This is a genomic window from Streptomyces aurantiaciflavus (assembly GCF_049808595.1).
Classification (GTDB): domain Bacteria; phylum Actinomycetota; class Actinomycetes; order Streptomycetales; family Streptomycetaceae; genus Streptomyces.
Genome location: NZ_JBNCAQ010000002.1, coordinates 115344 through 173014, shown reverse-complemented (window position 1 = coordinate 173014; position 57671 = coordinate 115344). Strand labels below are relative to the sequence as shown.

Here is a 57671-nt window from a genome sequence, read left to right as displayed (position 1 = left end):
GAGCCCTGTTCGCCGATCTCCAGGGTGCCGGTGCGGCCGGCGTCCAGGAAGGCGCCGGCCTCGGCGGTCACCGTGCGGTCCAGTTCGGGGTGGGCGCCGAAGCCGCCGTCGTGGGAGCCGTCGGGGCGGACGAGCAGGGCGCGGCCGACGAGGTTCGCCGGGCCCGAGACGATACGGGCCAGCGCCGCTGCCCCGCCGGTCGCGGCGGCGCCGAGCGCGGCGGCGAGCACCGGTCGGGCCGGATCGGCGGCCCGCACCGGCGTGACGAGGATGTCGATGACACCGCCGCAGGTCAGACCGACGGCGAAGGCGTCGTCGTCGCTGTAGCCGAAGCGCTCCAGGACCGACTGCCCGTCGGCCAGGGCCTGTTGGCACAGCTCGTAGACGGCGCCCTCCACGCAGCCGCCGGAGACCGAGCCGATCGCCGTGCCGTCGGCGTCCACCGCGAGGGCGGCGCCCGGTCGGCGGGGCGCGCTGCCGCCGACGGCCACCACGGTGGCCACGGCGAAGTCCCGGCCCTGCGCGACCCACCGGTTCAGCTCCTCGGCGATGTCCAGCATGTCTCGGTCTCCTTGACTGCGGTCGTGTGGAGGGCGCTCGCCGAAGGGCTGACGCACGCCCAGCCGGCTCTCGATGGGGTGGAGGGTGAAGTAGACCAGGAAGATCACGGTCAGTCCCCACATGAAGGCGCCGATCTCCCTCGCCCTGCCCTGCGCGGCCTCGACGGCCACATGGCTGATGACGCCGTTGCCCGGCTTCGGGGTGCCGCCGCCCCCACCCTCCCCCACTCTCGGCTTCGCTCGAGCGGGAGGGGCCCCCATCGCCCCGACGGCACGACTGCCCGCAGCGGCGGCCGGTGTTACACGGTCCCTGTCAGGTGTTCCGGGCGGACCGGCGTCCTGTTCAGCTCCAGGCCCGTCGCGTCGCGGATCGCCGCGAGGACGGCCGGGGTCGACGACAGGGTCGGCGCCTCGCCGATGCCGCGCAGGCCGTACGGGGCGTGGTCGTCGGCGAGTTCGAGGACGTCGACGGGGATGGTCGGCGTGTCGAGGATGGTGGGGATCAGGTAGTCCGTGAAGGAGGGGTTCTTCACCTTCGCGGTCTTCGGGTCGACGACGATCTCCTCCATGACCGCCACGCCCAGCCCCTGGGTCGTGCCGCCCTGGATCTGGCCGAGCACGGACAGCGGGTTGAGCGCCTTGCCGACGTCCTGGGCGCAGGCCAGCTCGATGACCTTGACCAGGCCGAGCTCGGTGTCGACCTCCACGACGGCGCGGTGCGCGGCGAAGGAGTACTGGACGTGCCCGTTGCCCTGGCCGGTGCGCAGATCGAAGGGCTCGGTCGGCCGGTGCCGCCACTCCTCCTCGACCTCGACCGTCTCCGCCCCGAGGACGTCGACCAGGTCGGCGAGCACCTCACCGCCGTCGGTGACCACCTTGCCGCCTTCCAGCAGCAGCTCGGCGGTGGCCCAGGCCGGGTGGTAGGAGCCGAACTTGCGGCGCCCGATGTCCAGCACCTTCTCGCGCACCAGCTCGCAGGCGTTCTTCACGGCGCCTCCGGTGACGTACGTCTGCCGCGAGGCGGACGTGGAACCGGCGCTGCCCACCTGGGTGTCCGCCGGACGGATCGTCACCTGCGCGACGCCCAGCTCGGTTCGGGCGATCTGCGCGTGGACGGTGACACCGCCCTGGCCGACCTCCGCCATCGCGGTGTGCACGGTGGCCACCGGCTCACCGCCGACGACCTCCATGCGCACACGCGCCGTCGAGTAGTCGTCGAAGCCCTCGGAGAAGCCGACGTTCTTGATGCCGACCGCGTAGCCGACCCCGCGTACGACGCCTTCGCCGTGCGTGGTGTTGGACAGGCCGCCCGGCAGCTGCCGTACGTCCGCGCCCTCGCTGCTCTCCCACTGCCGCTCCGGCGGCATCGGCATCGCCCTGACGCGGCGCAGGAGTTCGGCGACGGGGGCGGGCGAGTCCACCAGCTGGCCCGTCGGCATGATCGCGCCTTGTTCCATCGCGTTGAGCTGGCGGAACTCCACCGGGTCCAGGCCGAGTTCCTTCGCCACCTTGTCCATCTGCGCCTCGTAGGCGAAGCACGCCTGGACCGCGCCGAAGCCGCGCATCGCGCCGCAGGGCGGGTTGTTGGTGTAGAGGGCGAGGGCCTCGATGTCGACGTCGTCGACGACGTACGGGCCGACGCCCAGTGAGGCGGCGTTGCCGACGACCGCCGGGGAGGAGGAGGCGTACGCGCCGCCGTCCAGGACGATGCGCGCCTTGACGTGGGTGAGCTTTCCGTCCCGGGTGGCCCCGTGCTCGTAGTGGAGCTTCGCCGGGTGGCGGTGGACGTGCCCGAAGAAGGACTCGAAGCGGTTGTAGACGATCTTGACGGGCTTTCCGGTGCGGAGCGCGAGCAGGCACGCGTGGATCTGCATCGAGAGGTCCTCGCGGCCGCCGAACGCGCCGCCGACACCGGACAGGGTCATGCGGACCTTGTCCTCGGGCAGGCCCAGGACGGGGGCGATCTGGCGCAGGTCGGCGTGGAGCCACTGGGTGGCGACGTAGAGGTGGACGCCGCCGTCCTCCTCGGGCACGGCGAGGCCGGATTCGGGGCCGAGGAACGCCTGGTCCTGCATGCCGAAGGTGTACTCGCCCTCGACGACGACGTCGGCGCGCTCGCGGGCCGCCGTCACGTCGCCGCGGACGATCGGCTGACGGTGGACGATGTTCGGATGCGGGACGTGCCCCGCGTGGTGATCGTCGCGGTGCTCGTGGACGAGGACCGCGTCCGGTGCGAGCGCGGAGGCCTCGTCGGTGACGACCGGCAGCTCGCGGTACTCGACCCTGATCTTCGCGGCGGCGCGGCGGGCGGTCTCCGGGTGGTCGGCGGCGACGATCGCCACCGGCTCGCCGTGGTGGCGGACCTTGCCGTGGGCGAGGACGGGGGTGTCCTGGATCTCGAGGCCGTAGTTCCTCACCTCGGTGGGCAGGTCGTCGTACGTCATGACGGCGTACACGCCGGGTGTGGCGAGGGCCTCGCTCGTGTCGACGGAGACGATCTCGGCGTGGGCGACGGTGGAGCGCAGGATCTGGCCCCAGAGCATGTCCTCGTGCCACATGTCGGACGAGTACGCGAACTCGCCGGTGACCTTGAGGATGCCGTCGGGACGGAGCGTGGACTCGCCGATGCCGCCCTTGGTCCGGGTCCCCTGGGTGATTTTCGTGGGAGTGCCGTCGGGTGAGGGCATCGTCAGACCGCCTCCTGCTGCCGGGCGGCCGCCAGGCGGACCGCGTCCATGATCTTCTCGTAGCCGGTGCAGCGGCACAGGTTGCCCGAGAGTGCCTCACGGATGTCCGCGTCGGACGGGTTCGGGTTGCGCTCCAGCATCTCGTCGGCGGCGACGAGCAGGCCGGGCGTGCAGAAGCCGCACTGGACGGCGCCGGCGTCGACGAAGGCCTGCTGGACGGGAGAGAGCGCTTCGCGCGGGGCTGAGCCGGTGCCCTCACCGCTCCGGGAGTCGGTGCCGTCGGCCCGCCACTGCCGGGCGTCCTGGAGGGTCGTACCGCAGGCACCGGTGCCGCAGCCGCCCGCGGCGCGCTGCCTGGCGTACTCCGCCAGCCCCTCGACGGTGACGACGTCACGGCCCTCGACCTGGCCGGCGGCGACCAGACACGCGCACACCGGCACGCCGTCCAGGCGGACGGTGCAGGAGCCGCACTCGCCCTGCTCGCAGGCGTTCTTGGAGCCGGGCAGTCCGAGGCGCTCGCGCAGGACGTACAGCAGGCTCTCGCCCTCCCACACGTCGTCGGCCTCCTGCGGACGTCCGTTGACGGTGAAGTTGACGCGCATCACGCAGCTCCCTCGGTGTGGCGGCGGGCGCCGCGGTAGGACTCCCAGGTCCACGTCAGCGTGCGGCGGGCCATGACGCCGACCGCGTGGCGGCGGTAGCTCGCCGTGCCCCGGACGTCGTCGATCGGGTTGCAGGCTGCGGCGCACAGGCTCGCGAACCGCTTGGCGACCGACGGGGTGATGATCTTTCCGTTGTCCCAGAAGCCGCCGTCGTCGAGCGCCGCGTTCAGGAACTCCTCGGCGGCCTCGGCCCGGACGGGGGTCGGCGCTGCCGAGCCGATGCCGGTGCGGACGGTACGGGTCCCGGGGTGCAGCGCGAGGCCGAAGGCGCACACGGCGATGACCATGGCGTTGCGGGTGCCGACCTTGGAGTACTGCTGGGGGCCGTCCGCCTTCCTGATGTGGACGGCACGGATCAGCTCGTCCGCGGCGAGCGCGTTGCGCTTCACGCCGGTGTAGAAGGAGTCGATGGGGATGAGCCGGGTGCCGCGTACGGACGCGGCCTCCACCTCGGCGCCGGCCGCGAGGAGGGCGGGGTGGGCGTCGCCGGCCGGGGAGGCGGTGCCGAGGTTGCCGCCGACGCCGCCGCGGTTGCGGATCTGCGGGGACGCCACGGTGTGCGAGGCGAGAGCCAGTCCGGGCAGTTCGGCGCGCAGGTTCTCCATGATCTTCGTGTAGGGCACCGAGGCGCCGAGCCGCACACTCTCCTCGCCGACCTCCCACTCCTGGAGGTCACCGACGCGGTTCAGGTCGAGGAGGTACTCGGGCCGCCGATGGTCGAAGTTGATCTCGACCATCACATCGGTGCCACCCGCGATCGGCACAGCGGTGGGGTGCTCGGCCTTCGCGGCGAGCGCCTCCTCCCAGCTGGCGGGGCGAAGGAAGTCCATGACCGGCTCTCTTCTTCGTCTTGTGGGTCGTTCGGATCGAGCCAGATCGGGTGCGGCCGGCGCGGCTCGTTCCTGTGCTGTTTCACGTGGACGGGCCTCAGTACACAGCGGCGTACTCCGACGGGGTCAGTCACGGAAACCATGAAGGAGTTGGCTGGTCGCGAAAGGCATCTTGTAGATTCGTATGAACGGAGGCCATCAGTAACCTCGCCGTTTTCCCGTGGAAACGTGGGAAACAGCCCGGCCATCGAAGAATGCGGCTCATGAGGGCCCTCGCACGGGCCGGGAGCCCGTCGGCGAGGCCTCCTCACCCCACGGGCCCTGACGCTTCATCGTAGATTTCGAGACAAGGAACGGCGGCGACGAGAATGCGGCTGCGCGCACTGCTGGACACCGATGCGCTGGGCCTCAGGCTGCTCGGCGGCGAGGGCGAGCTGGACCGCACCGTACGGGGTGTGATGACCACCGACCTGCGCGACCCGAGCCGCTACCTCTCGGGGGGTGAACTGGTGCTGACGGGCCTGGCCTGGCGCCGGGACGCCGCCGACTCCGAGCCGTTCGTACGGATCCTGGTGCAGGCCGGGGTGGCCGCGCTCGCCGCGGGCGAGGCCGAGCTGGGGGATGTGCCGGACGACCTGGTCGTGGCCTGTGCCCGGCACCGGCTGCCGCTGTTCGCGGTGCACGAGTCGGTGGCGTTCGCGACGATCACCGAGCACGTCGTACGGCAGGTGTCCGGCGAGCGGGCCGGTGACCTCGCGGCCGTCGTGGACCGGCACCGGCGGATGATGACCTCGGGCCCGGCGGGCGGCGGCCCGGACGTCGTCCTGGACCTGCTCGGCACCGACCTGGACCTGCGCGCCTGGGTCCTCTCCCCCACCGGGCGGCTCATCGCGGGCCCGAAGGTGGCGGGGCAGGGGCCGGCGTCCGACGTGTGCGCGAAGCTGGCGGCGGAGCATCTGGCGGCCGCCCGCACCGGCCGCCGCGGCCCGCACCGCGTGATCCTCGGCCAGACGACGTACTCGCTCTTCCCCGTCCGCGCCGGCGGCCGCTCCCCGCAGGCCGCGCGGGACGTCCGCGAGACGGTGCTGTCGGAGTGGCTGCTGGCCGTCGAGGCGGACGCCGGGGACTGGGCGGAGGAGCGGCTCGACCTGCTCCAGGGTGTCACCCAGCTCATCGCGGTCGAGCGGGACCGGCGGGACGCGGCGCGCACGGTGCGCAGGCGGCTCGCGCAGGAGGTGCTGGACCTGGTGCAGACGGGCGCGGCGCCCGCCGAGATCGCGGCGCGGCTGCGGGTGGCGGCGCCGGTGCTGCTGCCGGGCCTGGGGGCCGCCCCGCACTGGCAGGTGGTCGTGGCGCGCGTGGAGTGGGACGGCGCGGAAGTCGACGGCGGCCCGGTCGCCCAGGCGCTCCTGGAGGAGATCCTCGTCGAACCGCACGCCACCGGCCCCGAGCCCTCCGACCGCATCGCCGTCGCCCACACCGGTGACGAGGCCATCGCCCTCGTCCCGCTCCCGGCGGTCTCCGCCGAGCACGACGGCTCGGAGTCCGGCGTCCTCGCCGACGCCCTGCTCACCTCCGTACGGGAGCCGCTGTCGGCGGGCCTGGACGGCGACGGGCGGGTCACGCTGGGCGTCAGCGCGGCGGTGCACTCGGCGGAGGGCCTGCGCGGCGCCCTGGAGGAGGCCCGGCACGCGCGACGGGTGGCGGCGGCCCGCCCCGGCCGGGTGTGCGCGGCCGGCCACCACGAGCTGGCCTCCCACGTCCTGCTGCTGCCGTTCGTCCCGGACGACGTCCGACGGGCCTTCACCGCCCGCCTGCTGGACCCCCTGCGCGACTACGACCGCCGCCACCGCGCCGAGCTGATCCCGACCCTGGAGGCGTTCCTGGACTGCGACGGCTCCTGGACCCGGTGCGCGTCCCGGCTGCACCTGCACGTCAACACGCTGCGCTACCGGGTCGGCCGGATCGAGCAGTTGACGAGTCGTGACCTGTCGCGACTGGAGGACAAGCTGGACTTCTTCCTGGCGCTGCGCATGAGCTGACGGATCGGACCCTCGTGATCCGAAACCTCGACGGCCCAGGAGTCCCACGACTTTGTGAAATCCTTCACCCGCCCCCTTGGCCCGGCCCCGTGATCCGTGCTGAGATGCGCCCACCACTCAAAGCTCGATGGCGTGCTGGGCCCGTCCTTCGGATCGGGTCGGTGAGGAGGGACGGCCTTGCGGCGCCGGTGAGCGGGGCCGGGCGCGTGCTGCGCGTGGCGGGCCCCGCGACCCCGAGCTGACCCGTAGGACAGGACCTGGGGAGGGCAAGGTGGCGCATCCCGCCATGTCTGGTAACGGAACGACCGCTGGTGACGATCCCCTCCAGACCGCGGTGTGGCGACTGCGCTCGCGGGCCTGCTGGGCCGACGCCGCGGCCCTGCTGCCGCCCGACACGGCGGCCGGAGCGATGCAGCGGGCCGCGCTGCTCGTGGAGCGGTGCCTGTACGCCGAGCAGGGCTGGCAGGAGGCGGAGGACGCGCTGCGTACGGCGGAGGCGCTGGCCCACACCGACGAGGAGCGGGGGGCCGCCGCTTGTGAACGGGGGCACTTGGCCTACACGGCGACGGTGCACGGGGTGCGCGACCGGGTCGACGAGGCGCGGGCCGCGCTCGGCCGGGCGGCGGCACTGATCCACCCGGAGTCGCCGGGGCGGGCGCTGCTGGACTTCCGCCGCGGTCTGATCGCGGAGAACCTCACCCGCTCCCCGCAGGCCGCCCGCGCCGCCTACCGGCGCGCCCACACCGCCGCCGCGGCCCACTCCGACGCCCTGCTGCTCTCGTTCACCTGGCGTCACCTCGCGGGCCTCGCGCTGCGGGACGGAGAGATCGCGGAGGCCCGTCACGGCTTCGCCGAATCCCTGCGGATCCGGGAGGAGTTGGGCTACCTGGTGGGGACGGCCCCGGCCCTGGTGTCGCTGGCGGAGGCGGAGGTCGAGCCGGAGGCCTCGCGACTGCGGGAGGAGGCCCGGCGGCTGTTCCGGCTGCTCGGCGGCGTACCGACGTGGCTGGCAGGGCAGTTGGCACCACCGGCGGCCACGGCGTAGACCGGCCCGGGGGCGCCCTCCACGGCCGCGGCGCGCCCCCTCGGCGTCCGATGCGCCCCTCGCCGACCGGCCCCCACTGGCCGGCCAGTGCGCCCCTCGCCGGCCAGTGCGCCCCTCGGCGTCGCGTGCGCGGGCGCCGCGGCCGGGAACCGCTCCGACTCCGCTTCGGCGGGTCGGCGGGCGTGCTCCGCTCGGGTGGTCACCACGTCCTCGTCCAGCGGCCGGCCACTCGTGCCGTGCGCCGCGTCAGGGACCGGCCAACCCCCGGACGGCATCGGCATGTTGTCGTACTCGGGTCTCGGCTCCACGTCGACCGCGAAGCCCCAGGCCAGCGGGCGGCAAGCCAGGGTAGGAGGCCCGCTCAGCCCGTCCCCGTGAAATGCTCCCGCACCAGCGTCTGCGCCACGTCCAGGTCGCCCGCGCCCAGGGCCTCGAGCAGCGCCATGTGTTCCGTGGCGTCGGCGACCAGGTCCGCCCGCCCCCGCGTCAGCGGGCCGCCCACCAGCGGCCACTGGGCCCGGCGGTGCAGGTCCTCCGCGATGCCCACCAGCTGCTCGTTGCCGCTCAGGGCCAGTACCGCGCGGTGGAAGGCGCGGTCGGTCTCGGCGTAGGTGGCGCGGCAGCCGGAGCCCGCCGCCCGCACCGTCGCCTCCGCGAGCGGGCGCAGCTCCGCCCAGCGCTCGGCCGGCACCGTACAGGCGAGCCGCAGCATCACCGGCACCTCGATCAGCGCCCGTATCTCCGCCAGCTCGGCCAGTTCGCGGGCGCCCCGGACGATCACACGGAAGCCGCGGTTGGGGACGACCTCGACGGCGCCCTCCAGGGCGAGCTGCTGCATCGCCTCGCGGACCGGCGTCGCGGACACCCCGAAGCGTTCGCCGAGGGCCGGGGCCGAGTACACCTCGCCCGGCGTGAGCTCGCCGGCGACCAGCGCGGTGCGCAGGGCGTCGAGTATCTGGCCGCGGACGGAGGCCCGCTGCACGACGGGGCGAGGGCGCGGGAGGGCCACCTCGCTGTGGGTGTGCTCGCCACGCACGGCGCCGGCCTCGGCGCCCGGTACGCGGGCGTCCCCGAGGGGGCCCCGCACGCCTCGTTCGCGCTCCGCCGCCCGTGGCTGCGCCGGCACCCCGGCCCCGCCGCGCTCCTTGGGAGTCCCCGTCCCGGCAAAGCCCTGCGCGCTCTGCTCCACGGGGTCCTCCTCGGGACGGGTCGGCACTCGGGACGTGTCGGTACTTGGGGTCATTACGGCGGGTTGTTACTCGTCCGTCAAGCACCTTAGGCGCACTGGCCGTGATGGGGGTAATCGACGGCGTCCCGCATGAGGCCCGTACAGCACGGCCCCACCTAGTAAGGTGAGCCTTACCTGCCCATCATGCGTGGATCGGTGGTCCCGGTATGCACATACGCCCGTCGGCACAGTCGGCCGTGACCGCTGCCTACGCCCGCCTCGCCGAGGTCTTCCCCGGCCTCACCGTCAGGGAGCTGGCCGACGGGGAGCCGGCGCCCCGAGGGGGCGGCTGGGTCGCGGCGACCGAGCTCGCGGCGGGTGGACCAGGGCTGGAGACCTTCCTCGCCTGGGACGACGCGCAGGTGGTGCGCGACTACGGGCAACGGGCCCGCCCGGACGTCGTCGCGAGCTTCGGACTGCACCGGTACGCCTGGCCGGCCTGTCTGCTGATCACCGTCCCGTGGTTCCTGCACCGCCGGGTGCCCCGCTTCCCCGTGACGCATGTCTCGTACGACCGCACCGGCGACGGCATGCGGATGGCCGTCCGCGCGCCCGCCTCGTTCGCCTGTCTGCCGGGCGACCCGGCCGCCGCGCTGCCCGGCGCCCGGGTGGTCGCGGACGAGGAGGCGCTGCGGGCCGAGGTGCGGGCCGCGATCGCCGAGCACCACGAGCCCGTGCTCGCCGGGTTCGGGCCGCGTGCGCGGCGGCGCGGGCGGGCCCTGTGGGGCATGGTGACCGACGAGATCGTCGAGGGGCTCTGGTACGTAGCCCAGCTGTTCGGCGAGGGCGAGCAGCGGCGGGCGCGGCGCGAGCTGGAGCTGCTGCTGCCGGGCTCGACCCGGCCGTACGTCGGCTCGGCGGCCTTCCGGGAGCTGACCGGCCCGGACGGCGAGACGCTGCCGACCCGTGACCGGGCGAGCTGCTGCATGTTCTACACCGTCCGCCCCGAGGACACCTGCGTCACCTGCCCGCGCACGTGCGACGCGGACCGCGTCACCAAGCTCGCGGCCGTCCCGGCGAGTTGAGGCCCCCCTCAGCACAAGGCGGCTCTCCGCGTCCCGTAGGATCACCGCGACGGGCACTCCCGCGCGACGACAGGTGTTTCACAACTTCCTCACTCGTCGCGGGAACTTTCCGTGGAACCACCCGTACGGGTAGTCTTATTCGAACTCAACTCCCGCCCCTCAAGCGGCAGTTCGAGCAGAACGCCGTCCTGGGCATCCCCTTGCACCTCCTTGGCGGCCTCTTGCCCCGAAACCCCCTGAGGGCCGGTGGGTTTGGGCCACCATGGCGGGCGTTACGCCCTATCCCAATGCAAGGGACCCCAGATGAGACTGACCGACATATCGCTGAACTGGCTGCTTCCGGGCGCCGTACTGCTCCTGGGCATGCTGGCGGCGGTGGCGGTGCTCGCGCGCGGCAAGCGCTCCTCCGGGGAGAACGCGAGCGCGGACGACTCGTGGGAACGCAGCGAGGAGCGCCGCAGGCGCAAGGAAGCGATATACGGCACCGCCTCCTACGTGCTGCTGTTCTGCTGCGCGGCCGTCGCCGCCGCGCTCTCCTTCCACGGCCTGGTCGGCTTCGGCCAGCAGAACCTGAACCTGTCCGGCGGCTGGGAGTACCTGGTGCCGTTCGGCCTGGACGGGGCCGCGATGTTCTGCTCGGTCCTCGCGGTGCGCGAGGCCAGCCACGGTGACGCGGCGCTCGGCTCCCGGATACTCGTGTGGACGTTCGCGGGCGCCGCGGCCTGGTTCAACTGGGTCCACGCTCCCCGCGGCCTCGGCCACGCGGGCGCCCCCCACTTCTTCGCCGGCATGTCGCTGTCGGCGGCCGTGCTCTTCGACCGGGCGCTGAAGCAGACCCGCCGGGCCGCGCTGCGCGAGCAGGGCCTGGTGCCGCGTCCGCTGCCGCAGATCCGCGTCGTGCGCTGGCTGCGGGCCCCCCGCGAGACCTACAAGGCGTGGTCGCTGATGCTCCTGGAGGGCGTGCGCAGCCTGGACGAGGCCGTCGAGGAGGTCCGCGAGGACAAGCGCCAGAAGGAGGAGTCGCGTCGGCGCCGCCGCGAGCAGCAGCGGGTGGAGCGGGCCCAGCTCAGGGCGATCAGCCGGGGACACCGCGGTCTGCCGGGCCGTGGCGGCCGTCAGATGGAGACGCAGGCCACGCTGGAGCGGGCCGACGAGCGGGTCTCCGCGGAGCCTGCCATAGCGAACGCGCCGGAACCGCTGCCCGTGCGTACGCGGCCCTCCCTGCAGCCCGTACGCCAGAGTTCTGACCCGATCACCGTCGACCTCACCGCGGAGGACGACACGATGGCCCTGCCGCGTCTGGACTCCCTGGAGCGCAAGCTCAAGGACCTGGAGCAGCAGTTCGGCTGAGGGATACGATGTCCACGGGAAGGGGGCGCGACCTCACCGGTCGCGCCCCCTTCCCGTGCGCCCGGCCCCTGTTCACGCCGCTTCCGCGTCCAGCTCGAACCACACCACCTTCCCGACGCCGTGCGCCCGGACGCCCCATGCGTCCGCGAGGGACTGCACCAGGACCAGGCCCCGGCCGTGGGTGCTGTCGCCGGCGCTCGGTGGGCGCGGCTGCGGGCGGCGGGAGGTGAAGTCCCGTACCTCGACCCGCAGGCCGGACGGTCCGACGGTGGCCGTCAGGACCGCGTCGTGATCGGTGTGGACGAGCGCGTTGGTGACGAGCTCGCTGGTGAGCAGTTCCGCCGTCTCCGACTGTCCGGGCCTCCCCCAGTGCCGCAGTAACTCGCGCAGCGCCCGCCGGGTCTCGGGGACGGCCCGCAGGTCCGCCCGCCCGAGTCTGCGCCGCAGCTGGGACGCCCGGGTCTGCCCGGCGTCGTCGTCGACCTTGTCCTCCACTGTCCGCGTCGTCGCCGAGGTACCCGCGATCACGGTCGAACCGCTGCCTCGTGCCTGCCTCTTCATGACCCCCGCCCGCGTGCCGATGGTCGGTTTCCCTCCTGCTCGAACACGTTCACGGGGATGCTTGCCCCGTCGACACCGGACCGAGTCATGTCGAATCGTCAACGACCGGGTGTTCGGCCACACCGACGGGGCCGCTCCGCATGTCCGCACCGGCGCGGGGAGGGGTAGGTGACACCCTGACACCGCCGTCCGAATGGCCGAGGAGAGCGCCGTGCACGACGACCGAACCCTGGTGGAGGCGCGTCTGGAGCGCGCGATGCGGCAGTTCGTGCGTCCCGCGCAGTACGGGGCGCGGGTGCCGCTGGTCCTGTCCGTGTGGCACGTGCCGGGTGAGCCGGTGCCGGTCGACCAGGCCCTGCAGGCCGCCTACGAGCCCTTCGCGACCGGCACGGAGTGGGGAAAGCCCTGGTCGACGAGTTGGTTCCGGTTGGAGGGGCGGGTTCCCGAGGAGTGGGCGGGCCGCCGGGTGGAGGCGGTGATCGACCCCGGGTTCACCGGCGACGGCCCCGGCTTCCAGGCGGAGGGGCTGCTCCACGACGGCGCGGGCGTGCCGCTGAAGGGCGTGCACCCGCGCAACCGGCACCTGACGGTCGCCGCCCCCGCCCGGGGTGGTGAGCCGGTGCATCTGCTCTTCGAGGCGGCCGCCAATCCCGCCGTCCTGCACGCCTTCGAGCCGACGCACCTGGGGGACGTGCTGACCGCGGGCGATGGGCCCCTCTACCGATTCGCCTCTGCCGATCTCGCCGTACTCGAGGAAGAGGTGTGGCGGCTGGTGCTGGACGTCGAGGTGCTGGCGGAACTGATGCACGAGCTGGATCCGGGGCGGGCCCGCCGCCACGAGATCCTGCGGGCCCTGGAGGACATGCTCGACGCCCTCGACCTGCACGACGTGCCCGGCACGGCGGCCGCCGCCCGCGCGGCGCTGACGGACGTGCTGTCCCGGCCCGCCGCGGCGAGCGCCCACCGGGTCTCCGCCGTGGGCCACGCCCACATCGACTCGGCGTGGCTGTGGCCGCTGCGCGAGACGGTCCGCAAGGCCTCCCGCACCTTCGCCAACGTCACCGCGCTGGCCGCCGACTACCCGGAGCTGGTGTTCGCCTGCTCGCAGGCCCAGCAGTACGCGTGGGTGCAGGAGCACCAGCCGCACCTGTGGGAACGCATCAAGAAGGCGGTGGCGGACGGGACGTGGGAGCCGGTCGGCTCCATGTGGGTGGAGTCGGACGCCAACATGCCCGGCGGCGAGGCCCTCGCCCGCCAGCTCGTGCACGGAAAGCGGTTCTTCGCCGAGGAACTGGGCGTGGAGACCGAGGAGATCTGGCTGCCGGACTCCTTCGGCTACACCGCCGCCTTCCCACAGCTCGCGAAGTTGGCCGGAATCCGCTGGTTCCTCACCCAGAAACTCAGCTGGAACCAGTCCAACCGCATGCCCCACCACACCTTCTGGTGGGAGGGCATCGACGGCACCCGCGTCTTCACCCACTTCCCGCCCGCCGACACCTACAACTCCCAGCTGCACGCCCGCGAACTCGCGCACGCGGAGCGGAACTTCGCCGACAAGGGCCGCGCCACCCGCTCCCTCGTCCCCTTCGGCTGGGGCGACGGCGGGGGCGGCCCCACCCGCGAGATGCTGGAGAAGGCCCGCCGTCTGCGCTCCCTGGAGGGCTCACCCCGGGTCACGGTCGAGCGCCCGTCCGCCTTCTTCCGGGCCGCCGAGGAGGAGTACGGTCCCCAGGCGCCGGTCTGGTCCGGTGAGCTGTACCTGGAGCTGCACCGCGCCACCTACACCACCCAGGCCAGGACCAAGCAGGGCAACCGGCGCTGCGAACACGCGCTGCGCGAGGCCGAGCTGTGGTGCACGACGGCGGCGCTCCGCGTCCCGTCGTACGAGTATCCCTACGACGCCCTGGACCGGCTGTGGAAGACGGTGCTGCTGCACCAGTTCCACGACATCCTGCCCGGGTCGTCGATCGCGTGGGTGCACCGGGAGGCGCGGGAGACCTACGCGCGGGTGCTGACGGAGCTGGCGGAGATCACGGCGGAGGCGGTGCGGGCGCTGGGGTCCACCGGTGAGCGGGCGGTGCTGAACGCCTCGCCGTACGAGCGGACCGAGGTCGTCGGCGACGGGGTCGTGACGGTGCCGGGGCTGGGCAGCGCGGCGGTCCCGCCGGAGCCGGCGGAGCGCGTACGGGTGGAACGGGACGGTGACGTCATCGTGCTGGAGAACGCGCGGCTTCGGGTGCGGATCGACCGCGACGGACTGCTCGCCTCCGTACGGGACCTGGCCGCGGACCGGGAGGTCCTGCACGGCCCCGGCAACCTCCTCCAGCTCCACCCCGACCATCCCAACGCCTGGGACGCCTGGGACATCGACCGGCACTACCGGCGCCGGCACACGGATGTGACGGACGCCGAGTCGGTGGAGGTGGCGGAGAGCGGGCCGCTGCGGGCGGCGGTGCGGGTGACGCGGAGGTTCGGCCGGTCCACGGTGACGCAGGAGATCCGGCTGACGGCGGTGAGCCGCCGCGTCGACATCGTCACGGAGGTCGACTGGCAGGAGTCGGAGAAGGTCCTCAAGGCCGCCTTCCCGATCGACGTGCACGCCGAACGCTCCACCGCCGAGATCCAGTTCGGGCACGTGCACCGGCCGACCCACGCCAACACGTCCTGGGACGCGGCCCGTTTCGAGATCTGCGCCCACCGCTGGTTGCGGGTCGCCGAGGAGGGCTACGGCGTGGCCGTCCTCAACGACTCGACGTACGGCCACGACGTCACCCGCACCGCGCACGCCGACGGCCTGGGCACGACCGTGCGCCTGACACTGCTGCGCGCCCCGCACAGCCCGGATCCGCAGACGGACCTCGGCATGCACCGGTTCACCTACGCGCTGCTGCCGGGTGCGCGGGTCGGGGACGCGGTCGCGGAGGGGCTGGCGCTGAACCTGCCGCTGCGGGTGGCCGAGGCGCCGGTGGCCGCGCCCGTCGTCCGGGTCGACAACCCGGCCGTCACGATCGAGTCGGTGAAGCTCGCCGAGGACCGCAGCGGGGACGTCGTGGTGCGGCTGTACGAGTCGCGCGGCGGGCGAGCGCGGTTCGAGCTGACGGCGGACTTCCCCGTGGACCGGATGGAGGTCACCGACCTGCTCGAACGGCCGCGGTCCGAGACGTCGGGCCCCACGGTCCTGCGGCCGTTCGAGATCCGGACGGTACGGCTGCGGCCGGCCCCCGGCCGACAGCCCTGACAGGGCGGCGCGGCCGTGCACCGCAGGACCGCCCGCTGAGGACGCGGCACGTCGCGCAGGTCGGAGCGGGCCATCTGGAGCATGCGTCCGACACCGCCGTCCAGCACGAACCTCTACGCGGACGGCGCGAACCCGGTCACCGTCTCGGCGCTGATCTTCGGCGGGACGGACAGGGCGTCGGGATCGGTGACGACGTCGACGAGGGCCGGCCCCCTGTGCTTGAAGGCGTCCCCGAGGGCTCCGCCGTAGCCGGACTTCGCCGTCATGGCGAACGCCGTCACGCCTCCCAGACGGCCGCGGCCGTACGGTCGTCCGCGTACCCCTTGACCCGGATCTGGGTGTCGGCGAGGAACTCGGCGAGGCCGGGCGGGGCGGTTTCGGACCACCGCTCCGTGAGATGGGCGGGCAGTTCGGGCTCGCCGCGCAGGGGGTCGGCGAGGCCCTCGGTGCACATCAGGAGCGTGTCACCCGGACGGGCGACGGAGGCCCGGAAGCGGAACGGTTCGCGGGGCGGCTCGGGGTCCGGTTCGTACGGGTTCGGCGGGGTCGGGATGCCGAGGTCCATGGTGAGGCGGTCGCCCTCGGCGAAGGAGGGCGCGGCGTCAGCCGCTCCGGTGGAACCGGTGCCTGCACCGGGGGGCAGGGAGCCGAACCCGACGACCGGCTCGCCGGCGACCTCGGCGACCCGCGGTTCGATGTCCTGCCACTCACCGTCCCGCAGGCGGAACAGTCCGCCGGGGCCGACGCCGAAGAAGACGCGCGTGCGGCACGCGGGGTCGGCGGGCAGGAGGAGGCAGCGCAGACTGGCCGCGTACTCCTCCGGTTCCAGGCCCTGTTCGGCGGCGCTGGCGCGGAGCCGGCCGAGGCTGCGGGCGGTCAGACGGTGCAGGCCCGACTTCAGGTCGCCGCGCCGGGCCGCCCTGATGTCCTCCGCGAGCCGGACGTGACTGCGGCCCACGGCCCGCCCGATCCACCGGCACACCTCGGCGGACGCCCGGTGCGCGCCCGGCGTGGCACGGGCGCCGGTCGCCATCGCGACCAGGATGAGCGCCTGCTCGCCGGCGCCGAAGCGTGCGGTGAGCAGGGAGTCGCGGCGTGGCTCGCCCCGGTAGCGCGCGGAGTCCCCGCGCACGGACACCGCCCGCAGCGTGCAGGACCCGTACCGGGCGCCGTCCAGGACGGTGTCGGCGAGCAGATCGTCGAGCTCGTCCGGGTCGGCGGGCGGCAGGGCGGTGGGCTCGGCGTCGTAGGTGGGCGGCCCGGAGCCGACGAAGGGCTTGACGACGGGGCGCGCGGTGACCGGGCCGAACGGGGCCGCCGTACCGGTGGCGGAGGCGGTGGGGGCGAGTGGGGACGGTGCGGAGGACGGGGGCGCGGTCGGCTTCGCGGGGTGGGTGTCGGGGGGTGTGGGGGAGGCGGGGACGGAGGGCGTGGGCGCTGTGTCCGTGGTCGTACGGCCGAGGGGCGCTGCGGAGGCAGGTCTCCGGGGTGGCGGCTCGTCGAAACCCGGGGGCAGTGGGCCGGGCGGGAAGGTGGTGGGGCCGGGGGGTGTGTCCGGCGGTGGTTCCGAGGGAGCGGGGGGACGGGCGTCGGGGAGGGGGGCGGGCGGTGCCTCGGCGGCTCTGTCGCGTGGTTGGGGTACTGCGGTCGGCGGGGGTGGGACGGTGGGCGACGGCGGTTCGGTGGGCCGGGGCGGCGGGGGTGTGGTGGTCGGCGGTGCGGTGGGCGACGGCGGTTCGGTGGGCCGGGGCGGCGATGGTGGGGTGGGCGGGGGCGGCGGAGGTGCGTCCTCCGTCTCCCACCAGTCCGCCTTCTCGGCACGCTCCTGGTGCGCCGATCCAACCGATCGCGCGGATCCCGCCGATCGCGCGGACCCCGCAGGACCCGGCGACTTAGCGGGCGTCGGCGGCTCGGACGGCTGCGCGGGCTCCGTCGGGTTCCCCGGCCCCGCCGGATCCGTCGGGTCCGTCGGCTCCGGGGAACGCACCGCGCCCACCGCCGAGGCGAACCGGTCGTCCAGCGAGTCGGCGGTGGCCGTCGGTCCGGTGTCCTCGGTGGAGTCGTCGTACAACTGCCCCCACCAGTCGTCCTCGTGACCGGTGGGCCTTCCCCCCTGCTGGCTCATGCTCCTGATTGTCCACCGCGCGGGCCGTATGAAAACGGGGCATCAGGAAAATGCGAGCCGGTACGTCGCGTCTTCCGGCGTGTCGAAGCGCAGGGCGAGCGACATGCCGAACTGGGGTGCGAGGAGGGAGTCGTGAGTCGATGATGTACCGGGGCGGGATTGCGCCGTGGCGGTTTCCCGCCGGTTTCCCGCCCGACGCGGCCATGACGGCCAGGGGTGGTCAGGGGAGGACAGCACCGGATGCTGGAAGCGATCGGGCGGCACGAGCTGGAGCAGGCGGAGCCGGCGGCCGCGTCGCTCGCCGAGGAGTACCGGACGGCGGCGGCCGAACCGTCGGTGCACGAACTGGTCGAGGTGGTGACGGGCGCGGCGGCGGTCGCCCGGCGTCTGCTGCAGATCCAGCTGGAGGCCGGCGAGGAGGTGTGCGCGCTGGTCACCGGCACGCCGGTGACCGTGCCCGGCGGGGAGAACGCCGTGGAGGAGCGGGCGGCGGCCCGCGGGGTGCGCTGCCGCGTGGTGCTGGAGCGGGCGGCCCTCGACCAGCCGGCCGGCATGAAGGAGCTGACCGCCGCACTCGGCCGGGGCGAGCGGGTACGGATGGTGGAGAAGGTCCCGACGAACCTCGTCGTGGCCGACCGCGCGCTCGCCCTGGTGCCGCTGACCGGCCGCTCAGCCGAGCCGGCCGCGCTGGTGGTGCACGCCGGCGGACTCCTGGAGCTGCTGTCGGGCCTCTTCGAGTCGGTCTGGCGGGAAGCTCTGCCGCTCCGCCCGGGCGCGGACGGCGTCGCGGCGGACCCGGACGGCCCCGACACCGCCGACCTGGAGATCCTCGCCCTGCTGCTGGCCGGCCTGACCGACGCGAGCGTCGCCAGACAGCTCGACCTGGGCCTGCGGACCGTACAGCGCCGGGTGAGGCGGCTGATGGAACTGACGGGCGCGAGAACCCGGCTCCAGCTGGGCTGGCACGCGTGCGAACGGGGCTGGGTGACCCGGGAGGACTAGCGTGGACGTCCTCCGCCTCGCGTCTGACCTGCGTCTTCTTCCGGATTCCGGCACGCTGGGCAGATGGGAGCGTGGGAACTCCTGCTGGTCGGTCTGGTCATCCTGCTCGGCCTGTGCGGGGTGCTGGTGCCCGGCGTGCCGGGATCGTGGCTCGTGTGGTCGGCGGTCCTGTGGTGGGCGCTGAAAGACCCTCAGCCGGTCGCCTGGGCCGTGCTGGTGGGCTCCACGGTCGCCCTCCTCGTCTCCCAGGTGGTCCGCTGGGCCCTGCCACCCCGCCGACTGCGCGCGAGCGGCGCCACCCGCCAGATGGCCCTCTACGCGGGCGCCGGAGCGTTCCTCGGTTTCTTCCTCCTCCCCGTCCTCGGCGCCGTCCCGGGCTTCATCGCCGGCATCTACCTCGCCGAACGCCTCCGTCTGGGCCGCCACGACGCAGCCCGCGCCTCCCTGCGCGAGACGATGCGCGCGGGCGGCTCCAGCATCCTGGCGGAGCTGTTCACCTGCTTGCTGATCATGGGGGCTTGGCTGGGGGCGGTGTGGTGGGGCTGAGGTACCGCCGGGACGGCGCGGTCGCCGTACGAGAATCTCGGCGCGGCTCGCCCACCGCGGCCAGGTCCTAGGACGAACAGCCGATGCGCCCGGCCGGGCCGCGTGCTTCGCTCCTTCCATGACCGCATTCAGCGAGGCAGAACGCGCGTATCTGAGGTCGCAGCGGCTGGGCCGGCTGGCCACCGTCGATGCGCAGGGGCAGCCGCAGGCGAATCCGGTGGGGTTCTTCCCGCAGGACGACGGCACGATCCTGGTCGGCGGACTTGCGATGGGCAGCACGAAGAAGTGGCGGAATCTGCAGGGGAATCCGAAGGTCGCCCTGGTCGTCGACGACATCGTCAGTCTGCGGCCCTGGCGGGTGCGGGGCGTCGACATCCGCGGAGAGGCGGAGTTGCTGACCGGGCCGCACGGTCTGGGGCCGCACTTCAGTGAGGAGGTGATCCGGATCCATCCGCGCCGGATCCACAGCTGGGGGCTGGACGAGGACGGCGGTGTCTAGTGCGGCCGCGCAGCCGGACGACCGGGCTGGTGGAACTGCTCGCGCCACCGGGGAACGCCCCTACAGCGAACCCTCCAGCGTGAGCAGCCGCACCTTGCGTTCCAGGCCGCCCGCGTAGCCGGTCAGGGAGCCGTCGGCGCCGATGACGCGGTGGCAGGGGCGGACGATCAGCAGCGGGTTGGCGCCGATCGCGCCGCCGACGGCCCGTACGGCGGCCCGGGGCGCGCCGACGCGGGCGGCGATCTCGCCGTACGTCGTGGTGGACCCGTAGGGGATGGTGTCCAGGGCGGCCCACACCCGCTCGCGGAAGGCGGTGCCCTCGGCGCGCAGCTCCAGCCGGAACTCCTTCAGGTCGGCGGCGAAATAGGCGGTGAGCTGTTCCTCGGCCGCGCGGAAGGGCCCGGGATCGTGTCGCCGGCCGGGCTGGACGGCGCGTCCGCCCTTCTGCCCGGGGACGGACACCGAGGTCAGGGCGCCGTCCGGGTCAGCGGTGAGGAGCAGGGGGCCGAGGGGGCTGTCGACGCTGGTCCAGTACATGGGATTCCTCCGCGGCACGCAGATGGTGAAGGGCGTAGGTGCGCCAGGGGCGCCAGGTGTCGGGGACGTCCGCGCCGGGTGGCGCGACGTCGGGGTCGCCGAGGGCACGGGCCCGGATCGCCGCCACCGTACGGCCGTCCAGGCCGGGCAGGGCGAGCAGCGCCGCCTGGGCGTCGTCCCGGTCGGCGCCGGGATCGAGGCGTACGGTGCCGTCGGCGAGGGCGGTGGCGAGGGTGCCCGGGGGGCCGGGGAGCTCCGCCAGGGCCGCCGGTTCGGGGAAGAGGTGGGTGAGGCCGCCGCAGGGGGCGTCCAGGGCCTTGCCATGGGCGCGGACCAGGCTCTCCCACGCCCGGCCTCTCCCCCGCAGCGGAAGAGGCCCCGACGCGCGGGGGGATCCCGATGGCCCCGTACGGCTCACCAGCGCGCGCATGGCGTACTCCTCCGGGTCGGCGGCCCCGGGCGCTCGCAGTCCGGGCCGGGCGGCGACGAGCGGGGCGAGCCGCGGGTCCGCGCCGAGCCGCTCGTCGACGGCGTACGGGTCGGCGTCGAGGTCGAACAGCCGCCGCAGCCGCTGGACGGCGGTGGTGAGGTCGCGGGGGTCGGTGAGGTGCAGTCGCGCGTCGAGCCAGCCGCCGGGGTGGACGGCGGAGGACCGGCCCGCGACGGCCGCCCGCTCGTCCACGGCCACGATGCCGGTGCCGTGGGGGAGGCGGAGCGTCCGGCGGTACGTGCGTCGGCCGGGCGGCCCGCTCACCTCCTCCACCCCTGGTACTGCCTCCCGTTCCAGCAGGTCGAAGACGGTGGCCGCGTGGTACGGCCCCCGGTGGGCGAGCCGCAGCGGGATCCCGGCGCCGGGGGCGGCGGTGCGGCCCTGCCGGGGCGCGGCGGCCCTCAGCTGGGTCGGGGTCTGCGCGTACACCGCCCGGACGGTGTCGTTGAACTGCCGCACGCTGGCGAACCCGGACGCGAAGGCGATCTCGGTGACCGGCAGGCCGGTCGTCTGCAGGAGCACCCGCGCGGTGTGCGCCCGCTGCGCCCGCGCGAGGGCCACGGGCCCCGCGCCGAGCTCGGCGGTGAGCTGCCGCTGCACCTGGCGGGCGCTGTATCCGAGGCGTACGGCGAGACCGGCGACGCCCTCCCGGTCGACGACTCCGTCGCCGATCAGCCGCATGGCCCGGCCGACGACGTCCGCGCGGACGTTCCAGTCGGCCGAGCCGGGCGTGGCGTCCGGCCGGCACCGCCGGCAGGCCCGGAAACCCGAGCCCTGCGCGGCGGCGGCCGTCGCGAAGAACCGCACGTTGTGCCGCTTCGGCGTCACGGCGGGGCAGCTGGGCCGGCAGTAGATACCGGTCGTCTCGACGGCGAAGAAGAACTCTCCGTCGAACCGGGCGTCCCGGCTGCGGACCGCCTCGTACCTGCTCTCCTCGTCCCTCACGGCTCCCAGTCTTCGCCGGTGCCGCGGGGAGTGCTAGCGGGAATCGGACATCACGCTGGAGGACCGGCGCGGGTCCCCCACCCTCCGGCCCTGCGGCCTGGGGTTGGGCACCGTGACCCGGCTCCCGCCGGGAACCGGGCCGCCACCGCCCCGGCCAGAAGTCGACCACCGTCGACCGCCTCCGGTCGGGAACGGGACCCCCGCCCCTCCGGCCGGCGGCCGGTTGCCGCCACCACCCGGCTCCCGCCGGGAACCGGACTGTCACCGCCCCAGCCAGAAGTCGACCACCGTCGACCGCCTCCGGTCGGGAACGGGACCCCCGCCACTCCGGCCGGCGGCCGGTTGCCGCCACCACCCGGCTCCCGCCGGGAACCGGACTGTCACCGCCCCGGCCAGGAGCTGGACCACCCCTCTCCGGCCAGAGGCCGACCGCAGTCATGCCTCCGCCAGGGACCGGACCCGTACCGCCCCGACGGGGAGCGGAGGCGCCGCCGAGCCGAGAGCCGGCCGGCGTGACCCCGGCCAGGGGCCGCTCGCCGTCACCCGCCTCCGTCCGAGAAGCCGGCCCACCGCCACCCCGGCCCAGAGCCGGACCGCCCTCACCCGACCGCCCTCACCCGGCCCAGGGCCGAACCGCCGTCACCCCGGCCGGAGGCCTTCCGTCGTCACCCCCACTCCCCCCGCTTGGCCCGCGCGGCCGCCCGGCCCGCGGCCTGCTTGCGCTTCCAGTCGTGGCGGATGTCGGCGCGGATGCGGGCGTCGGACTTGGCGACGATCCACTGGTTCTCACGGACGAGCTTGCGGTAGCTGTCCAGGCGTCGGACCGGGAGGTCGCCGGTGTCGACGGCGGCCAGCACCGCGCACCCCGGTTCGAGTTCGTGGGCGCAGTCGTGGAAGCGGCAGCGCAGGGCGAGTTCCTCGATCTCGGAGAAGACCTGGCCGACGCCGCTGCCGGCGTCCCAGAGCCCGACGCCGCGCAGGCCGGGCGTGTCGATCAGGACGCCGCCGTCGGGCAGGGGCAGCAGGTTGCGGGTGGTGGTGGTGTGCCGGCCCTTGCCGTCCATGTCCCGTGTGGCCTGGACGTCCATGACGTCCTCCCCCACGAGCGCGTTGGCGAGTGTCGACTTGCCCGCGCCGGACGCCCCGAGCAGCACGGTGGTGCCGCGGCCGAGGAGACCGGCGAGTTCCTCGACCCCGTCCCCGTCCAGCGCGCTGACGGTGAGCACGGGCACCCCGGGCGCACTGCGCTCGACGTCCTCGACGAGGTACGCCAGCACGGCCGGGTCGGGCACGAGATCGGCCTTGGTGAGCACGACGACGGGCTGTGCCCCGGACTCCCAGGCCAGCGCCAGGAACCGCTCGACGCGCCCGAGGTCGAGCTCGACGGCGAGGGACAGGGCGACGACGGCGTGGTCGACGTTGGCGGCGAGGATCTGGCCCTCGGACCGCTTGGAGGAGGTGGACCGCACGAAGGCGGTACGGCGCGGCAGACAGGCGCGTACGTAGCGCGGGGTGCCGTCGGCGTCGACGGCGACCCAGTCGCCGGTGCAGACGACCCGCAGGGGGTCGTGCGGGGTGACGAACGCGGTGTCGGCGCGGACGACGTCGTCACCGGTGACGACGTCGCACTGCCCGCGGTCGACGCGGACGACGCGGCCGGGCAGCAGCCCCCGCTCGGCGTGCCCGGCGAACTCGGCTTCCCATCCCTCGTCCCAGCCGTAAGGGGCGAGAGGGTGTGACGAAGCCGCGGTAGAGGAGGAGGAGAGGTTCAAGGAAGACCCTTCACAGGGCGGTCCCGGCGCAGTGGATGAAGTGGTCAGCCGGAGACCGCGGAGGTGGAACGGACGAACGTCTGGTCGCTGCGGACAGCACCCGTGGTGGCGACAGTCATCGGTCACACCTCCTGATCCTTGATCGGGCCGACGCCGGCGGCCGACGGCCGCCGCGTGATGCGCGCAGCCACCATAGACGCCGGTGCTTTCGAGGCGCCACGGAATATCTCCCCGCCTGCCGCCGGGGGTTGCCCGCGCCGCGGTGATCGGCGCCCACGCGCGCGTGCCGGGGCGCCCACTCGGGTCGTGACCGGCACCAAGTCACCGAAGGCCTCGGCCAAGGGAGTTGTCCATGGCCTCGCCGTCTCTGGACCCCCGCTCCGGCGAATTCGCGATCAGGTGGGCATAGTGGCGGCGGCAGCGGGAAGCCGCACAGGGCGCGGCGTGCCGCAGACGAGAGCGGACCCTGGCAGGCTGGAGGCCGTGCAGGGCCGCCGCCCGGTCGGAATGTCATGTTCCGTTCGTGCCGCGTCCGGAAGAAGCAGAGGGTCGGCGGATTGCTGAGGAGACCGAGTGTGGATGCCACACATGACAGGGGCGAGCCCACTCCCGCGCACGGCGGGGCTGTGCTGGAGGTGAGCCCGTTGTCCGGTCGTCCCGGGATCTGTGTCAGTGGCGAGATCAGCGTCGTCACCCGCCTGTCGTGGGAGGAGGCGCTGGCCGAGCTGGCCCGGCGGCACAGGGACGTGTCCTATGTGGAGCTGTCGGGTGTGGGGTTCGTCGACGTGGCCGGGGTGTCGGCGCTCGCGGTCACGGCCATGAACCTGCCGCGCGGGCGGGTCGTCGTGGAGCATCCGCCGCCGCAGGTGCCACGGGTGCTGGGGTTGTTCTGGCCGACCGCGCGCGGGATCGAGGTGGCGCCCCGATGAGCTACGTGGCCGACGAGGTGTTCGCACACCCCGCGCTGTTCTACCGCACCGGGCAGGAGTACGCCGAGCAGACGGTGTCGTTCGTACGGCAGGGCCTGGCCGCGGGTGAACCCGTGGCGGTGGCCGTGCCCGGCCCCAACCTGGAGCTGATCGAGGCCGGGCTGGGAGCGGACGCGAGGGATGTCCTCCTGCTGGACATGACCGAGGCCGGCCGCAACCCGGGACGGATCATCCCCGGCGTTCTCAAGGCGTTCGCCGACGCCCACCGGCAGGGGCGGGTGCGGATCATCGGGGAGCCGATCTGGGCGGGCCGCAGCTCCGTGGAGTACCCGGCGTGCGCGCAGCACGAGGCGTTGATCAACGCCGCCTTCGAGGGCCGGGCGGTGACCATCCTGTGTCCGTACGACGAGTCCCGGCTGGACCCGGACGTGCTGGCCGACGCCCGGATCACGCACCCGACGGTCATCGCCGCGGGCCGTGAGCGGGCCAGTGACGTCTACGACTGGCAGGCCGTCGTCGCCCGCTACAACACGGCGCTGGTCCCCGCCCCGGACGCCGCCGTCTTCGCCTTCGGCGCCAAGGATCTTCCCGAGGTCCGCCACTTCGCCGTCGGCCAGGCCGGCCGGCTGGGTCTGGCCGGGCAGCGGCTGCAGGACGTGGAGCTGGCGGTCGCGGAGCTGACCACCAACAGCGTGGTCCACGGCGGTGGCCGGGGAACTCTGTGGATCTGGGCCGAGGCGGGCCAGGTGGTGTGCGAGGTCCGTGACCGGGGACGGCTGACGGATCCGCTCGCGGGGCGCAGGCCGCCGGAGCGGGGGCAGATCGGCGGCCGTGGCCTGATGCTGGTCCACTACGTGTCCGATCTGGTGCGGACGCACACCTCGGACGACGGCACGACCGTCCGCTTCTATCTCACGCTCTGAGAGGCCGGGCAGGGCGGCCGCCGGAAGGGGCGGCCGCCCGTCACCCGCCCGTCGCCGCGTCGGGCGTGACGGTGACTCAGATGGGGCACGTCGACCGGAATCACCCACTTCGTCCGCATAGCATCGAGATGCCTGCCGTCCGCAGGCTCCGGCCCGTGGGCCGCAGTCGCCCCCTGATTCCCGCGGGAGCCGAGGCCCATGCGCCCGACCGGCCGTCACAGCCCCCTGCCGACCGGCTTCCCGGCCCCTCACGGACCGGAACTGCGTGCCGCCGCCCGCCACTTCGCCCGCCGCCGGTTCCTGACCCTCACGGCCGCCGCCGCGGCCCTCGCCTTCGCCACCCACCTGCCCGCGACGGGCGTGGCGGCCGCGCGTGAGCTGGACGCGGCGAGGATCGCCGAGGACCCGTTCACGCTGGGCGTCGCCTCCGGGGATCCGCTGCCCCACTCCGTGGTGCTGTGGACGCGGGTGGCGCCCCTCCCGTACGAGCCGGGCGGGGGTCTGGCCGGGCGGGCCGTCGCCGTCGCCTGGGAGGTGGCGCGGGACGAGCGCTTCGCCTCGGTCGTCCGCAGCGGTACGACCCTGGCGTCACCCGACCACAACCACACCGTCCACGTCGACGTCGACGGGCTGGAGCCCGGCCGGAGGTACTACTACCGGTTCCGCACCGGCGCCTGGATCAGCGAGACGGGCCGCACCCGCACGGCGCCCGCCCCCGGCTCCGCCGTGCCGGCGCTGACCTTCGCCGCGGTGTCCTGCCAGGCGTACCACGACGGGTACTTCACGGCGCTCCGGCACCTCGCGCGGGAGGAGGTGGACGTCGTCTTCCACCTGGGGGACTACCTGTACGAGTACGCCGTGGACTCCGCCGGCGGCGCCCGCGCCCACACCGACCGGGTGCTGCCGGACGTCTTCGACCGGGAGACGGTCACCCTGGAGGACTACCGGTTGCGGTACGCCCTCTACAAAAGCGACCCCGACCTGCGTGCCGTGCACGCGGCCCACCCCTTCGTCGTCGCCTGGGACGACCACGAGACCGAGAACAACTACGCCGGCGCCGTCGACGAACGCGGCGGCCCGCCGGTGGAGTTCCTGCTGCGCCGGGCCGCCGCCTACCGTGCGTACTGGGAGCACCAGCCGCTGCGCGCCGCGCAGTTGCCCGTCGGCCCGGATCTGCGGCTCTACCGGCGGCTGCACTGGGGCGCCCTCGCCCAGTTCGACGTCCTCGACACCCGCCAGTACCGCTCCGACCAGGCCTACGGCGACGGCAGGCACGTTCCCGGTCCCGAGTCGGACGACCCGGCGCGCACCATGACCGGCGCGGCCCAGGAGCAGTGGCTGATCGACGGCTGGCGGGCGTCGGACGCGCTGTGGAACGTGCTGCCGCAACAGGTCTGCTTCTCCCAGCGCGAGGTGGACCTCTCCGCGCGCCCGAAGATGTACATGGACACCTGGGACGGCTACCGCGCCTCCCGCGCCCGGATCCTCACCGGCGCGCGCTCGGCCGGCGTGGAGAACCTGATCGTCCTCACCGGCGACGTCCACGTCGGACACGCCTTCGACATCAAGGACGACTTCGACGACCCGGCGTCGGCGACCGTGGGCACGGAGATCGTCACCACGTCGATCGCCAGCGGCGGGGACGGCGCCGAACGCCCCGCGAACTGGGCGACGTACCTGGCCGCCAACCCGCACCTGCGGTTCTACGACGGCCGCCGCGGCTACGTCCGCGTCGGCCTGGACCGGCACACCGCGCGCGCCGACTTCCGGACCGTTCCGGTGGTGACGGTCCCCGGCGCCCCCGTCTCGACGGCGGCGTCCTTCGTGACGGAGGCGGGGAATCCGGGGCTCGTGCCGGTGTGACCGGGGGTACGGGCGGGTTGCCGAACCGGGAGACCGGGGCGCGGACCGAGTCGTACGATCTCGGATGTGACCAGCAGACCCGCCCCCGAGCAGCGCCTGAGCGACCTCGCCCGGCTGCGCCGCGTCCGCGACCGGATCGACCGGGAGTACGCGCAGCCGCTGGACGTCGAGGCGCTGGCGCGCGGCGTGCACATGTCGGCCGGGCACCTCAGCCGCGAGTTCCGGCGCGCCTACGGCGAGTCGCCGTACTCCTACCTGATGACGCGGCGCATCGAGCGGGCGATGGCGCTGCTGCGCCGGGGCGATCTCAGTGTCACCGAGGTCTGTTTCGCGGTCGGCTGCTCCTCGCTGGGCACCTTCAGCACCCGCTTCACGGAGCTGGTCGGGGTGCCGCCCAGCGTCTACCGGCAGGAGGCGGCGCGCGCGACGGCGGGGATGCCGTCGTGCGTGGCGAAGCAGGTGACCCGACCGATCAGGAATCGAGAAGCGCCGGTCCCGGGCCGCCCCTAGCGTGAGGGCCATGGACGTCACCCCTCACGCGAGCTTTCTCCCGCACGACGACCCGGACGCCGGCGTCGGGGTCCGGCACGACACCGGACACGGCGGGATGCTCCGGCTCACGGTCGTCCGAGCCGTCCGGCGAGCACAGTCATGACCCGCGCGGGCGGCACCGTGCGGGAGCGAGCCCAACCACTGGAGACACGATGAGCATGGCCAAGAGGACGGACACCCGGCCGCCCGCGCCGCAGGTCGCCGACAGCCACGATCTGATCCGCGTGCACGGGGCGCGCGAGAACAACCTCAAGGACGTCAGCGTCGAGCTCCCGAAGCGCCGGCTGACGGTGTTCACCGGCGTGTCCGGCTCGGGCAAGAGCTCACTGGTGTTCGACACGATCGCCGCGGAGTCGCAGCGGCTGATCAACGAGACCTACAGCGCCTTCGTGCAGGGCTTCATGCCGACGCTGGCGCGGCCCGAGGTCGACGTCCTCGAGGGGCTGACGACCGCGATCATCGTCGACCAGGAGCGGATGGGCGCCAACCCCCGCTCCACCGTCGGCACCGCCACCGACGCCAACGCGCTGCTGCGCATCCTCTTCAGCCGGCTCGGGCAGCCGCACATCGGCGGGCCCAACGCGTACTCGTTCAACGTGCCCTCGGTGCGGGCGAGCGGTGCGATCACCGTCGAGCGCGGCGGCCGGACCAAGGCCGAGAAGGCCACGTTCAACCGTCTCGGCGGCATGTGCCCCCGCTGCGAGGGCATGGGCTCGGTCACCGACTTCGACCTGTCGGCGCTGTACGACGACAGCCTGTCACTCAACGAGGGCGCGCTCACCGTCCCCGGCTACAGCATGGACGGCTGGTACGGCCGTATCTTCCGGGGCTGCGGCTTCTTCGATCCGGACAAGCCGATCCGCGAGTTCACCGAGAAGGAACTGCACGACCTGCTCCGCAAGGAACCGACCAAGATCAAGGTCGAGGGGATCAACCTGACGTACGAGGGGCTGATCCCCAAGATCCAGAAGTCGTTCCTGTCCAAGGAGGTCGACGCGATGCAGCCGCACATCCGCGCCTTCGTGGAGCGGGCGGTGACCTTCTCGACCTGTCCCGAGTGCGACGGCACCCGGCTCGCTGCGGAGGCCCGGTCGTCGAAGATCGACGGGAAGAACATCGCCGACGTCTGCTCGATGCAGATCAGCGACCTGACCGAGTGGGTCCGGGGTCTCGACGAGCCGTCGGTGGCGCCGCTGCTGGCCACGCTGGGCCACACGCTCGACTCGTTCGTCGAGATCGGGCTCGGCTACCTCAGCCTCGACCGACCCTCGGGCACGCTGTCGGGTGGCGAGGCGCAGCGCACCAAGATGATCCGCCACCTCGGCTCCTCCCTCACCGACGTCACCTACGTCTTCGACGAGCCGACGATCGGGCTGCACCCCCACGACATCCAGCGGATGAACGACCTGCTGCTGCAGTTGCGCGACAAGGGCAACACGGTGCTGGTCGTGGAGCACAAGCCGGAGGCGATCGCCATCGCCGACCACGTCGTCGACCTCGGCCCGCGCGCCGGCACCGAGGGCGGCGAGGTGGTGTTCGAGGGCACCGTCGAGGGGCTGCGGGCCAGCGACACGCTCACCGGGCGGCACCTGGACGACCGGGCCACCCTGAAGCCCTCGGTGCGGACGCCGTCGGGCGTTCTGCAGGTGCGCGGCGCCGCCACGAACAACCTGCGGGACGTCGACGTCGACATCCCGCTCGGCGTGCTGGTCGTCGTCACCGGCGTCGCCGGGTCGGGAAAGAGCTCCCTGATCCACGGCTCGGTGTCCGGGCGGGACGGAGTGGTGACGGTCGACCAGACGGCGATCCGCGGATCCCGGCGGAGCAACCCGGCGACGTACACCGGACTGCTCGACCCGATCCGCAAGGCGTTCGCCAAGGCCAACGGCGTGAAGCCGGCGCTGTTCAGCGCCAACTCCGAGGGCGCCTGCCCCACCTGCAACGGCGTCGGCGTCGTCTACAGCGACCTGGCGATGATGGCCGGCGTCGCCACCACCTGCGAGGAGTGCGAGGGGAAGCGGTTCCAGGCGTCCGTGCTGGAGTACCACCTCGGCGGGCGCGACATCAGCGAGGTGCTCGCGATGTCGGTGACCGAGGCCGAGGAGTTCTTCGGTGCCGGCGAGGCGCGTACGCCGGCCGCGCACCGCGTCCTCGGCCGGCTCGCCGACGTCGGGCTCGGCTACCTCACCCTCGGCCAGCCGCTCACCACGCTGTCGGGCGGCGAGCGGCAGCGGCTGAAGCTGGCGACCCACATGGCCGAGAAGGGCGGCGTCTACATCCTCGACGAGCCGACCACCGGTCTGCACCTCGCCGACGTCGAACAGTTGCTCGGGCTGCTCGACCGGCTCGTCGACTCCGGCAAGTCGGTCGTCGTCATCGAACACCACCAGGCGGTCATGGCCCACGCCGACTGGATCATCGACCTCGGGCCGGGCGCCGGCCACGACGGTGGCCGCGTCGTCTTCGAGGGCACCCCCGCCGACCTCGTCTCCACCCGCTCCACCCTCACCGGCGAACACCTCGCGGACTACGTGGCCGGCTGACCCCTCCACCGCCGGGCGCCCCGAACGCTCCCCCACAGGGCGGAGCCACCGACCGCCGCCCGGCGCACCGCACGACGGACCCTAGTTGTCGAACCAGACCACCAGACGGACGTGTTCCTCGCCGTGCACCGCGGCGAGGACCCGCATGACGGCCCGGACCGGGGCCCAGTCGCCGTCCTCCGGGACCGCGTCCCGACGGGTCATCCTGGTGACGCGGAAGAGGGTGTCACCCTCCGTCCACTCGGTTCCCGCGGGACGGTCCCCGGGGCGCTTGAAGGACTTTCCCGTACGGGTCCAGCCGCCGTCGGCGCCCCGCCTGTACTCGTGCACCCGTGCGTCCGCCTGCTCCGCCGGCTCGTCCCAGTCCACCCGGGACAGTTCGGCCCAGCCGATCCAGGACGCGCTGTGGGCGTCCCGAGCCCACTCGTCGTGGGCTGCCGGACCTCCGCCGACACGTCCTCGGGGAGGCCCCGGCCCTCGGCGAGGGGCCGGAAGCCGGCGTGGTTGCGGACGCCGAACAGGCAGCCGAAGGCGTCGTAGTCGCGCCCGGCGTACAGCAGGTCCAGGTCGATCGCGGCACTCCAGCCGCCCGCGTCCTCCACGTCAAGCACCCGGTGCGTCGCCCGGCACTCGACGAAGCCGTGGATGTCAGCTCCCATGCCGCCGGATCATCCGGTGCAGGCCCTGCCGTTGAGGGTGAAGCCGTGGGGCGCCGTGTTCTTGTTCTGCCAGGAGGCGAGGAAGCCGAAGGAGAGTTTGCCCCGGGCGGGGACGTTCTTGTTGTAGTCGGCGGCGGCGGCGGTGACGCGGGAGCCGTTCTGGGAGAAGCTCGCGTCCCACATCTGGGTGATCCGCTGGCCGTCGCCGAAGGACCAGGCGACGGTCCAGGAGGACAGCGGGGTGTCGGTGGTGACGGTGATCGTGGCCTGGAAGCCGTCGGGCCACTGGTTGACCAGGTCGTAGTCGACCGAGCAGGACGCCGCCGGCTCGGTCTGGCCGGCGCCCGCGGTGGACGAGGTGGTGCCCTGGGGTTCGGGGTCGGGCTTGTCGGTCTTCTTGGGCGTGCGGCTCGGGGAGGGTTTGGGGGAGTCGGAGCCGGTCTTCGACTCCGAGTCCGAGGGGACGGGCAGGGTGGACGGCAGCGAAGGGTTTGCGGGGCCGGCCACCGGGGTGCTGTCGGTCGGCGAACCGCCCTGCGCGGAGCTGTCGCCGCTGTCGCCGAACGGCATCAGCGACACGGCGAGGGCCAGCGCGGAGACGAGTCCGGCGGCGACGAGCAGTCCGCCCCGCAGCGCGCGTGCCCTGCTCGCGGCGGCGTCCACCGGCTCGCCGTCCGTGTCCGGCGCGTCGGGGCGTCCGGCGCCCAGCCGTACCTCGGCGGCCCGGCGGCGGCGCTCCAGGTAGGCGAGGCCGCCCCAGCCGATGACCCCGCCGGCGAGGGCCGCGGGCAGCCCGCCGCCGTGCAGGCGCAGACAGGCCGCGGCCTCCGCGCACTCCACACAGGTGGCGAGGTGCCGGGAGAGGTCGTCGGGCGTGTCGGCGACGGGCGAGCGGGTGACGGCGTCCAGGAGCCGCACGTAGCTGCGGCACTCCGCGTCCATCGGCGTGTCGAGGTGGTTGCGGTGGCAGCGGTCCCGGAACAGGCCGCGGACCTGGTTGAGCTCCTCCATCGCGGCCATCGGGTCGAGGCCCTGCCGGCGCGCCACCGCCCGCAGCGGCAGCGCCTCCACCTCCGCCAGCCACAGCAGCGCCGCGTCCGGCTCCTGCATGTCCCTGAGGCCGCGCAGGGCGATGGGCCGGCGCAGGGGCGGTCCGATGTACCGTGCGGCCTTGTCGGAGTTCAGCCACAACCGCAGGTCGGGGTCGAGTTTATGGCCCTCGCCCTGGGCCTCCCAGGCGGCCGCCGTGGTGCGTACGGCGGTCAGCAGCAGGGGTATCCGGGGCAGCCGGGACGCACGGCGGCCGACGCTGTGCCGGGAGCCGTCCTCGGCGGCACGGGCCTCGCGTATGCCGAGCGCGAACGCCTCGCGGGCCAGTTGATTGGCCGCGGTCGAGCCGGAGGTGCACAGGTCGGCGTACGACAGGACGGCGTCCCAGCACTCCGAGAAGAGCGCGGCCTCGACGGCGTCCTTCGGGGTCGGCAGGTCGGGCATGGGTCTCCTGCATCCACAAGCGAGGTCAACTCACCATGACGGCAATGGAGTTGGGGGGAACCTCGCGGCAGGGCCAGAGCTTTTCACGTCTTCCGCACAACTGACAAGCGCCCTGTTCAGATGTCAGGACAGGACGGACGCGCCCCCACGACTCCGGTGTTTCGCACCTGTCGTACGGACGCGGACCGCCTGTGACTCAACGCCGTACCGCCGAATTGAACGACGTCACCGAAGCGTTATCGAACGGCCGACGCCTCCGCGGCCGGCAGGCTGTCCATGAAGGAGCTGACGGAGAAGACGGCGTGGCCGGGACCGGGCGGGCCGTAGCCGGGGGGCGAGGACAGACCGAAGTCGTCCATCGTGGCCCGGTAGGCCTCCAGCAGACGGATGTGGTACTCCAGCGGCGCGCCCTGCGGGTTGGCCTTGCCGAGCGGGGTGGTCGGCTCGGGGCACCAGGTGGTGAAGCGGGGCGTGATGCCGTGCGACATGAAGAAGCGCAGGCCCTCCGTCGTCGACGCGATCGCCTCGTCGACCGTCGTGAAGCCGAACGGCTCGGCCATCTCCACGCCGGCGACGAAGTTGGGGATGACGTTGCGCGCGCCGAAGACCTCCGCGGAGTCGAGGATCCGCTTGTGCCACTCGTCGCGGCCGACGTAACGCTCCTTGCCCGGGCAGTACAGCTCGAACAGCCGGCGGTCCCAGACCTCGTAGTTGGGGTGGTAGATCTGCACCCCGTAGTCCTTGAAGCGCTGCACGTCGTCGCGCGGGAGCGCCTGGGCGACGACCTTGCCGATCCAGCGGCCCGGGAAGCGCTCCTCGATGGCCTTGGCGTAGTGGCCGTAGAAGTCGGCCTCGTCGCGCCCGGCGACCGTCTTGGTGATGGCGCCGCCGGTGAGGGTGTAGGCGGTGGAGGCCTTGGCGGTGTCGTACCGGTCGATGATCTCCAGGGCCTCGAGGACCTCGTCGACGTCCTTGACTCCTGTATACGGTCGACCGGCGGCCTTGTGCTGTCGCCAGTTGTGGTTGATGTCGCAGTACTGGCACTCCTCCTTGGCGCCGAAGTACTGGCACACCCGGAAGACGGTCAGGTAGATGAGGTAACCCCACTGGATGGTGGGGGCGACCTCCATCACGGACTTCCCGTTGGACAGCGTGTGCCGGTAGTACTCGGGCATCGGCGGCACACCGACGTCGGCGATGCGCCTGCCGTCGAGGTAGAGCCCGAGCAGCCCCTCGTCGTCCGCCGCGACCCGGTACGGCGAGGCCGGGTTCACCCGCACCGAGACGACCGTCCGCCGCAGGTCGTACGGGCCGCCGGTGAGGATGATCTCCTCGGGGGGGCGCCTGAGCGCGGCCTCGCCCAGCTCGGGGAGCGTGCCGTGGTCGAAGGAGAAGATGAAGTACGACTTCGGCTTGACCTCGCCGTTCTCGTTGTCGCTGAGCGCGGAGGGGTCGAAGGCCACGCCTCCGCGCAGCAGGTCCTCCTTGAAGACGGCCTCCCGCGGAACATGCGGAAACCGCTCCATAAGATCCTCGACCAGCGCGGTACGGCTGCCCATCCGTCTCTCCTCCCGGCTCAGGCGTACGACTCCTCACGGTATGCCCCTGCGCGGACGGGGGTGGGGGCGGGGGGCCTCGTGTTGGCGGCAAGGTAGGTTTCACCTGGGAATTCCGGGTTCTCGTTCTCCTCGGGAGGGGCGACCGCATGGCCGAGACCGTGACGAACTGGGCGGGCAACATCACCTTCGCGGCGAAGGAACTGCACCGCCCCGGCTCAGTCGACGCGCTGCGCTCACTCGTGGCCGCGAGCGCGCGGGTGCGGGTGCTGGGCAGTGGGCACTCGTTCAACACGATCGCCGAGCCGGGGCCCGACGGCGTGCTGCTGTCGCTGGACGCCCTGCCCGCCGGGGTCGACGTCGACACGGCGGCGCGGACGGTGCGGGTCGGCGGCGGGGTGCGGTACGCCGAACTGGCCCGGCGGGTGCACGCGCACGGGCTCGCGCTGCCCAACATGGCCTCCCTGCCGCACATCTCGGTGGCCGGATCGGTGGCGACCGGGACGCACGGGTCGGGGGTGCGCAACGGGTCCCTGGCCGCCGCGGTACGCGAGGTGGAGATCGTCACCGCCGACGGGTCGACCGTCGTCGTGGGACGGGAGGAGGAACGGTTCGGCGGGGCTGTGACCTCGCTCGGCGCGCTCGGTGTCGTCACCGCGCTCACCCTCGACCTGGAGCCCGCCTTCGACGTCGAGCAGCACGTGTTCACCGAGCTGCCCCTGGAAGGGCTGGACTTCGAGGCGGTGGCCGGGGCCGCGTACAGCGTGAGCCTGTTCACGGACTGGCGGGCGCCCGGCTTCCGGCAGGTGTGGCTGAAGCGGCGTACCGACGAGCCGCCGGCCGACTTCTCATGGGCCGCCCCGGCGACGGCGGCACTGCACCCGGTGCCGGGGATGCCGGCGGTGAACTGCACCGAGCAGTTCGGGGTGCCGGGGCCGTGGCACGAGCGGCTGCCGCACTTCCGGGCCGAGTTCACGCCGAGCAGCGGCAACGAGCTGCAGAGCGAGTACCTGATGCCGCGTGAGCACGCCGTCGAGATCCTGTATGCGATCGACGGGATCCGGGAGACGGTCGCCCCCGTACTGCAGACCTGTGAGGTGCGGACCGTCGCCGCCGACGAGCAGTGGCTCAGCCCGGCCCACGGCCGGGACTCCGTCGCCGTGCACTTCACCTGGGTCGAGGACACCGAGGCCGTGCTGCCCGTCGTACGGGCACTGGAGTCCGCCCTGGAGCCCTTCGAGCCCCGGCCGCACTGGGGCAAGGTCTTCACCCTGCCGGCCCACGTGCTGCGTGAGCGCTGGCCGCGGATCGACGCCTTCCGGGCGCTGGTACGGGAGTTGGACCCGGCCGGCACCTTCACCAACGCGTTCGTGGCGGAGGTCCTCGGCCAGTGAGCCGGCGACCCCAGTCCGACTTCGTAAACCCCCTTTCCTAACCCCTTGTCGAACCTTCCCGCACCCCATAGCCTGACGCCGCGCGCCGGTGCCGACCCCGCTCCGGCCTGCCCGGAACGGAAGAGAGGGGGCTCTCCGGTGAAGCGCACGTCCCGTGACATCCGCACCGCGAACCGCTACGAGGTGCTGCGCCAGATCATCGCCCGGTCGCCCACCTCCCGGCAGGAGCTGGCCGCCGCCACCGGCCTCAGCCTCGCCACCGTCGCCACCCTCGTCGGTGAGCTGCTCGACCTCCGCATGATCACGGAGGTCGGGTTCGAGGACTCGGCGGGCGGCCGCCCCCGGGGCCTCGTCGCCGTCAACGCGTCGGGGGGCGCGTTGATCGGCGTGGACATCGCGGAGACGTACGTCCATGTCGAGCTGTTCGACCTCGCGCTGAACGTGCTGGCCCGCGCCGAGGAGGACATGCGCCCCGGGGAGAGCCGTCCGCAGCAGGTGGTCGGCCAGGTCGCCGCGGCGGCCGGTTCGGTGGTCGCGCAGGCCGGTGTCGAGGCGGCCCGGGTGCTCGGCGTCGGCGTGAGTGTGCCGGGCCAGGTGGACCGGGACACCGGTGTCGCCGAGTACGCGCCCAACTGGGACTGGCACGACGTGCCGTTGCTCGACCTGCTCTCCGAGCAGATCGCGTATCCGCTGTACCTGGACAATCCGCTGCGTGCCTGCGCGGTCGCCGAGTTGTGGTTCGGGGCCGCGCGCGGGCACGGGGACGCCGTGGTCGTCAACCTCGGCACGGGCGTCGGCGCCGGGCTGGTGCTGGGCGGCGGGCTGCACCGCGGGGTCAGCAACAGCGCCGGCGAGTGGGGGCACACCACACTCGTGCTCGACGGGCGGCTGTGCCACTGCGGCAACCACGGCTGCGTGGAGACGTACGTCGGCGCGCCCGGCATCATGCAGAACCTGCGCGAACTCAGTCCACGCAGCCCGCTGCTGCACCCGGAGGACCAGACGGCCACCGTCGACGCCCTGGCCCGCGCGGTCGCCGTGGCCGATCCGGTGGCCGTCAACGTGGTCCGCAACACCGCCCGTTATCTGGCGGCGGGCATCGCCGACCTGGTCAACCTGCTCAATCCCGAGGTGGTCGTGCTGAGCAGCTGGGTCGCCGCCCGGCTCGGCGAACCCCTCCTCAACGAGGTCCGCGAGGCCGTCGCCCGGCACGCGCTGCACCGGCCGCTGGCCGCCACCGAGATCGTCCTCTCCACGATCCCCACCGACCCCGTCTGTCTGGGCGCGGCGACGTTCGCGCTCGAAGGGGCGCTGCAGGCCGTCGGACAGCGGAAGCGAATCCCCAGCAGGCCCCATACCGCGGCCAGTTGACCCTCAACCCTTCCCGATCTTCACGATTCCCCCAGAACCTCTCTTCCCGCCCCCTCATGTCCGGTATCCCGAACACCGCACAACGCTTCGTGCAGACTTCGTCCAACCCCTTGCCGAAGGCTTAGCCGAAGGTTAACGTCCCGCTCCGCAACGCCATTCGAGCCATCTGGCGCTGAAGCCGATTGAGCCGCAGCCGTACTCGAGACAAGGACGTCAGCATGTCGGCAATGAGCAACAGCAACTGGTCCCGCCGTTCACTCTTCCGGGCCGCCGCGGGCATGGCCGCCGCCGGGACGCTGGCCGCGTGCGGCGGCAACAACGGGCGTGGGGGTGGCTCCGGTTCGGGCAAGAACCTCGTCCAGTACTTCCACGCGTACGGCGAGGCCGGTGTCGAGCAGGCTGTCAAGCGGTACGCGAAGGCCTACAAGGGCGCGAACGTCACCACGCAGTGGATCACCGGCAACAACTTCGAGCAGAAGCTGTTCGCCACGCTGCTCACCAAGAACGCGCCCGACGTGTTCGAGTTCCACCCGCAGATCCAGCTCGTCAAGAGCGGTCAGGTGGCGGATCTGACCGACATCATCGCGCCGGTCAAGGACGACTTCAACCAGGCCGACATCACGTCGCACACGGTCGACGGGAAGATATACGGCGTCCGGATGATCGACGACCCGCAGTTCTTCTTCTACCGGCCCTCGATGTTCGAGAAGGCCAAGGTCGAGGTGCCGACCACGCTGGAGGAGCTGATCGAGGCCGCCGCCAAGCTCAAGACCAGCAAGGTCAAGGGCGCCTACCTCGGCAACGACCTCACCCCGGTCCAGAGCCCGCTGATCTGGTCGGCCGGCGCCGACACCCTCACCGCGGACAACAAGCCCGCCTTCAACACCGACGCCGTCGCCGACGGCCTGAAGCAGCTGCGGTCCCTGTTCACCAGCGGCAACCTGCTGCTCGGCGCCCCCACCGACTGGTGGGACCCGTCGGCCTTCACCCAGGGCCTGACGGCGATCCAGTGGTGCGGCATGTGGGCCATGCCGGCCATGCAGAAGGCGCTCGGCGACGACATCGGCATCTTCCCCTTCCCGAAGGTCGGGTCCGCCGGCAAGCAGTCGGTCGTCAACGGCGGTTGGTCGATGTTCGTCAACGCCAAGGGCGAGAACGTCGAGGCGGCCAAGGAGTACGTCAAGTGGCTGTGGATCGACCAGAAGGAGTACCAGGAGGACTTCGCGACCTCCTACGGCTTCCACATCCCGCCGCGCACCTCCATCGCGCAGTCGGCGACCAAGCTGAAGTCCGGCCTCCCGGCCGAGGGCGTGAAGCTGTTCAACGAGTTCGGCCACTTCGACAACATCGGCTGGACCCAGGCGATGATCGCCGCGATCAACGACGTGATGGCGAACTCCGTCCGCAAGGACGGTGACCCGAAGGCCCAGCTCGCCGCCGCCGAGAAGAAGGTCAACGCCGAGCTCACGAAGCTCTTCGGATAGGCCGCCGGACGGATCTCGACATGTCGACCACCACCACGCGCGGGGTCGCCCAGCCCGCCCCGGCCAAGGTCTCCAAGGACCGGCCGCGGCGGGGCCTCAGGGCGAACAGCACCTTCAACTTCTGGCTCTTCACCGGGCCGTTCCTGATCGGCCTGGTGATCTTCGTCTTCGTGCCCATCGGCTGGAGCCTGTATCTCAGCTTCTTCGAGGCACGGTTCACCGTCACGCCGAGCGAGTTCGTCGGCTTCGACAACTACGTGCAGATCCTGTCGGACACGGACTTCAGGAACTCCCTGGTCACGTTCACCGTGTTCGCCGCGTTCATCGTGCCGACCACCTGGGCGCTGTCGCTCGGCCTGGCGCTCCTGGTGAACCGGCTGCGGTTCATGCGGGCGTTCTTCCGGTCGGTGTTCTTCCTGCCGACCGCGTGCAGTTACGCGGCCGCCGCGCTGATCTGGAAGATGTCCATCTTCAACGGCGTCCGCTTCGGCATGGCCAACACCTTCCTCGGCTTGTTCGGGGTCGAGAACATCGCCTGGCTCGACAACCCGGATCCGCCCTGGTACTGGCTGGTCATCGTGACCGTCCGCCTCTGGCTCCAGGCGGGCTTCTACATGATCCTCTTCCTCGCGGCGCTGCAGAACATCCCGCGGGAGCTGTACGAGGCGGCCGCCATCGACGGCGCCAAGCCGGGCTGGCAGACCTTCCGCCACATCACGCTGCCGCAGCTGCGGGCCACCTCGACCGCGGTGATCCTGCTCCTGCTGATCGCCGCCTACCAGGCCTTCGACGAGTTCTTCATCCTGCTCGGCAAGGCCACCTGGGGCATGCCGCCGCTGGTCGAGCTGTACAAGATGGCCCTGGGCGAGAACCAGAACTACGGCGCGGGCAGCGCGGGCGCCCTGATCCTGACCGCGCTCATCTGCCTCGTGACCCTGTTCCAGGGCAAGATCATGGGCTTCGGCAGGGGGGAGGACTCCAGGTGACCACCACAGCACCCGACCTCGGGAAGGTCACGAAGCCGGCCAAGGCCAGGCGCAGCGGCGTGCTGAGCAACACCGGTCTGTACCTCGCGACGGGCGTGGCCGCCGTCCTCTTCCTGATCCCGTTCTACCTGATCATCCGTAACGCCTTCATGACGGACCCGGAGATCACGGGCGAGAGCTGGAAGTGGTTCCCCACCGACATCCAGTGGGGCAACATCACCGAGCCGTTCGACGACGTCACGGTCGACTTCGCCCGGTCGATGTGGAACTCCCTGGTCGTCGCCGTCCTGCACACCGTGGGAATCCTGCTGGTCTGCTCGCTGGCGGGGTACGGCCTCGCCCGCATCCCCTACAAGCACGCCAACAAGGTGTTCTACGCCGTCCTGGCGACCCTGATGGTTCCCACGGCCGTCACCTTCGTGCCCAGCTTCGTTCTCGTGTCGTCCCTCGGCTGGGTGGACACCTACCGCGGTCTCATCATTCCGGGCCTCTTCAGTGGTTTCACCTGCTTCCTCTTCCGGCAGTACTTCCTGGGGTTCCCCAAGGAGCTGGAGGAGGCGGCGCGGGTGGACGGGCTCAGCTACTGGGGCGCGTACTGGCGTGTCGTCGTACCCAACTCGCTGAACTTCTTCGCGGCGATGGCGACGATCACCTTCATCTCGGGCTGGAACGCCTTCCTGTGGCCCCTGGTCATCGGCCAGGATCCCAGTGCGTGGACGGTTCAGGTCGCGCTCTCGACGTACGCGACCAACCAGACCGTCAACTACCACCTGATCTTCATGGCCACGGCCATTTCCATCCTGCCCCTGCTGCTGGTGTTCCTCTTCCTCCAGCGGTGGCTGGTGCAGGGGATCGCGCAGACCGGCATCAAGGGCTGAGCTAGGAGACAGATGTCTTTCCGCACCAACGGCACCACGGTCGTCGACTACGTCGAGGACGTCTCACCGGGCAGCGGGGCCCTTCCGCCCCGCGCCTGGTACGCCTCCTCGGACGCGAAGTCACTGTCGCTGAACGGAAGCTGGCGCTTCCGGCTGTCGGCGACGGCCGACGCCGAGGACGACTCGTTCGCCGCGGAGGGCTACGAGGCCGGGGACTGGGCCGAGGTCACGGTCCCCGGCCACTGGGTCCTCCAGGGGCACGGCTCCCCCATCTACACCAACCACCTCTACCCCTTCCCGGTCGACCCGCCGCACGTGCCGACCGAGAACCCGACGGGCGACCATCTGCGGGTCTTCGACCTGCCGGAGGACTGGCCCGCTCTGTCGGAGGGCGGCGCCGTCCTGCGCTTCGACGGCGTGGAGTCCTGTGCCCGGGTGTGGCTGAACGGCACGGACATCGGCGAGTTCAAGGGCTCGCGGCTGCCGCACGAGTTCGCGGTCGGCCATCTGCTGAAGACCGTGGGCAACGTACTGGCGGTCCGCGTCCACCAGTGGTCGGCCGGCTCCTACCTGGAGGACCAGGACCAGTGGTGGCTGCCCGGCATCTTCCGTGACGTGACCTTGCTGCACCGCCCGGCCGGGGCCGCCCTCGACTTCTTCGTGCACGCCTCCTACGACCACCTCACGGGCGAGGGCACCCTGCGCGTCGACTCCGACGTCGACGGGCGGGTGACCGTGCCCGCCTTGGACATCGATGTCGCGACCGGGGAAGCGGTCACGGTACCCGTTCAGCCGTGGACGGCGGAGACGCCGAAGCTCTACGACGGTTTCCTCGCCACCGAGGGCGAACGGGTCCCGCTGCGGATCGGTTTCCGTACGGTCGTCCTGGAGGACGGCCTGATCAAGGTCAACGGCCGGGCCGTCCTGTTCAAGGGCGTCAACCGGCACGAGTGGCATCCGGAGAAGGGCCGCGCGCTCGACCTGGAGACGATGCGCGAGGACGTGCTGCTGATGAAGCGGCACAACGTCAACGCCGTGCGCACCTCGCACTACCCGCCGCACCCGGCCTTCCTCGACCTGTGCGACGAGTACGGGCTGTGGGTGATCGACGAGTGCGACCTGGAGACCCACGGCTTCGTCGAGCAGGACTGGCGGGACAACCCCGTCGACGACGACCGCTGGACACCGGCCCTGCTGGACCGCGCCGCCCGTATGGTCGAGCGGGACAAGAACCACCCGTCGGTGGTGATCTGGTCGCTGGGCAACGAGGCCGGCACCGGACGCGGTCTGACCGCGATGGCCGAGTGGATCCACGGCCGTGACGCCTCGCGCCTCGTGCACTACGAGGGCGACATCGACTGCCGTGACACGGACGTCTACTCGCGGATGTACGCCTTCCACGAGGAGGTCGAGCGCATCGGCCGCGGCCTGGACGGCGGCACCCTCAAGCGGCGCGAACTCCCCTTCGTCCTCTGCGAGTACGGCCACGCCATGGGCAACGGCCCCGGCGGCATCGCCGACTACCAGCGGCTGTTCGAGGCGCACGAGCGGCTCCAGGGCGGCTTCATCTGGGAGTGGATCGACCACGGCATCAAGGACCCCCGCTACGGCTACGCGTACGGCGGCGACTTCGGCGAGGAGCTGCACGACGGGAACTTCGTCTGCGACGGCCTGGTCTTCCCCGACCGCGCCCCCTCCCCCGGGCTCGTCGAGTTCAAGAAGGTGATCGAGCCGGTCGCGATCAGCGGCGACGGCACGGACGGCACCGTGCGCGTCACCAACAAGCAGGACTTCGCCGACCTGTCGGCGCTGGCCTTCGAGTGGTCGTACCAGGTGGACGGCGAGACGATCGAGGCGGGCAGCCTGAACGTGCCGTCGCTCGCGCCCGGCGAGTCGGCCGACGTCAAGCTGCCGGAGCCGCCCGCGGACACACGGGGCGCCGAGACCCAGTGGACCGTGCGGGCGCTGCTGGCGGCCGACGCGGCGTGGGGAGGGAAGGGCCACGAGGTGGCGTGGGGGCAGTTCCCGGTGAGCGCCCGTCCGTCGCCCACGGTCGCACCCACCGACCGTCCGGTGCTCGGGGAACGGCTGATCACCCTCGGCCCGGCGGCCTTCGACGCCCGTACCGGTGCGCTGAGGTCGGTCGGCGGAGTGTCCGTCGAGGGTCTCCGTCTCGATGTGTGGCGGGCGACCACCGACAACGACGACGGCGCCGAGTGGCAGTCGGACACCCGGTTCGGCGTGCTGTGGCGCACGCTGGGCCTGCACCGTATGCGGCACCGTCTGGACGCGGTGGAGCTCGGCGACGACGCGCTGACGGTACGGACCAGGGTGGCGCCCGCGGCCCGTGAGGTCGGTCTCGCCACGGTGTACCGCTGGACCTCCGACGGCGACCGGCTGAAGCTGACCGTGTCCGTGACGCCCGAGGGCGACTGGACGGTGCCGCTGCCCCGGCTGGGCGTCCGCTTCGGACTCGCCGAGGCCGACCAGGTGAAGTGGTTCGGCGGCGGTCCCGGCGAGGCGTATCCGGACACCAGGGCGGCGTCTACGGTCGGCCGCTGGCAGTCGACCGTGGACGATCTGCAGACGCCGTACGTCCGTCCCCAGGAGAACGGCGCCCGCGCCGACGTCCGCTGGGCGGAGATCGGCGGGCTGCGGATCGAGGGCGACCCGGAGTTCTGGTTCAGCGCCCGGCGCTGGACCAACGAGCAGCTGGACGCCGCCCGGCACCGCACCGACCTGGTGCCGGGCGAAACGGTGTGGGTCAACCTCGACCACGGCCTGCACGGCATCGGCTCGCAGTCCTGCGGCCCGGGCCCGCTGCCGCGGTACTTCCTGAAGGCCGCGCCCGCGGAGTTCTCGTTCGTGTTCTCGGAGATCGGTTAATCGATTGACCTATTGATCGACATTCCGACACGGTGATGACGTCTCCTCCCGAGGCCGGCCGGCTCCCCACCCGGCCGGCCTCGGCCGTGCGGTTGCTCGTCCCCATCTCACGGAGGTTCCTCGAGTGAGCGGCAGTATCGAGGTGCGTGGCCTGTCCCGCACCTTCCACACCACCGTCCGCCGCCCCGGCGTCATGGGAGCCGTGCGCTCCCTGGTCAACCCGGAGCGGGTCGCCAAGCACGCCGTCAGCGACATCACGTTCGACGTGGCCGCGGGCGAACTCCTCGCCCTGCTCGGCCCGAACGGCGCCGGCAAGTCCACCACCATCAAGATGCTCACCGGCATCCTCACCCCCACCTCCGGCGAGGCCCGCGTCGCGGGCGTCGTGCCGTACGAGGAACGCGAGCGCAACGCCCGCAACATCGGCGCGGTGTTCGGACAGCGCACCCAGCTGTGGTGGGACCTCCCGGTGCGCGAGTCGTTCACGATCCTGCGGGACATCTACGAGGTGCCCAAGGCCGAACACGCCGCCCGGCTGAAGGAGTTCGACGACCTGCTGGACCTGTCGTCCTTCTGGGACACCCGGGTCCGCCATCTCTCCCTCGGGCAGCGCGTCCGCAGCGATCTGGCGGCGGCGCTGCTGCACGACCCGCCCGTCGTCTTCCTCGACGAGCCGACCATCGGCATGGACGTCGTGGTCAAGGAGCAGGTCCGCGAGTTCCTGCGGTACCAGGTCGAGGAGCGCGGCCGGACGGTGCTGCTGACCACGCACGACATGACCGAGGTGGAGCGGCTCGCCGAACGGGTCGTCCTGATCAACCACGGCCGGCTCGTCCTGGACGGCAGCCTCGACGAGATCCGCCGCAAGTTCGGCTCGACCTGGCAGGTGCGGGCCACTCTCGCCGACGCGCACACCGACGTCGTACCGCTGCCGGGCATCGCGGTGCTGCGGCAGGACGGCCCGCAGGTCGTGTTCGGCCCCGACGGAGCCGACGCGCCGACCGTCCACGCGGCGCTGAAGGCGGTCATCGAGCGGTACGAGGTGACGGGCATCGCCATCGACGAGGCCGACCTCGAGGACGTCATGCGGGCCGCCTACATCCACGCCGGAGCGGTGTGATGGCCACGGTGCACGCCTGGCGCGCCGCCCGCGTCACCCCGCTCGGCGAGCTGCACTCCCCGCCCCGGATGACCGCCGTCCTGCTCCGGCTGACCGTGCAGGTGGTCCTGGTGGCCTCCCTGTGGCGCGGCCTGTACGCGCACACGGGTACCACCGCCGGAATCGACCGCGAGCAGGCGGTCACGTACGCCGTGCTGGCCGTACTCGCCTCCCGGCTGCGGGAGCTGGACCAGTACGCGGGCCGGGACACCGTGCTGCAGCACATGCACTTCGGCACGATCGTCTACTGGTATCTGCGCCCGCTGCCGCCCCAGCGCTACCACGCTCTGCGCGCCCTCGGCGAGCAACTGTACGGATTCGCCTGGGCGTTGGGCGGCTACGTGGTCTGTCTCGCGGCCGGCGTGGTGGAGCCGCCCGCGTCGGCCGCCGTGGCGGGCGTGTTCGCGCTCAGTCTGCTGCTCGGCCAGTGGGTGCTGTACTACGTGATGCTCGTCCTGGACCAGCTGTGCTTCTGGACGATGCGCAACAACGCCGCGATGCTCATCCTGATCTTCGCGCAGAACCTGCTGTCCGGTGTGTACGCGCCGCTGTGGTTCTTCCCGGACTGGTTCCTCACGCTGAGCGGCTTCCTGCCCTTCCAGGCGACGCTGAACGTGCCGCTGTCCCTCTACATCGGCCGTATCCCGCTGTCGGACGCGGCCGGTCAGCTGGCGATCCAGGCGGCCTGGGTGGTCGCCCTCGCCCTGCTCACCGGGTTCCTGTGGCGGCGGGCCGCCCACCGTGTCATCTCCCAGGGAGGCTGAGGCCTGTGAACGGCGTCAGGATCGCGTGGCGTGTCACGCGGCTCAACTTCCGTGCCCAGCTGGAGTACCGCACCGAGTTCCTGCTGATGGTCGCGATCGGCGCGATCTGGCAGGTGTCGGTGATCGTGTTCGCGACGGTGCTGCTGACCCGGTTCACCGGGATGGGCGGCTGGGACAGTTCCGAGGTGCTGCTGATCCCGGCGACGCGGATGCTCGCGCACGGGTTGTTCGTGCTGGTGCTGGGGCGGATGCACTTCATCGGACGGCAGATCCAGGAAGGGCGGATCGATATCTATCTGACCCGCCCCATGCCGGTGCACCGCCAGGTGCAGCTCGCCTACTTCCCGACCAACGCGATCGGTGACCTGACCGTCGCGGCGGGCCTGATGGTGGGCGCGCTCAGCCGCAGCGAGCTGGACTGGACGGCGGGCCGGATCTCGTACCTGGTCGCCGCGATCCTCGGCGGCATGCTGCTGGAGGCGGCGCTCTTCACGGCGCTGGCCTGCGCCGCCCTGCGCTTCCCCGCCGCCGACTACTGGAGCCGCTGGCTGGAGGAACTCCTCGGCACCTTCGGCAGCTACCCGCTCAACGTGCTCCCGAAGGCGGTGGGCGGCTTCCTCACGTACGGCCTTCCGCTCGCGTTCGTCGCGTACTTCCCGGCGGCCGTCCTCACCGGCCACGGCCATGACACCGGTGTCCCGTACTGGCTGGCGGCTCTCTCGCCGCTGGTGGGTGTGCTGGCCTATCTGGGCGCGCGGCTGCTGTGGCGCAGGAGCCTCGCGCACTACGCCGGGGTGAACGGGTGACGCCCGCCCCGCCTCCGGCTCGGGACCGCGCCCGCCGGTGAGTCATGTCCTCGTCGCCCCGGGCGCGCGCCCGGGGCGGCCGGCCCGTCCCCGCGGGACTCGCCGGCGAAGGCGCGCCTGGCCTCGTGGTCAGCCGCGGGTCCGCCGCTGCGCTCCCGCGGCGGCCCGGCCGCCCGCGCCGTCACGGGGTGCAGGCCTCGGCGATCGAAAGGCTGTTCTCGTAGAGGTGGTGCCGGGTGATCCGGCCGTCCTCGACGGTGAGGCGCAGCGCGAACGGGCCCTCGAAGGACTTTCCCGTCGCCCTCACGGTCCCCGACACGTGGCCCGTCAGGACGGCGTCGGTGCCGTCGACGAGGAAGGCGTCCACGGAGGCCCGCGCGTCCTCGGGCACGGTGTGCTCCAGCAACTCGGTCGCCTGGGCGGCGCATTCGGCGGCGGTGGTCCGCGGGCGGATCCACGGGACGGCGGGGTTCTCGGCCAGCTGCCAGTCGACCTCGTCGGCGAAGAGCTCGACGAGCCGTCCGACGTCCCCGGCCAGCCGGGCGGCGAGGAACTCCTGCACGACGGCCCGGGTGGCCTCGGCCACGGAGCTCGCGGTGGTGGCTGAACCCGCCGGGGTGGCGGTGGGCGTGACGGACATGGCTCTCTCCTCGCTGCTGGGGCCGGATCCCGACGGGGCTTCCCGTCGATGTGCTTGATCCTGCCGGGGGAAGGGAGAGCGGTCGATTACCCCCGGGGTAATGCCTGGGCCACGGGCGTCCACGACCGGTGGCGCATGTCGCCCCACTCCCGCTGCCAGATCCCGATGCGTCCGTGGCCGCCGGCGTCGCCGCGTTCGGTCGTCAGCCTGGACCGTCGCTGCCGACAGCCGTCGCGGGGGCGCCCCGGCCCCCCGGCGCCACGCCCCGCCGGCTTCCCTGCCGACTCGCCCCTCGACCATTAGCGTGAGGTCATGGCACTCGGCCTGCTCCTCGCACTCCTGGCCTCCGCCCTGATGGGAACGGCGACCGTCTTTCAGGCGCTCGGCGCCCGAGCGGTGGCCGCCGGAGGGCCGGGAGCGACGGTCCGGGCCACATGGCAGTGGCCGTTCCTCGTCGGGATCGCGCTCGACACCCTGGGCTTCGTCTCCCAGCTGCTCTCTCTGCGCTCGGTACCGCTCTTCCTGGTGGAAGCGGCGGTCGCCGGGTCCCTGGCGGTGACCGCGGTCGTCGCCGCGGGCATGCTGCACGTCCGGCTGCGGCGGGTGGAGTGGGCGGCGGTGACCGCGGTGTGCTGCGGGCTCGCCCTGATGGCGATCGCGGCGGGCCGCGAGAGGGGCGGGGACGGTGACGAGACGATGCGGCTCGCGGTGCTGGCGGGCTCGGTCGGGCTCGCGCTGCTGGGATGGGTGGTGAGCACCCGCCTCGGTCGCGTGCGCCACCGTGCCGCCGTGCTGGGCGGTATGGCCGGGGTCAGTTTCGGTGTGGTGGCCGTCGCCGCCCGGCTGCTGCCGGGCCTTTCCGTGCCGGGCGTCCTCGTCGAGCCGGCGGTGTACGCCGTGGTCCTCTCCGGGATCTCCGGCTATCTGCTGCTGATCGGGGCCCTCCAGTCGGGGGCGGTCACCGCCGCCACCGCGGCCATGGTCATCGGCCAGACCATCGGGCCCGCGATCTTCGGCATCGTCTGGCTGGGCGACACCACCCGGCACGGACTCGCGCCCCTCGCGGCGGCCGGGTTCGCGTTCTCGATCGCGGGCGCACTCGCGCTGGCCCGCTTCGGCGAGGCGGAGCAGCACACGGCGTAGCCGCCACGGCCACGCTCCTGACCGGGCAAGCGGTGGGCCGTCGGCGCGCTTCGACCCGTCGGACTGCGCGCGCCGCCACCCCGACGTCAAGGTCGACTGTGCACGGTCGACCGTATACCGGCACGGCCGGAACCGGAGGCTCCTCCCCGGCCGCGGCGGCGGTCGCGCGCCGTGTGTCGTCGGCCCCCCTCCCGAAGCCCCCGGCAACCTTGCGTCCGCCTACGGCGACAGGGCCGAAGCACCCGCGTCCCCCACTCCCCGAGGAACAGCGCACGCGCGACGCCGGCGGGGCGGGCGATGGTGGACGATGTCCTCCATGTCCTTCCCGTACGACCCCTTCCACCTGCCGCCGCCCCGCGAGGTCCAGGCCGGCGAGTACCCGCTGTGGGACGAGGCTCTGGCCCTCGTCAACCGCGACCTGGCCGCTCTCCTGCCGGACCGGGGCCCGCTGCGCCTGCTGGCGCTGCCGCCGGACGAGCAGGACGAGTCCGAGCGCGAGCGGGTGTACGTCGCCCTGCCCGACGGCCGCTGGCACGGCTCGGACCTGTGTCACGGCTCGGAGGCCACGATCACCGGCGCGCTCGCGGCCGTCGCCGAGGCCGCGCAGGACACGGTCATGGAGTGCCTGTGGCAGGTCTGGCCGGTCTGCGCGGAGCACCGCGTCGGGATGCACCCGCGTCGGGAGGACGGTCGCCCTGTGTGGTGGTGCGCGGGCGGCCGGGAACCGCGGGATCCGGCCCATGTACGGGCATTGGTGGGCGAGTTGGACGCCCTGCACCGCCCGGGCAGGGCCCGCCGCGAGCCGCGCTGAACTCGACGGCTCTCACGGACCGGGTGCCCAGTCCCGCCCACCGCGGTCACCCGGTCCATCGCGGAGGCGACAGCACCTCGTCTCTCACTGTTTCCTCAACTGCCCTTGCCGGTCACACTGTTGGACATGGAACGTGAGCAGTGTTCATGTTCTCTGCCCGCGTTCACCCTGCCCGCTTTTCATGTCCAACGCCCGTTCCCCGACCGGAGACGCCCCCACCATGAGAAGACTCCTCGGCACCCTCGCGGCCGCCGCCCTGGCCCTCACCGGCCTCGCCGGCACCGGCGCGACGCCCGCCGCAGCCGCCACCACCGGCACGTTCAACGTCCTGACGTACAACGTGGCGGGCCTCCCGGAGGGCCTGAGCTCGGGCCATCCGGCGACGAACACGCCGCTGATCTCCCCGCGCCTGGCGGGGTACGACATCGTGAACGTCCAGGAGGACTTCAACTACCACGCGGCGCTGTACGCGGGCGACAACCATCCTTACCGCACGGCGACCAGCGGCGGAGTGCCGTTCGGCGACGGCCTCAACACGCTCTCCGACCTCCCCTTCGAGGACTTCGAGCGGGTGAAGTGGAAGAACTGCACCGGCACCAACTGCCTGACTCCCAAGGGTTTCTCACTGGCCCGGGTCCGTCTCGCCGAGGGCGTCTTCGTCGACCTCTACAACGTCCACACCAACGCCGACACGACGGACGACGCGCTGGCCGCCCGCCGCGCCAACATCGACCAGCTGTCGGACTTCATCCAGGCGAACTCCTCCGGCAACGCGGTGATCGTCATGGGCGACACCAACACGCGCTACACCCGCGCCGGCGACAACATCCGCACCCTGGTCACCGAGAACGGCCTGACGGACGCGTGGGTGAAGCTGGTCAAGGGCGGCACACCCCCGGCCCAGGGCGCGGACGCGCTGCTCTGCCCGACGACGGCTCCGCCGAACGACTGCGAGGTGGTGGACAAGGTCTTCTACCGGGGCAGCAAGCTGCTGTCCCTGACGGCCACCCGCTACAACAACGAGTGGGCGTCCTTCCTGGACTCCGCGGGCGACAACCTGTCCGACCACTTCCCGCACACGGTCGACTTCTCGTACACCCTCGACTCGTCCCTGAAGGCCAGTGACTTCTTCGGCGGCCCGCACGGCACGGCGTTCAACGACGCGGACGATCTGCCGTCGACGCCCTCGCCCCGCACCCTGACGCTGAGCGGCGGCTCCCGCCTGGACGCGCTGTCCCTGAGGCACGCCGACGGCACGACGCTGACCCACGGCGGCACGGGCGGCACGGCGACCTCGCTGACGCTGGGGACGGGGGAGCACCTCACGTCCGTGAAGCTGACGCAGGGCCAGAAGGACGGCCGTACCCGGATCTTCTCGGCCGCCTTCACCACGGACAAGTCCCGCACCCTGTCGGCCGGCACGCCCACCTCGGACACGAAGACCTTCACGGCTCCGACCGGCTGGCAGATCGTGGGCTTCACCGGACGCTCGGGCGCCGAGATCGACACGGGGGGGGTGGGTCCCGCACGGAGCGGCTGAGCCGGGGCCGCGGCGCCCCCCCCCCCCGGGGGGGGGCCGCCCCCCCGGCCGGGCGGAGGTGTCCGCGCCCCTCTCCTCCCCGCGGTCAGACGCGGGACACCGTCCCGCACGCGGAGTCGTCGGCACCGAGGCCCTGGCTGCGGTCGTACGGGTCCACGGTCGGGCCGGTGGGCTCGGACCCCGTCGGCCCGGTGCTCCTGAACCGCGGGTGCAGGAAGCCGTCGTGGACGTCGCAGGCCGAGTTGCCGATCTGCTGGTCGTACTGGCGTATGACCAGCCGGCCGGAGGTGACGTTGTAGTGCGCGGGGTCGGAAAGCTCCACGTCGAGCACGCGGCGCACGATCGTGCGGGTGACCTCGGTCGAGCCGTCGGTGCGGACGACGGGGTAGACGAAGGTGTAGTCCGCGTGCACGGCGACACCCGCGTACTCGCCCTTCTCGAAGGTGATCCGCCCGCGCGTCTTGACCACGTCACCGACGAGCCGGACCTGGTCGGGGTCGAAGCGGCTGAACAGCAGCAGGGGGTCGTGGTCCTTGTCCGGGGAACGCAGGGACGCGTTCAGCTTGTCGAGGAGTTCCGGCTGCTTGGGGTCGAGCACGGACAGCGCGGCGGCGGGACGTCCGCCACGCAGCGTCTGCGGGTCGAGGTTGGCTCCGACCAGCAGCTTCTTCGTCAGCTGGAGTGCCTGCTCGACCCGTGTCCTCGGGGCCGCCCCGACGGCCTTCGCGGCCGGCAGGACGATACCGGCCTCCCCGTCGGCCCAGCGCAGCGCCGGGGAACCGGCGAACGGACGGTCGAGGGTGGGGGTCTGATCGGGGACCTCGGCGGGCGCGCCGGTCGGGGCGGCGGTCTCCGCGGGCAGAGGGGACGCGGCGGCGGCCTCCGGCTCCCCCGAGCCGAGGGGATCACCGGGCAGCAACGACGGCTTCAGTGCCACGGCGACCGCGGCGAGCGCCAGGAGCACCCCCAGAACCGGCCACACCTTCCGGCGCCGCCCGGCCCGTCCGTCCGGCCCGGCCCGCCACGGCGCGGGCGCCTCTCCTCGGGCGTCCTGCTGCCGCAGCCGCTCGGTGACCATACGGGCGCGAGCGGAGGGCTCCTTCGGCGCGGCCGCCGCGTTGCGTTCGCTCTCCTCGAGGAACGCCCGCAGCTCGTCGTCGGATATGGACGAGCCGTTGTCGGGTTCGTCGGGGGATCTGTCAGCCACCGTGGTCCGTGCCTTCCTTCTGCGCTGGGGTCGTTGCTCGAACTGTAGGACGACTCTGCTGCGTCGGGGCTCGGATCCCCAGGGTCGCGCGCACGTCAGCCCCGGGCCGCCGGGCGGGCCGTCACTCACGCGGTCGGACATCACGGGCGGTCACGGCTCCGTTCGCCCGTCGGGCGTCACAGCGTCCCAACACCCCTTAGGATCCCCCCTAACCCTCCAAGGTCCGCCCCCTACCCCCAAGGCCCCCCATGCCCCGAGCCGGCCTCACCCCCGACCGCCTCGTCGCGGCCGCCGCCGATCTCGCCGACGAGATCGGGTTCGAGAACGTCACCCTCTCCGCGCTGGCCCGCCGCTTCGGGGTCAAGGACGCGAGCCTGTACTCGCACGTCAAGAATGTGCGGGACCTGCGCACCCGAGTCGCCCTGCTCGCCGGCGGCGAGATGATCGACCGGATCGCCGTGGCCGTCGCCGGGCGGGCCGGCAAGGAGGCGCTCGCCGGGTTCGCCGGGGCCTACCGGGAGTACGCGCTACGGCATCCGGGACGGTACGCCGCCACCCAGATCCCCGTCGACCAGGACGTGGCCGCCGACGCCCCCGCCTTCCGCCGCACCGCCGAGATCACCTACGGCATGCTCCGCGCCTACGGCCTCGACGAACCCGACCTCACCGACGCCGTCCGTCTGCTGCGCAGCACCTTCCACGGCTACTGCGCCCTGGAAGCCGGCGGCAGCTTCGGGGCGCCCCGGGACGTCCAGCGCTCGTGGGAGAAGGCCGTCGACGCCCTGCACGCGGCCCTCACCCACTGGCCCCGCGAGACATAGCCCGCTCGCGAGCAGCCCCTGCCCCGCGGCACGCCCCGGCACGCCCAGCGCCCTTCCTTCGCCCGCTGAGGCGCGTCCTTCCGTCCCCTACCGGCCCCGCTCCTTCGCACTCCGCTCCACGCAGAACTCGTTCCCCTCCGGATCCGTGAGCACCGCCCAGCCCGTGCCGTCGGGGTTGCGTCGGTCGTCGACCAGGGTCGCGCCGAGGGCGAGCAGGCGTTCGACCTCCTCCTCGCGGGTGCGGTCCTGCGGCTCGAGGTCGAAGTGGATGCGATTCTTGATCGTTTTCCCCTCCGGGACGGTGACGAAGAGCAGGCCCGCGCCCTCGATCAGCGCCTCCTCGTCACCCGGCTTGTCGTCCTCGTGGAGGGGCTGGCCGAGGACCTCGGACCAGAAACTCGCGAGGGCGTAGGCGTCGGAGCTGTCGATCGTCACATGGCGGATCTTGGAAGTCATGCCGGGGATTCTTGTGCACCGCGCTCCCGCCCGGCAACGCACAAAACCCGCTCATGCCCCGTACCGCGTAACCCCGTTCCGCCCCGGCACCGCATGAGCGCCTGTCCCGAGGGCGGGCCCAGCCGGCAGAAATCTGGCTGATTTCCGCCGCACGGCAACCTTTCCCACTCCCGCGGCAACCCCCGGCCATGACAACTGCACGACGCGCAACGCGCCACCGCCGTGTCCGCGCGGCCCGCAAGCCCGCGATCGGGGCCCTCGCCGCCACCGTGGTCGCCGTCGGCGCGTGGTACGCCACCGCCGGAGCGGCGACCACCGCCCCGAACCTCACGCCCACGAGCACCACCGTCACCCTCGCGGCCAAGTTCCCCTATCTGTCGGCCGGTTACAACAACACGCGCGAGTGGACGCGGACGACGACCGCGGTCGCCCCCAACGGCACGCTCCGGGTGGCCTGGCCCGCCGCGGACGGCATCCATGTCACCCCGCTGACGGCCGCCGGAAAGCGGTCGGGCGCCGACACGGTCGTCAAGGGCGCGAAGGAGGTCGGCGGCCTGGTCGCGCACAACGACGGCTTCGCCCTCCTCACCCGGGTCGCCGACACCAACAAGTGGAAGGAGACGGCGGCCGCGATCGTCCGGTACACGAACGGCAAGCAGACCTTCCGCACCAAGCTCACCGGCACCGCCTCCCACGACACGGCCCCGCTGCTCGACGGCCAACTCACCTGGAACGGCGCGAAGTACGGCGCGTACTTCGTCGTGCACGGCGCGGGCGGCTTCGCCGACGGCCACTACGGGGACAAGCTGACGTACGTCAGCGCCAAGGGCGCCAAGCTCAGCGGCGGCTGGAGCTGGGGGTGCAGCCACAACGAGGGCATAGCCCTGTACCCCGAGAAGACGGGCGCCTTCACCTCCCTCTGCTTCGACGACTGGCGTTCGGGCCTGTTCGTCTCCACCGGGATCGGCGCCCCGGACACCGCTCCCGTCGTGCAGCGCGAGCAGTGCTGGGCGGGCTACTGCGGCGGGACCTTCCCCGGCCGCACCGGCGACCTGGTGAAGTCCGCCACCGGCCGCTACGCCACCGCCTTCGCCTCCCGCGGCGCCGTCTCCGCGAAGAAGAACCCGGACGACGCCAGCGGCCGCGGCTGGACCGTCAAGCCGAGATCCACCGCCCACCAGGTCGCGGTCGCCTTCATGAAGAACCGCAACTCGGGCCCCGGCAAGGCCATCCAGCTCACCAGCACCCCCGGCGTCGAGAACGTCAACGTCCACCTCGCCCCCTACGGCAAGGACCGTCTCCTCGTCTCCTGGGAGTCCATGAAGAACGCCAAGTGCGCCAACGGCACCTGCACCGGCACCTTCACGGGCACCCACCTCCGGCTCATCGACTGGAACGGCAAGTTCCAGAGCGCGGACAAGGTCGTGGCCACCCGGATCACCGGCGACGTCGCGGTCCTCAAGGACGGCGCCCTGACCTGGGCGTACGCCCCCGTGGCACCGACCTACGCGCAGCCGCTGACCGGTGCCTCCCCGACCACGACGACGCTGAGGATCGCCCGCCTCAAGCCCTGAGCGGGCTCCACGCGTCCCCGGCCGCCGCCGACTCCCCCGGTGCCACGCCTACGACCACCGACCCCGGTCGGCGTGTCTCACAGGTGCGGGCACACGCGACGGGGGAGGCCGGCGCCCTGGCGACGGCGGGAAACACGGTTCTGGATCCTGGCGGCGCTGACGACGTCCGGCGCGGTCACCCGTCTGTCCCGGCGTCACCGGCCGTGACCCTGACGAGGTCCCCCGAGACGACGCCTCCGTCCACCACCCGGAAGCACACCTCGGGCCCCTCGCTCCACCGGACGTGGATCTCGTCCGCCCCCTCCACCCGGACGGACACCACGTCCTCCAGCGGGAGGGGTTCCGGTTCGGCGGTGAGCCGGGCGAGGACGACGAAGAGACCGTCCTCTTCGCCGGTCACTCCCGTCAGGGACTCCCCCAGGCCGAAGACGGGTACGGCCTCCGCACGCGCGCCCCCTGCCGCCGCCCACCCCGTCACCCGCACCGGCGTCCCCGGATCCGCCCCCGACACCAGATGCGCCCGCACCTCCGCCGCCCCGCGCACCAGCACGACACTGGTCACCCGCGCTCCCCCACCCGCGGTGTGCCGCGACGCCACCCAGCCGTCCCCCACCCCGAGCGGTTCGATACCGGTACGGCTGGGGTCGTCCCCGACGATCACGCTGTTGTCGTACGACGACGAGGGCGTCGTCACCGTCGAGTACGCGAGCCGCGTGTAGTACGGGTCGTAGCGGACGTCCTCGCTGCCGTGGTTGTGGAGGCGGACCAGGCCGTCCGAACGTGTCGACTGGAGCAGCCAGTTGGGCGGGCCCACCGGACGCACCTCGTCCTCGGTCTCCACCGGGCCGGGTTCCTCCGGCGCCGTCCACACCTCGTGGTCCGACGGGAGGAGCAGGCCGAGGAAGGCCTTGCTCGCCCAGTAGGGGGACGCGGGGCCCGAATACCCCTGCAGGACGGACTCGTCGGGGCCGTGCCAGCCGAGGGTGAGCAGCCCGTGGGCGTCGACCGCCCCCCGGTCCAGGAAGTACCTCAGCGCACCCGACGCCAGCCGGCGCGTCTGTCCCGGCGACAGGGGCGTACGGCCGGTCAGCGCGCCCAGCCACAGCGGGGACGCCGTCGCGAAGCGGTACGTCAGGGAGCGGCCCTGGTGCATCGGGGCGCCGTCGCCGCCGAACAGGCGGGCGTAGTCGGCGAGATGGGTTTCCAGACGGCCGCCGTACAGGTCGAGGAGGCGGGTGTCGTCCGCGAGCCAGGCGTGCAGCACGGTGTAGAGGTGCATGGCCCAGCCGTTGTAGTAGTCGAACTTGCGGCCGTCGCCGTCGGTGTACCAGCCGTCGCCGAGGTACCACTGCTCGACGTGTTCCAGGCCGCGGTCGATCGCCTTGCGGGAGGCCTCGGCCTCGTACCCGATGTCCTGGAGGAAGCCGCCGACCGTGACGGGGAACAACTCCCAGTTGAGGGGCCAGGGTTCGGCGGTGAGGGCGTCGCCGAGCCAGGCGGCCGCGCGCTGCCGTACGGTGTCGTCCAGGCGGTCCCAGAGGAGAGGCCGGGTCAGTCGCAGCGCCAGGGCGATCGACGCGGCCTCCACCAGGGGCTGGCTCCGGTCCTCGATACGCGGCCATACGCCCGCCGCGCCCGCCGCGAGGCCGTCGGCGTAGCGCTCCAGGGCGGTCTCGTCGCGGCGGAAGGCGGCGAGCAGCAGCGTGCGGGCGTAGCCCTCCAGGCCGTCGGAGAGGCGGCCCGACCAGCTCTGGTGGTCACCGGGGAAGTAGTAGAGGGCGCGGTCGGCGGTGGCGTACGGCTCGGTCGCGGCGAGCAGGGCGTCGGCGGCGGCCTCCCAGTGGGCGCGGGTGTAGCCGGTGCGCGGGCTGAGGGTGGGGTCGTCGGGAGGAAGCTGCATGGTTCTCGTTCCTGCTCTTTCCTGCTCTTTCCTGATCTTCCTGTGCTTCGCGCGTCCTCGGTGCGAGGGCCCTGGGACGCCCCGGTTCCGGTCGGGGCGCCCCAGGAGTTCATCCCACCCTGACCTGGCCCTTCGGCACCAGATGCCGGGCGACGAGTTCGTCGCGGACCAGGCCCGCGTAGACCGTGGCGCCGTGCACGGACGTGTGGGTGTTGTCGCGTTTCTCGTTGTAGAGGTACAGCGCCTTGGAGCCCTCGACGCCGAGGGACTCCACCAGTGCCTTCGTCTTCGCCGTCAGGTCGATCAGCGGCACGTCCTCGGCGGCCGCGACAGCGCGGATGACGGCCGGGTGGTCGACGCCGAGGCCGTTGACCAGGAGCGCGGTGTTGTTGTTGAGGGTGCCGTCGGCGTTGAACCAGCGCCGCACGATGGGCGTGACCAGCACCGGCCTGCCGCCCTTCTCGCGCACGCCCGCCACCAGTGCCTCCAGGTTGGCCCGGTAGGTCGTCTCGTCGGTGGTCTTGTCGTTGTGGGCGAGCTGGATCAGGACCAGGTCGCCGCGGTGGATCCGCGGCTGGACGGTGGCCCACAGCTGCGGGTTCGACAGGTAGGTGACCGTGCTCTCGCCGGAGTCGGCGTAGTTGGCCACGGACACGCCCTTGCGCAGGTACTGGGGCAGCTGCTGGCCCCAGCCGGAGTACGGGTCTGCGGGCTGGTCGCAGACGGTGGAGTCGCCGACGAGGAAGATCTGGCGGGTGTGCCGCGCGGGGGTGACCCGGATGTCGGCGAGGGCGGGGGCGGAGCCGCCGAGGGCGAGATCCAGACCGGGGGTGCCGTCCGGCCCTGTGGGTTCGCCCTCCGGGGTGCGCACGTCCACGGTGAAGCTGCGGGCGACACGCTCTCCCGCCGCGGCGGTGGTCTCGGGGAGCAGCGCACGCCGGGTCTCGCCGGTGACGCTCGTGGTGGAGGCGGTGTCGCCGCCGAGGAGGACCTTCACGTCGTACGTGCCGGGCGGGACGTCGAAGTGGCACGCGGTGGCGGTGCAGTTCTCGAGGCCGAGGGGGCGCCCGCCCCCGTGGGCCTGGGCCGGTACGGCGGTCAGGCCGGTGCTCAGCGTCACCGCCGCCAGCAGGGCGAGGTTGAAACGTCTCATGCGCGGCTCCTCGGACAGGGGGCAAGACCTGGCGGCTGGACGGTACCGCTCCCGGCAAGCGCTTTCTAGACCTTGGAGCAATTTCACGAGATTGCCAACCCTGTGCTTGCGAAAGCCCTTTCGCAAAAACCATTCAACTGTCACTCTGACCAACCACCCGCACCCCCACCTCCCGAAGGAGGCTCCCCCCATGTCCGGATCCGTGAACAGACCGGTCCGACGCCGCGCCTTCGTCCTCGGCTCCGCGGCGGCCGCCGGTTCCGTCGCGCTGGCCGGCCCCCTCGCCGGCCCCGCGTCCGCCGCCGGCTTCGGCTACACCGACGACGGGACCCACTACGTCGTCGACACCGGCGCGAACCTGGTCTTCAAGGTCGACAAGTCCAACGGCGACCTGACCTCGCTGGTCTACAAGGGCACCGAATACCAGGGCTACGGCGGCATGAACTCGCACATCGAGTCCGGCCTCGGCTCCTCCACCGTGTCGATCAAGCAGTCCGGCACGACGATCCTGATCTCCGTCACGCACGGCACGCTGAAGCACTACTACGCGGCCCGCAACGGCGAGAACAACATCTACCTGTGGACCAACAAGGCCGACACGTCCGTCTCCGCCACCCGCTACATCGTCCGCGTGAAGAAGGGCCTGTTCCTCAACGACGAGCCCGACTCCTACACGTACACGACCAGCACGATCGAGGCATCGGACGTGTTCGCGAAGTCCGACGGCCAGACCCGCTCCAAGCACTACTCCAGGCTCCGGGTCATGGACTACGACTACATCGGCTGGAGCGCCGGCGGGGTGGGCCTGTGGATCGTGCGCAGCAACCACGAGAAGGCCTCCGGCGGCCCCTTCTACCGCTCCCTCCTGCGCCACCAGAGCGCGGACGGCGGCGGCCTGTACGAGATCCTGTACTACGGCCAGAACCAGACGGAGGAGCAGCGTTTCGGCCTCCAGGGCCCGTACGTCATCGCCTTCACGGACGGCGGCGCGCCCTCCTCGTCGCTGTTCCCGGGCGCCCTGACCACCGCGTGGGC

General features: G+C 72.4%; 47 protein-coding genes and 1 pseudogene (2 of these 48 cut by a window edge). 29 read left to right on the top strand and 19 right to left on the bottom strand.

Features of this window, described 5'->3' with window-relative positions:
• From ACPT94_RS02575 to ACPT94_RS02560, 4 genes are all read right to left on the bottom strand, one after another.
• Positions 1-560, bottom strand: the 5' portion of a protein-coding gene (locus ACPT94_RS02575) for an XdhC family protein (protein ID WP_425245068.1). The gene continues 592 nt to the left of window position 1, outside the view; 560 of the gene's 1152 nt are visible here — the first part of the coding sequence; it begins with the start codon at positions 558-560; the stop codon falls past the left edge of the window.
• A 299-nt stretch (positions 561-859) separates the two neighbouring features.
• Positions 860-3247, bottom strand: coding sequence for a xanthine dehydrogenase family protein molybdopterin-binding subunit (locus ACPT94_RS02570; protein WP_425244971.1), 2388 nt, complete (start codon positions 3245-3247; stop codon positions 860-862).
• Between the two features lie 2 nt (positions 3248-3249).
• Positions 3250-3849, bottom strand: a complete 600-nt coding sequence (locus tag ACPT94_RS02565; RefSeq protein WP_425244970.1) for a (2Fe-2S)-binding protein — start codon at positions 3847-3849, stop codon at positions 3250-3252.
• Positions 3849-4739: an FAD binding domain-containing protein gene (locus ACPT94_RS02560; RefSeq protein WP_425244969.1), complete on the bottom strand. Its 891-nt coding sequence runs from the start codon at positions 4737-4739 to the stop codon at positions 3849-3851. The genes ACPT94_RS02565 and ACPT94_RS02560 overlap by 1 nt, the downstream gene beginning before the upstream one ends.
• Before the next feature lie 368 nt (positions 4740-5107).
• On the opposite strand from ACPT94_RS02560, the gene ACPT94_RS02555 reads away from it, so the two are divergent.
• A complete protein-coding gene (locus ACPT94_RS02555; RefSeq protein WP_360330661.1) occupies positions 5108-6781 on the top strand; it encodes a PucR family transcriptional regulator in 1674 nt (557 codons plus the stop codon).
• Between the two features lie 286 nt (positions 6782-7067).
• Complete coding sequence (locus ACPT94_RS02550) at positions 7068-7826, top strand: hypothetical protein (RefSeq protein ID WP_360330664.1); 759 nt, start codon at positions 7068-7070, stop codon at positions 7824-7826.
• 361 nt (positions 7827-8187) lie between these two features.
• On the opposite strand, the gene ACPT94_RS02545 is transcribed toward ACPT94_RS02550, so the two are convergent.
• Positions 8188-9015, bottom strand: coding sequence for a GntR family transcriptional regulator (locus ACPT94_RS02545; protein WP_360330667.1), 828 nt, complete (start codon positions 9013-9015; stop codon positions 8188-8190).
• 206 nt (positions 9016-9221) lie between these two features.
• Between ACPT94_RS02545 and ACPT94_RS02540 the strand changes: the two genes are divergently transcribed.
• The gene (locus ACPT94_RS02540) at positions 9222-10079 is read left to right on the top strand and encodes a (2Fe-2S)-binding protein (protein ID WP_360330670.1); all 858 of its coding nucleotides are present in this window, start codon (positions 9222-9224) and stop codon (positions 10077-10079) included.
• 303 nt (positions 10080-10382) lie between these two features.
• A complete protein-coding gene (locus tag ACPT94_RS02535) occupies positions 10383-11429 on the top strand; it encodes a DUF2637 domain-containing protein (protein ID WP_360330673.1) in 1047 nt (348 codons plus the stop codon).
• Between the two features lie 72 nt (positions 11430-11501).
• Here the strand turns inward: ACPT94_RS02535 and ACPT94_RS02530 are convergent, their stop codons facing one another.
• On the bottom strand, positions 11502-11990 hold the full coding sequence (locus ACPT94_RS02530) for an ATP-binding protein (RefSeq protein ID WP_360330676.1): 489 nt from the start codon (positions 11988-11990) through the stop codon (positions 11502-11504).
• A 211-nt stretch (positions 11991-12201) separates the two neighbouring features.
• Here ACPT94_RS02530 and ACPT94_RS02525 point away from each other — a divergent pair, with 211 nt between their 5' ends.
• Positions 12202-15228 (top strand): alpha-mannosidase, encoded by a 3027-nt coding sequence (locus ACPT94_RS02525; RefSeq protein WP_425244968.1) that lies wholly within the window; start codon positions 12202-12204, stop codon positions 15226-15228.
• 38 nt (positions 15229-15266) lie between these two features.
• On the opposite strand, the pseudogene ACPT94_RS02520 reads toward ACPT94_RS02525, so the two are convergent.
• Positions 15267-15470 (bottom strand): annotated as a pseudogene (locus ACPT94_RS02520) (ubiquinone-dependent pyruvate dehydrogenase); the annotation flags it as partial.
• Between the two features lie 35 nt (positions 15471-15505).
• Complete coding sequence (locus ACPT94_RS02515) at positions 15506-17353, bottom strand: protein phosphatase 2C domain-containing protein (protein ID WP_425244967.1); 1848 nt, start codon at positions 17351-17353, stop codon at positions 15506-15508.
• A 240-nt stretch (positions 17354-17593) separates the two neighbouring features.
• Between ACPT94_RS02515 and ACPT94_RS02510 the strand changes: the two genes are divergently transcribed.
• From ACPT94_RS02510 to ACPT94_RS02500, 3 genes are all read left to right on the top strand, one after another.
• Positions 17594-18355 carry a helix-turn-helix transcriptional regulator gene (locus ACPT94_RS02510; protein WP_425244966.1) on the top strand — a complete coding sequence of 254 codons (762 nt, stop codon included), beginning with the start codon at positions 17594-17596 and terminating at the stop codon, positions 18353-18355.
• 63 nt (positions 18356-18418) lie between these two features.
• Positions 18419-18901, top strand: coding sequence for a DUF456 domain-containing protein (locus ACPT94_RS02505; RefSeq protein ID WP_360330688.1), 483 nt, complete (start codon positions 18419-18421; stop codon positions 18899-18901).
• A gap of 118 nt (positions 18902-19019) precedes the next feature.
• Entirely contained in the window at positions 19020-19400 is a 381-nt protein-coding gene (locus ACPT94_RS02500) for a PPOX class F420-dependent oxidoreductase (RefSeq protein WP_425244965.1), read from the top strand.
• A 60-nt stretch (positions 19401-19460) separates the two neighbouring features.
• Here the strand turns inward: ACPT94_RS02500 and ACPT94_RS02495 are convergent, their stop codons facing one another.
• The 3 genes from ACPT94_RS02495 to rsgA form a co-directional block, all read right to left on the bottom strand.
• On the bottom strand, positions 19461-19937 hold the full coding sequence (locus tag ACPT94_RS02495) for a methylated-DNA--[protein]-cysteine S-methyltransferase (RefSeq protein WP_425244964.1): 477 nt from the start codon (positions 19935-19937) through the stop codon (positions 19461-19463).
• Positions 19885-21372 (bottom strand): DNA-3-methyladenine glycosylase 2 family protein, encoded by a 1488-nt coding sequence (locus ACPT94_RS02490; RefSeq protein WP_425244963.1) that lies wholly within the window; start codon positions 21370-21372, stop codon positions 19885-19887. Before ACPT94_RS02490 ends, ACPT94_RS02495 begins: the two co-directional genes overlap by 53 nt.
• A 665-nt stretch (positions 21373-22037) precedes the next feature.
• Positions 22038-23144, bottom strand: a complete 1107-nt coding sequence (gene rsgA / locus ACPT94_RS02485) for a ribosome small subunit-dependent GTPase A (RefSeq protein ID WP_425244962.1) — start codon at positions 23142-23144, stop codon at positions 22038-22040.
• A 575-nt stretch (positions 23145-23719) separates the two neighbouring features.
• Here rsgA and ACPT94_RS02480 point away from each other — a divergent pair.
• The 6 genes from ACPT94_RS02480 to ACPT94_RS02455 all read left to right on the top strand — a co-directional run bounded on the left by ACPT94_RS02480 (position 23720) and on the right by ACPT94_RS02455 (position 29954).
• Complete coding sequence (locus ACPT94_RS02480; RefSeq protein WP_425244961.1) at positions 23720-24073, top strand: STAS domain-containing protein; 354 nt, start codon at positions 23720-23722, stop codon at positions 24071-24073.
• A complete protein-coding gene (locus ACPT94_RS02475; protein ID WP_360330706.1) occupies positions 24070-24996 on the top strand; it encodes an anti-sigma factor RsbA family regulatory protein in 927 nt (308 codons plus the stop codon). The genes ACPT94_RS02480 and ACPT94_RS02475 overlap by 4 nt, the downstream gene beginning before the upstream one ends.
• A gap of 198 nt (positions 24997-25194) precedes the next feature.
• The gene (locus tag ACPT94_RS02470; protein WP_425244960.1) at positions 25195-26859 is read left to right on the top strand and encodes an alkaline phosphatase D family protein; all 1665 of its coding nucleotides are present in this window, start codon (positions 25195-25197) and stop codon (positions 26857-26859) included.
• A 66-nt stretch (positions 26860-26925) separates the two neighbouring features.
• A complete protein-coding gene (locus ACPT94_RS02465) occupies positions 26926-27369 on the top strand; it encodes a helix-turn-helix transcriptional regulator (RefSeq protein ID WP_360330712.1) in 444 nt (147 codons plus the stop codon).
• Between the two features lie 10 nt (positions 27370-27379).
• Entirely contained in the window at positions 27380-27514 is a 135-nt protein-coding gene (locus ACPT94_RS02460; RefSeq protein WP_425244959.1) for a hypothetical protein, read from the top strand.
• A gap of 49 nt (positions 27515-27563) precedes the next feature.
• Positions 27564-29954, top strand: coding sequence for an ATP-binding cassette domain-containing protein (locus ACPT94_RS02455; protein WP_425244958.1), 2391 nt, complete (start codon positions 27564-27566; stop codon positions 29952-29954).
• An 81-nt stretch (positions 29955-30035) separates the two neighbouring features.
• Here ACPT94_RS02455 and ACPT94_RS02450 read toward each other — a convergent pair whose 3' ends face one another.
• The 3 genes from ACPT94_RS02450 to ACPT94_RS02440 all read right to left on the bottom strand — a co-directional run bounded on the left by ACPT94_RS02450 (position 30036) and on the right by ACPT94_RS02440 (position 33666).
• Positions 30036-30323 (bottom strand): hypothetical protein, encoded by a 288-nt coding sequence (locus ACPT94_RS02450; RefSeq protein WP_425244957.1) that lies wholly within the window; start codon positions 30321-30323, stop codon positions 30036-30038.
• Between the two features lie 299 nt (positions 30324-30622).
• On the bottom strand, positions 30623-32107 hold the full coding sequence (locus tag ACPT94_RS02445) for a cellulose binding domain-containing protein (protein ID WP_360330721.1): 1485 nt from the start codon (positions 32105-32107) through the stop codon (positions 30623-30625).
• A 236-nt stretch (positions 32108-32343) separates the two neighbouring features.
• Positions 32344-33666, bottom strand: a complete 1323-nt coding sequence (locus tag ACPT94_RS02440) for a radical SAM protein (RefSeq protein WP_360330724.1) — start codon at positions 33664-33666, stop codon at positions 32344-32346.
• Positions 33667-33812: 146 nt separating this feature from the next.
• On the opposite strand from ACPT94_RS02440, the gene ACPT94_RS02435 reads away from it, so the two are divergent.
• The 9 genes from ACPT94_RS02435 to ACPT94_RS02395 all read left to right on the top strand — a co-directional run bounded on the left by ACPT94_RS02435 (position 33813) and on the right by ACPT94_RS02395 (position 45391).
• On the top strand, positions 33813-35057 hold the full coding sequence (locus ACPT94_RS02435; RefSeq protein ID WP_360330727.1) for an FAD-binding protein: 1245 nt from the start codon (positions 33813-33815) through the stop codon (positions 35055-35057).
• 138 nt (positions 35058-35195) lie between these two features.
• Entirely contained in the window at positions 35196-36428 is a 1233-nt protein-coding gene (locus tag ACPT94_RS02430; protein WP_360330730.1) for an ROK family protein, read from the top strand.
• Between the two features lie 218 nt (positions 36429-36646).
• Positions 36647-37912, top strand: coding sequence for an ABC transporter substrate-binding protein (locus tag ACPT94_RS02425; protein ID WP_360330733.1), 1266 nt, complete (start codon positions 36647-36649; stop codon positions 37910-37912).
• Between the two features lie 20 nt (positions 37913-37932).
• Entirely contained in the window at positions 37933-38898 is a 966-nt protein-coding gene (locus ACPT94_RS02420; protein WP_360330736.1) for a carbohydrate ABC transporter permease, read from the top strand.
• The gene (locus tag ACPT94_RS02415; protein ID WP_360330739.1) at positions 38895-39776 is read left to right on the top strand and encodes a carbohydrate ABC transporter permease; all 882 of its coding nucleotides are present in this window, start codon (positions 38895-38897) and stop codon (positions 39774-39776) included. The genes ACPT94_RS02420 and ACPT94_RS02415 overlap by 4 nt, the downstream gene beginning before the upstream one ends.
• A gap of 12 nt (positions 39777-39788) precedes the next feature.
• Positions 39789-42662: a glycoside hydrolase family 2 TIM barrel-domain containing protein gene (locus tag ACPT94_RS02410; RefSeq protein WP_360330742.1), complete on the top strand. Its 2874-nt coding sequence runs from the start codon at positions 39789-39791 to the stop codon at positions 42660-42662.
• A gap of 124 nt (positions 42663-42786) precedes the next feature.
• The gene (locus ACPT94_RS02405) at positions 42787-43782 is read left to right on the top strand and encodes an ABC transporter ATP-binding protein (RefSeq protein WP_360330745.1); all 996 of its coding nucleotides are present in this window, start codon (positions 42787-42789) and stop codon (positions 43780-43782) included.
• Positions 43782-44585 carry an ABC transporter permease gene (locus ACPT94_RS02400; protein WP_360330748.1) on the top strand — a complete coding sequence of 268 codons (804 nt, stop codon included), beginning with the start codon at positions 43782-43784 and terminating at the stop codon, positions 44583-44585. Before ACPT94_RS02405 ends, ACPT94_RS02400 begins: the two co-directional genes overlap by 1 nt.
• Positions 44586-44590: 5 nt before the next feature.
• Positions 44591-45391: an ABC transporter permease gene (locus tag ACPT94_RS02395; RefSeq protein WP_360330751.1), complete on the top strand. Its 801-nt coding sequence runs from the start codon at positions 44591-44593 to the stop codon at positions 45389-45391.
• A gap of 181 nt (positions 45392-45572) precedes the next feature.
• Here the strand turns inward: ACPT94_RS02395 and ACPT94_RS02390 are convergent, their stop codons facing one another.
• Positions 45573-46031, bottom strand: coding sequence for a nuclear transport factor 2 family protein (locus ACPT94_RS02390; protein ID WP_360330754.1), 459 nt, complete (start codon positions 46029-46031; stop codon positions 45573-45575).
• 312 nt (positions 46032-46343) lie between these two features.
• Between ACPT94_RS02390 and ACPT94_RS02385 the strand changes: the two genes are divergently transcribed.
• The 3 genes from ACPT94_RS02385 to ACPT94_RS02375 all read left to right on the top strand — a co-directional run bounded on the left by ACPT94_RS02385 (position 46344) and on the right by ACPT94_RS02375 (position 49525).
• Positions 46344-47174 (top strand): hypothetical protein, encoded by an 831-nt coding sequence (locus ACPT94_RS02385; RefSeq protein WP_360330757.1) that lies wholly within the window; start codon positions 46344-46346, stop codon positions 47172-47174.
• A 316-nt stretch (positions 47175-47490) separates the two neighbouring features.
• The gene (locus ACPT94_RS02380; protein ID WP_360330759.1) at positions 47491-47985 is read left to right on the top strand and encodes a hypothetical protein; all 495 of its coding nucleotides are present in this window, start codon (positions 47491-47493) and stop codon (positions 47983-47985) included.
• 220 nt (positions 47986-48205) lie between these two features.
• The gene (locus tag ACPT94_RS02375) at positions 48206-49525 is read left to right on the top strand and encodes a jacalin-like lectin (RefSeq protein ID WP_425244956.1); all 1320 of its coding nucleotides are present in this window, start codon (positions 48206-48208) and stop codon (positions 49523-49525) included.
• 85 nt (positions 49526-49610) lie between these two features.
• On the opposite strand, the gene ACPT94_RS02370 is transcribed toward ACPT94_RS02375, so the two are convergent.
• Positions 49611-50732: a serine/threonine-protein kinase gene (locus tag ACPT94_RS02370; protein ID WP_360330762.1), complete on the bottom strand. Its 1122-nt coding sequence runs from the start codon at positions 50730-50732 to the stop codon at positions 49611-49613.
• A 248-nt stretch (positions 50733-50980) separates the two neighbouring features.
• Between ACPT94_RS02370 and ACPT94_RS02365 the strand changes: the two genes are divergently transcribed.
• Positions 50981-51553: a TetR/AcrR family transcriptional regulator gene (locus ACPT94_RS02365; protein WP_360330765.1), complete on the top strand. Its 573-nt coding sequence runs from the start codon at positions 50981-50983 to the stop codon at positions 51551-51553.
• Positions 51554-51640: 87 nt separating this feature from the next.
• Here the strand turns inward: ACPT94_RS02365 and ACPT94_RS02360 are convergent, their stop codons facing one another.
• The gene (locus ACPT94_RS02360; RefSeq protein ID WP_360330768.1) at positions 51641-52009 is read right to left on the bottom strand and encodes a VOC family protein; all 369 of its coding nucleotides are present in this window, start codon (positions 52007-52009) and stop codon (positions 51641-51643) included.
• A gap of 188 nt (positions 52010-52197) precedes the next feature.
• Here ACPT94_RS02360 and ACPT94_RS02355 point away from each other — a divergent pair, with 188 nt between their 5' ends.
• Positions 52198-53583 (top strand): hypothetical protein, encoded by a 1386-nt coding sequence (locus ACPT94_RS02355; RefSeq protein ID WP_360330770.1) that lies wholly within the window; start codon positions 52198-52200, stop codon positions 53581-53583.
• 175 nt (positions 53584-53758) lie between these two features.
• On the opposite strand, the gene ACPT94_RS02350 is transcribed toward ACPT94_RS02355, so the two are convergent.
• Together ACPT94_RS02350 and ACPT94_RS02345 are read right to left on the bottom strand one after the other, a co-directional pair.
• Complete coding sequence (locus ACPT94_RS02350) at positions 53759-55483, bottom strand: DUF2264 domain-containing protein (protein WP_360330773.1); 1725 nt, start codon at positions 55481-55483, stop codon at positions 53759-53761.
• 109 nt (positions 55484-55592) lie between these two features.
• Complete coding sequence (locus ACPT94_RS02345) at positions 55593-56636, bottom strand: rhamnogalacturonan acetylesterase (protein ID WP_360330776.1); 1044 nt, start codon at positions 56634-56636, stop codon at positions 55593-55595.
• Positions 56637-56826: 190 nt separating this feature from the next.
• On the opposite strand from ACPT94_RS02345, the gene ACPT94_RS02340 reads away from it, so the two are divergent.
• Positions 56827-57671, top strand: partial view of a rhamnogalacturonan lyase B N-terminal domain-containing protein gene (locus ACPT94_RS02340; protein WP_360330779.1) — the 5' portion only. The gene runs 835 nt beyond the window's last position; 845 of the gene's 1680 nt are visible here — the first part of the coding sequence; the start codon lies at positions 56827-56829; its stop codon lies beyond the right edge, outside the window.

Excerpts from the sequence above, each read along its gene's own strand:
- ACPT94_RS02345 (WP_360330776.1), bottom strand. The coding sequence starts at position 56,636 with ATGAGACGTTTCAACCTCGCCCTGCTGGCGGCGGTGACGCTGAGCACC.
- ACPT94_RS02355 (WP_360330770.1), top strand. The coding sequence starts at position 52,198 with ATGACAACTGCACGACGCGCAACGCGCCACCGCCGTGTCCGCGCGGCC.
- ACPT94_RS02350 (WP_360330773.1), bottom strand. The coding sequence starts at position 55,483 with ATGCAGCTTCCTCCCGACGACCCCACCCTCAGCCCGCGCACCGGCTAC.
- ACPT94_RS02410 (WP_360330742.1), top strand. The coding sequence starts at position 39,789 with ATGTCTTTCCGCACCAACGGCACCACGGTCGTCGACTACGTCGAGGAC.
- ACPT94_RS02565 (WP_425244970.1), bottom strand. The coding sequence starts at position 3,849 with ATGCGCGTCAACTTCACCGTCAACGGACGTCCGCAGGAGGCCGACGAC.
- ACPT94_RS02440 (WP_360330724.1), bottom strand. The coding sequence starts at position 33,666 with ATGGGCAGCCGTACCGCGCTGGTCGAGGATCTTATGGAGCGGTTTCCG.
- ACPT94_RS02535 (WP_360330673.1), top strand. The coding sequence starts at position 10,383 with ATGAGACTGACCGACATATCGCTGAACTGGCTGCTTCCGGGCGCCGTA.
- ACPT94_RS02385 (WP_360330757.1), top strand. The coding sequence starts at position 46,344 with ATGGCACTCGGCCTGCTCCTCGCACTCCTGGCCTCCGCCCTGATGGGA.
- ACPT94_RS02495 (WP_425244964.1), bottom strand. The coding sequence starts at position 19,937 with ATGTACTGGACCAGCGTCGACAGCCCCCTCGGCCCCCTGCTCCTCACC.
- ACPT94_RS02375 (WP_425244956.1), top strand. The coding sequence starts at position 48,206 with ATGAGAAGACTCCTCGGCACCCTCGCGGCCGCCGCCCTGGCCCTCACC.
- ACPT94_RS02500 (WP_425244965.1), top strand. The coding sequence starts at position 19,020 with ATGACCGCATTCAGCGAGGCAGAACGCGCGTATCTGAGGTCGCAGCGG.
- ACPT94_RS02420 (WP_360330736.1), top strand. The coding sequence starts at position 37,933 with ATGTCGACCACCACCACGCGCGGGGTCGCCCAGCCCGCCCCGGCCAAG.
- ACPT94_RS02470 (WP_425244960.1), top strand. The coding sequence starts at position 25,195 with ATGCGCCCGACCGGCCGTCACAGCCCCCTGCCGACCGGCTTCCCGGCC.
- ACPT94_RS02510 (WP_425244966.1), top strand. The coding sequence starts at position 17,594 with ATGCTGGAAGCGATCGGGCGGCACGAGCTGGAGCAGGCGGAGCCGGCG.
- ACPT94_RS02550 (WP_360330664.1), top strand. The coding sequence starts at position 7,068 with ATGTCTGGTAACGGAACGACCGCTGGTGACGATCCCCTCCAGACCGCG.
- ACPT94_RS02530 (WP_360330676.1), bottom strand. The coding sequence starts at position 11,990 with ATGAAGAGGCAGGCACGAGGCAGCGGTTCGACCGTGATCGCGGGTACC.
- ACPT94_RS02455 (WP_425244958.1), top strand. The coding sequence starts at position 27,564 with ATGAGCATGGCCAAGAGGACGGACACCCGGCCGCCCGCGCCGCAGGTC.
- ACPT94_RS02360 (WP_360330768.1), bottom strand. The coding sequence starts at position 52,009 with ATGACTTCCAAGATCCGCCATGTGACGATCGACAGCTCCGACGCCTAC.
- ACPT94_RS02445 (WP_360330721.1), bottom strand. The coding sequence starts at position 32,107 with ATGCCCGACCTGCCGACCCCGAAGGACGCCGTCGAGGCCGCGCTCTTC.
- ACPT94_RS02380 (WP_360330759.1), top strand. The coding sequence starts at position 47,491 with ATGTCCTTCCCGTACGACCCCTTCCACCTGCCGCCGCCCCGCGAGGTC.
- ACPT94_RS02505 (WP_360330688.1), top strand. The coding sequence starts at position 18,419 with ATGGGAGCGTGGGAACTCCTGCTGGTCGGTCTGGTCATCCTGCTCGGC.
- ACPT94_RS02435 (WP_360330727.1), top strand. The coding sequence starts at position 33,813 with ATGGCCGAGACCGTGACGAACTGGGCGGGCAACATCACCTTCGCGGCG.
- ACPT94_RS02400 (WP_360330748.1), top strand. The coding sequence starts at position 43,782 with ATGGCCACGGTGCACGCCTGGCGCGCCGCCCGCGTCACCCCGCTCGGC.
- ACPT94_RS02540 (WP_360330670.1), top strand. The coding sequence starts at position 9,222 with ATGCACATACGCCCGTCGGCACAGTCGGCCGTGACCGCTGCCTACGCC.
- ACPT94_RS02475 (WP_360330706.1), top strand. The coding sequence starts at position 24,070 with ATGAGCTACGTGGCCGACGAGGTGTTCGCACACCCCGCGCTGTTCTAC.
- ACPT94_RS02425 (WP_360330733.1), top strand. The coding sequence starts at position 36,647 with ATGTCGGCAATGAGCAACAGCAACTGGTCCCGCCGTTCACTCTTCCGG.
- ACPT94_RS02390 (WP_360330754.1), bottom strand. The coding sequence starts at position 46,031 with ATGTCCGTCACGCCCACCGCCACCCCGGCGGGTTCAGCCACCACCGCG.
- ACPT94_RS02555 (WP_360330661.1), top strand. The coding sequence starts at position 5,108 with ATGCGGCTGCGCGCACTGCTGGACACCGATGCGCTGGGCCTCAGGCTG.
- ACPT94_RS02515 (WP_425244967.1), bottom strand. The coding sequence starts at position 17,353 with ATGAGCCAGCAGGGGGGAAGGCCCACCGGTCACGAGGACGACTGGTGG.
- ACPT94_RS02570 (WP_425244971.1), bottom strand. The coding sequence starts at position 3,247 with ATGCCCTCACCCGACGGCACTCCCACGAAAATCACCCAGGGGACCCGG.
- ACPT94_RS02365 (WP_360330765.1), top strand. The coding sequence starts at position 50,981 with ATGCCCCGAGCCGGCCTCACCCCCGACCGCCTCGTCGCGGCCGCCGCC.
- ACPT94_RS02460 (WP_425244959.1), top strand. The coding sequence starts at position 27,380 with ATGGACGTCACCCCTCACGCGAGCTTTCTCCCGCACGACGACCCGGAC.
- ACPT94_RS02560 (WP_425244969.1), bottom strand. The coding sequence starts at position 4,739 with ATGGACTTCCTTCGCCCCGCCAGCTGGGAGGAGGCGCTCGCCGCGAAG.